64 protein-coding genes and 1 tRNA gene (1 of these 65 only partly in view) are annotated in these 57,087 nt (G+C 32.0%); 37 read left to right on the top strand and 28 right to left on the bottom strand.

What is annotated here, in order from left to right; translation table 11 throughout:
- The 3 genes in view from B0A68_RS07095 to purE are tightly spaced (at most 21 nt apart) and all read left to right on the top strand, a layout consistent with a single transcriptional unit that may run on beyond the window.
- Positions 1–603, top strand: the 3' portion of a protein-coding gene (locus tag B0A68_RS07095; RefSeq protein WP_035682561.1) for a 5-(carboxyamino)imidazole ribonucleotide synthase. 552 nt of this gene lie to the left of the window's left edge; only the last 603 of its 1,155 coding nucleotides appear in the window; its start codon lies beyond the left edge, outside the window; it ends in the stop codon at positions 601–603.
- Positions 604–624: 21 nt separating this feature from the next.
- Positions 625–1,044: a hypothetical protein gene (locus B0A68_RS07090; protein WP_035682563.1), complete on the top strand. Its 420-nt coding sequence runs from the start codon at positions 625–627 to the stop codon at positions 1,042–1,044.
- Positions 1,045–1,061: 17 nt separating this feature from the next.
- A complete protein-coding gene (purE, locus tag B0A68_RS07085) occupies positions 1,062–1,547 on the top strand; it encodes a 5-(carboxyamino)imidazole ribonucleotide mutase (protein ID WP_035682566.1) in 486 nt (161 codons plus the stop codon).
- A gap of 185 nt (positions 1,548–1,732) precedes the next feature.
- Here the strand turns inward: purE and B0A68_RS07080 are convergent, their stop codons facing one another.
- Positions 1,733–2,401, bottom strand: a complete 669-nt coding sequence (locus tag B0A68_RS07080) for a hypothetical protein (protein ID WP_035682569.1) — start codon at positions 2,399–2,401, stop codon at positions 1,733–1,735.
- Positions 2,402–2,621: 220 nt separating this feature from the next.
- On the opposite strand from B0A68_RS07080, the gene B0A68_RS07075 reads away from it, so the two are divergent.
- Both B0A68_RS07075 and B0A68_RS07070 read left to right on the top strand, forming a co-directional pair.
- On the top strand, positions 2,622–4,649 hold the full coding sequence (locus B0A68_RS07075) for a M3 family metallopeptidase (RefSeq protein ID WP_035687901.1): 2,028 nt from the start codon (positions 2,622–2,624) through the stop codon (positions 4,647–4,649).
- Positions 4,650–4,798: 149 nt separating this feature from the next.
- The gene (locus tag B0A68_RS07070; RefSeq protein WP_035682571.1) at positions 4,799–5,458 is read left to right on the top strand and encodes a SanA/YdcF family protein; all 660 of its coding nucleotides are present in this window, start codon (positions 4,799–4,801) and stop codon (positions 5,456–5,458) included.
- A 31-nt stretch (positions 5,459–5,489) separates the two neighbouring features.
- On the opposite strand, the gene B0A68_RS07065 is transcribed toward B0A68_RS07070, so the two are convergent.
- The 7 genes from B0A68_RS07065 to B0A68_RS07035 form a co-directional block, all read right to left on the bottom strand.
- Entirely contained in the window at positions 5,490–5,840 is a 351-nt protein-coding gene (locus B0A68_RS07065; protein WP_035682573.1) for a type II toxin-antitoxin system HicB family antitoxin, read from the bottom strand.
- A gap of 1 nt (position 5,841) precedes the next feature.
- Complete coding sequence (locus B0A68_RS07060) at positions 5,842–6,084, bottom strand: type II toxin-antitoxin system HicA family toxin (protein WP_035682577.1); 243 nt, start codon at positions 6,082–6,084, stop codon at positions 5,842–5,844.
- A gap of 227 nt (positions 6,085–6,311) precedes the next feature.
- Entirely contained in the window at positions 6,312–7,574 is a 1,263-nt protein-coding gene (locus B0A68_RS07055) for a cation:proton antiporter (protein ID WP_035682578.1), read from the bottom strand.
- Between the two features lie 169 nt (positions 7,575–7,743).
- Positions 7,744–8,772: a hypothetical protein gene (locus tag B0A68_RS07050; protein ID WP_035682580.1), complete on the bottom strand. Its 1,029-nt coding sequence runs from the start codon at positions 8,770–8,772 to the stop codon at positions 7,744–7,746.
- A gap of 21 nt (positions 8,773–8,793) precedes the next feature.
- Entirely contained in the window at positions 8,794–9,459 is a 666-nt protein-coding gene (locus B0A68_RS07045) for a hypothetical protein (protein WP_035682582.1), read from the bottom strand.
- A 56-nt stretch (positions 9,460–9,515) separates the two neighbouring features.
- Positions 9,516–10,274 (bottom strand): hypothetical protein, encoded by a 759-nt coding sequence (locus tag B0A68_RS07040; protein WP_051892477.1) that lies wholly within the window; start codon positions 10,272–10,274, stop codon positions 9,516–9,518.
- 323 nt (positions 10,275–10,597) lie between these two features.
- Positions 10,598–11,083 (bottom strand): putative adhesin, encoded by a 486-nt coding sequence (locus B0A68_RS07035; RefSeq protein ID WP_035682584.1) that lies wholly within the window; start codon positions 11,081–11,083, stop codon positions 10,598–10,600.
- Positions 11,084–11,343: 260 nt separating this feature from the next.
- On the opposite strand from B0A68_RS07035, the gene B0A68_RS07030 reads away from it, so the two are divergent.
- The 11 genes from B0A68_RS07030 to B0A68_RS06975 all read left to right on the top strand — a co-directional run bounded on the left by B0A68_RS07030 (position 11,344) and on the right by B0A68_RS06975 (position 18,106).
- Positions 11,344–11,847 carry a GbsR/MarR family transcriptional regulator gene (locus B0A68_RS07030; protein WP_035682587.1) on the top strand — a complete coding sequence of 168 codons (504 nt, stop codon included), beginning with the start codon at positions 11,344–11,346 and terminating at the stop codon, positions 11,845–11,847.
- Between the two features lie 69 nt (positions 11,848–11,916).
- Entirely contained in the window at positions 11,917–12,255 is a 339-nt protein-coding gene (locus B0A68_RS07025; RefSeq protein WP_035682589.1) for a hypothetical protein, read from the top strand.
- A 2-nt stretch (positions 12,256–12,257) separates the two neighbouring features.
- Positions 12,258–12,620 carry a hypothetical protein gene (locus B0A68_RS07020; RefSeq protein WP_035682591.1) on the top strand — a complete coding sequence of 121 codons (363 nt, stop codon included), beginning with the start codon at positions 12,258–12,260 and terminating at the stop codon, positions 12,618–12,620.
- A 318-nt stretch (positions 12,621–12,938) separates the two neighbouring features.
- Positions 12,939–13,664: a YqjF family protein gene (locus B0A68_RS07010; protein ID WP_035682596.1), complete on the top strand. Its 726-nt coding sequence runs from the start codon at positions 12,939–12,941 to the stop codon at positions 13,662–13,664.
- Positions 13,648–14,001, top strand: a complete 354-nt coding sequence (locus B0A68_RS07005; RefSeq protein WP_316930973.1) for a hypothetical protein — start codon at positions 13,648–13,650, stop codon at positions 13,999–14,001. Before B0A68_RS07010 ends, B0A68_RS07005 begins: the two co-directional genes overlap by 17 nt.
- An 18-nt stretch (positions 14,002–14,019) precedes the next feature.
- Positions 14,020–14,406, top strand: a complete 387-nt coding sequence (locus B0A68_RS07000) for a hypothetical protein (RefSeq protein WP_035682599.1) — start codon at positions 14,020–14,022, stop codon at positions 14,404–14,406.
- An 11-nt stretch (positions 14,407–14,417) separates the two neighbouring features.
- On the top strand, positions 14,418–15,236 hold the full coding sequence (locus B0A68_RS06995) for a thiol-disulfide oxidoreductase DCC family protein (RefSeq protein ID WP_035682601.1): 819 nt from the start codon (positions 14,418–14,420) through the stop codon (positions 15,234–15,236).
- A gap of 97 nt (positions 15,237–15,333) precedes the next feature.
- Positions 15,334–16,239, top strand: a complete 906-nt coding sequence (locus B0A68_RS06990) for a TIGR01777 family oxidoreductase (protein WP_035682603.1) — start codon at positions 15,334–15,336, stop codon at positions 16,237–16,239.
- A gap of 2 nt (positions 16,240–16,241) precedes the next feature.
- A complete protein-coding gene (locus B0A68_RS06985; protein WP_035682606.1) occupies positions 16,242–16,634 on the top strand; it encodes a hypothetical protein in 393 nt (130 codons plus the stop codon).
- A gap of 66 nt (positions 16,635–16,700) precedes the next feature.
- On the top strand, positions 16,701–17,654 hold the full coding sequence (locus B0A68_RS06980) for an APC family permease (protein ID WP_035682609.1): 954 nt from the start codon (positions 16,701–16,703) through the stop codon (positions 17,652–17,654).
- Positions 17,651–18,106, top strand: coding sequence for an SRPBCC family protein (locus B0A68_RS06975; protein WP_035682611.1), 456 nt, complete (start codon positions 17,651–17,653; stop codon positions 18,104–18,106). The genes B0A68_RS06980 and B0A68_RS06975 overlap by 4 nt, the downstream gene beginning before the upstream one ends.
- A gap of 511 nt (positions 18,107–18,617) precedes the next feature.
- Here the strand turns inward: B0A68_RS06975 and B0A68_RS06970 are convergent.
- On the bottom strand, positions 18,618–19,424 hold the full coding sequence (locus B0A68_RS06970; RefSeq protein ID WP_035682614.1) for a UbiA prenyltransferase family protein: 807 nt from the start codon (positions 19,422–19,424) through the stop codon (positions 18,618–18,620).
- 222 nt (positions 19,425–19,646) lie between these two features.
- Between B0A68_RS06970 and gcvP the strand changes: the two genes are divergently transcribed.
- From gcvP to B0A68_RS06940, 6 genes are all read left to right on the top strand, one after another.
- Complete coding sequence (gene gcvP / locus B0A68_RS06965; RefSeq protein WP_035682616.1) at positions 19,647–22,496, top strand: aminomethyl-transferring glycine dehydrogenase; 2,850 nt, start codon at positions 19,647–19,649, stop codon at positions 22,494–22,496.
- Between the two features lie 524 nt (positions 22,497–23,020).
- The gene (locus tag B0A68_RS06960) at positions 23,021–24,079 is read left to right on the top strand and encodes a 3-oxoacyl-ACP synthase III family protein (protein WP_035682618.1); all 1,059 of its coding nucleotides are present in this window, start codon (positions 23,021–23,023) and stop codon (positions 24,077–24,079) included.
- A gap of 256 nt (positions 24,080–24,335) precedes the next feature.
- Positions 24,336–24,863 (top strand): methyltransferase, encoded by a 528-nt coding sequence (locus tag B0A68_RS06955; RefSeq protein ID WP_035682621.1) that lies wholly within the window; start codon positions 24,336–24,338, stop codon positions 24,861–24,863.
- 91 nt (positions 24,864–24,954) lie between these two features.
- On the top strand, positions 24,955–25,803 hold the full coding sequence (locus B0A68_RS06950; RefSeq protein ID WP_035682623.1) for a glycosyltransferase: 849 nt from the start codon (positions 24,955–24,957) through the stop codon (positions 25,801–25,803).
- Between the two features lie 78 nt (positions 25,804–25,881).
- Positions 25,882–26,631 (top strand): MlaE family ABC transporter permease, encoded by a 750-nt coding sequence (locus tag B0A68_RS06945; RefSeq protein ID WP_035682625.1) that lies wholly within the window; start codon positions 25,882–25,884, stop codon positions 26,629–26,631.
- Positions 26,628–27,389 (top strand): ABC transporter ATP-binding protein, encoded by a 762-nt coding sequence (locus B0A68_RS06940; protein WP_035682627.1) that lies wholly within the window; start codon positions 26,628–26,630, stop codon positions 27,387–27,389. The genes B0A68_RS06945 and B0A68_RS06940 overlap by 4 nt, the downstream gene beginning before the upstream one ends.
- Before the next feature lie 71 nt (positions 27,390–27,460).
- On the opposite strand, the gene B0A68_RS06935 is transcribed toward B0A68_RS06940, so the two are convergent.
- Both B0A68_RS06935 and B0A68_RS06930 read right to left on the bottom strand, forming a co-directional pair.
- A complete protein-coding gene (locus B0A68_RS06935) occupies positions 27,461–28,066 on the bottom strand; it encodes a hypothetical protein (RefSeq protein WP_035682630.1) in 606 nt (201 codons plus the stop codon).
- A 163-nt stretch (positions 28,067–28,229) separates the two neighbouring features.
- Entirely contained in the window at positions 28,230–28,826 is a 597-nt protein-coding gene (locus B0A68_RS06930) for a SprT-like domain-containing protein (RefSeq protein ID WP_035682632.1), read from the bottom strand.
- Between the two features lie 55 nt (positions 28,827–28,881).
- Here B0A68_RS06930 and B0A68_RS06925 point away from each other — a divergent pair, with 55 nt between their 5' ends.
- Positions 28,882–29,550: a class I SAM-dependent methyltransferase gene (locus tag B0A68_RS06925; protein ID WP_035682635.1), complete on the top strand. Its 669-nt coding sequence runs from the start codon at positions 28,882–28,884 to the stop codon at positions 29,548–29,550.
- Positions 29,547–30,251 carry a VanW family protein gene (locus B0A68_RS06920; protein ID WP_035682637.1) on the top strand — a complete coding sequence of 235 codons (705 nt, stop codon included), beginning with the start codon at positions 29,547–29,549 and terminating at the stop codon, positions 30,249–30,251. The genes B0A68_RS06925 and B0A68_RS06920 overlap by 4 nt, the downstream gene beginning before the upstream one ends.
- Here B0A68_RS06920 and B0A68_RS06915 read toward each other — a convergent pair whose 3' ends face one another.
- From B0A68_RS06915 to B0A68_RS06905, 3 genes are all read right to left on the bottom strand, one after another.
- Positions 30,252–30,929, bottom strand: a complete 678-nt coding sequence (locus B0A68_RS06915) for an SDR family NAD(P)-dependent oxidoreductase (protein WP_035682639.1) — start codon at positions 30,927–30,929, stop codon at positions 30,252–30,254.
- 35 nt (positions 30,930–30,964) lie between these two features.
- Entirely contained in the window at positions 30,965–31,942 is a 978-nt protein-coding gene (locus B0A68_RS06910) for a M20/M25/M40 family metallo-hydrolase (RefSeq protein WP_035682642.1), read from the bottom strand.
- 125 nt (positions 31,943–32,067) lie between these two features.
- A complete protein-coding gene (locus B0A68_RS06905; protein WP_035682644.1) occupies positions 32,068–33,210 on the bottom strand; it encodes an acyl-CoA dehydrogenase in 1,143 nt (380 codons plus the stop codon).
- A 482-nt stretch (positions 33,211–33,692) separates the two neighbouring features.
- Here B0A68_RS06905 and B0A68_RS06900 point away from each other — a divergent pair, with 482 nt between their 5' ends.
- The 3 genes from B0A68_RS06900 (at position 33,693) to B0A68_RS06890 (ending at position 36,891) form a co-directional block, all read left to right on the top strand.
- A complete protein-coding gene (locus B0A68_RS06900) occupies positions 33,693–34,268 on the top strand; it encodes a chalcone isomerase family protein (RefSeq protein WP_035682646.1) in 576 nt (191 codons plus the stop codon).
- 142 nt (positions 34,269–34,410) lie between these two features.
- The gene (locus B0A68_RS06895) at positions 34,411–35,637 is read left to right on the top strand and encodes a Glu/Leu/Phe/Val dehydrogenase dimerization domain-containing protein (protein WP_035682649.1); all 1,227 of its coding nucleotides are present in this window, start codon (positions 34,411–34,413) and stop codon (positions 35,635–35,637) included.
- 351 nt (positions 35,638–35,988) lie between these two features.
- Complete coding sequence (locus B0A68_RS06890; RefSeq protein WP_035682651.1) at positions 35,989–36,891, top strand: energy transducer TonB; 903 nt, start codon at positions 35,989–35,991, stop codon at positions 36,889–36,891.
- A gap of 368 nt (positions 36,892–37,259) precedes the next feature.
- On the opposite strand, the gene B0A68_RS06885 is transcribed toward B0A68_RS06890, so the two are convergent.
- Together B0A68_RS06885 and B0A68_RS06880 are read right to left on the bottom strand one after the other, a co-directional pair.
- Positions 37,260–37,655: an ExbD/TolR family protein gene (locus tag B0A68_RS06885; protein WP_035682654.1), complete on the bottom strand. Its 396-nt coding sequence runs from the start codon at positions 37,653–37,655 to the stop codon at positions 37,260–37,262.
- 3 nt (positions 37,656–37,658) lie between these two features.
- Complete coding sequence (locus B0A68_RS06880; protein WP_035682656.1) at positions 37,659–38,354, bottom strand: MotA/TolQ/ExbB proton channel family protein; 696 nt, start codon at positions 38,352–38,354, stop codon at positions 37,659–37,661.
- Between the two features lie 132 nt (positions 38,355–38,486).
- Here B0A68_RS06880 and B0A68_RS06875 point away from each other — a divergent pair, with 132 nt between their 5' ends.
- Both B0A68_RS06875 and B0A68_RS06870 read left to right on the top strand, forming a co-directional pair.
- Positions 38,487–39,713 (top strand): bifunctional folylpolyglutamate synthase/dihydrofolate synthase, encoded by a 1,227-nt coding sequence (locus B0A68_RS06875; RefSeq protein ID WP_035682658.1) that lies wholly within the window; start codon positions 38,487–38,489, stop codon positions 39,711–39,713.
- A gap of 178 nt (positions 39,714–39,891) precedes the next feature.
- A tRNA-Val gene (locus B0A68_RS06870) sits at positions 39,892–39,966 on the top strand.
- A 357-nt stretch (positions 39,967–40,323) separates the two neighbouring features.
- Here B0A68_RS06870 and B0A68_RS06865 read toward each other — a convergent pair.
- From B0A68_RS06865 to B0A68_RS06845, 5 genes are all read right to left on the bottom strand, one after another.
- Complete coding sequence (locus B0A68_RS06865) at positions 40,324–40,926, bottom strand: NAD(P)H-dependent oxidoreductase (RefSeq protein WP_035682661.1); 603 nt, start codon at positions 40,924–40,926, stop codon at positions 40,324–40,326.
- 28 nt (positions 40,927–40,954) lie between these two features.
- The gene (locus B0A68_RS06860) at positions 40,955–42,085 is read right to left on the bottom strand and encodes an aldo/keto reductase (RefSeq protein ID WP_240475234.1); all 1,131 of its coding nucleotides are present in this window, start codon (positions 42,083–42,085) and stop codon (positions 40,955–40,957) included.
- 104 nt (positions 42,086–42,189) lie between these two features.
- Complete coding sequence (locus tag B0A68_RS06855; RefSeq protein ID WP_035682663.1) at positions 42,190–43,071, bottom strand: helix-turn-helix domain-containing protein; 882 nt, start codon at positions 43,069–43,071, stop codon at positions 42,190–42,192.
- 109 nt (positions 43,072–43,180) lie between these two features.
- Positions 43,181–44,110, bottom strand: coding sequence for a DUF2268 domain-containing putative Zn-dependent protease (locus tag B0A68_RS06850; protein ID WP_035682665.1), 930 nt, complete (start codon positions 44,108–44,110; stop codon positions 43,181–43,183).
- Positions 44,111–44,190: 80 nt separating this feature from the next.
- Positions 44,191–45,852, bottom strand: coding sequence for a HEAT repeat domain-containing protein (locus B0A68_RS06845; protein WP_035682668.1), 1,662 nt, complete (start codon positions 45,850–45,852; stop codon positions 44,191–44,193).
- Between the two features lie 237 nt (positions 45,853–46,089).
- Between B0A68_RS06845 and B0A68_RS06840 the strand changes: the two genes are divergently transcribed.
- Positions 46,090–46,917: a hypothetical protein gene (locus B0A68_RS06840; RefSeq protein WP_035682670.1), complete on the top strand. Its 828-nt coding sequence runs from the start codon at positions 46,090–46,092 to the stop codon at positions 46,915–46,917.
- Positions 46,918–47,033: 116 nt separating this feature from the next.
- Here the strand turns inward: B0A68_RS06840 and B0A68_RS06835 are convergent, their stop codons facing one another.
- From B0A68_RS06835 to B0A68_RS06815, 5 genes are all read right to left on the bottom strand, one after another.
- Complete coding sequence (locus tag B0A68_RS06835; RefSeq protein WP_035682674.1) at positions 47,034–47,600, bottom strand: adenylate kinase family protein; 567 nt, start codon at positions 47,598–47,600, stop codon at positions 47,034–47,036.
- Between the two features lie 221 nt (positions 47,601–47,821).
- Positions 47,822–48,955 (bottom strand): nuclear transport factor 2 family protein, encoded by a 1,134-nt coding sequence (locus B0A68_RS06830; protein ID WP_089069708.1) that lies wholly within the window; start codon positions 48,953–48,955, stop codon positions 47,822–47,824.
- 45 nt (positions 48,956–49,000) lie between these two features.
- Positions 49,001–49,465 (bottom strand): nuclear transport factor 2 family protein, encoded by a 465-nt coding sequence (locus B0A68_RS06825; RefSeq protein ID WP_089069707.1) that lies wholly within the window; start codon positions 49,463–49,465, stop codon positions 49,001–49,003.
- Positions 49,466–49,550: 85 nt separating this feature from the next.
- Entirely contained in the window at positions 49,551–50,615 is a 1,065-nt protein-coding gene (locus tag B0A68_RS06820) for a helix-turn-helix domain-containing protein (RefSeq protein ID WP_089069706.1), read from the bottom strand.
- A gap of 178 nt (positions 50,616–50,793) precedes the next feature.
- Positions 50,794–51,129, bottom strand: a complete 336-nt coding sequence (locus B0A68_RS06815; RefSeq protein ID WP_123947486.1) for a hypothetical protein — start codon at positions 51,127–51,129, stop codon at positions 50,794–50,796.
- Between the two features lie 118 nt (positions 51,130–51,247).
- On the opposite strand from B0A68_RS06815, the gene B0A68_RS06810 reads away from it, so the two are divergent.
- The 4 genes from B0A68_RS06810 (at position 51,248) to B0A68_RS06795 (ending at position 54,052) form a co-directional block, all read left to right on the top strand.
- On the top strand, positions 51,248–51,775 hold the full coding sequence (locus tag B0A68_RS06810; RefSeq protein WP_089069704.1) for a hypothetical protein: 528 nt from the start codon (positions 51,248–51,250) through the stop codon (positions 51,773–51,775).
- Between the two features lie 125 nt (positions 51,776–51,900).
- Entirely contained in the window at positions 51,901–52,344 is a 444-nt protein-coding gene (locus B0A68_RS06805; protein ID WP_089069703.1) for a hypothetical protein, read from the top strand.
- A gap of 25 nt (positions 52,345–52,369) precedes the next feature.
- Positions 52,370–53,299, top strand: coding sequence for a hypothetical protein (locus B0A68_RS06800; protein WP_089069702.1), 930 nt, complete (start codon positions 52,370–52,372; stop codon positions 53,297–53,299).
- A 21-nt stretch (positions 53,300–53,320) separates the two neighbouring features.
- Positions 53,321–54,052: a YARHG domain-containing protein gene (locus tag B0A68_RS06795; protein ID WP_089069701.1), complete on the top strand. Its 732-nt coding sequence runs from the start codon at positions 53,321–53,323 to the stop codon at positions 54,050–54,052.
- Positions 54,053–54,115: 63 nt separating this feature from the next.
- Here B0A68_RS06795 and B0A68_RS06790 read toward each other — a convergent pair whose 3' ends face one another.
- A complete protein-coding gene (locus tag B0A68_RS06790; protein ID WP_089069700.1) occupies positions 54,116–54,529 on the bottom strand; it encodes a hypothetical protein in 414 nt (137 codons plus the stop codon).
- 6 nt (positions 54,530–54,535) lie between these two features.
- A complete protein-coding gene (locus B0A68_RS06785; protein WP_089069699.1) occupies positions 54,536–54,733 on the bottom strand; it encodes a hypothetical protein in 198 nt (65 codons plus the stop codon).
- A 299-nt stretch (positions 54,734–55,032) separates the two neighbouring features.
- Here B0A68_RS06785 and B0A68_RS06780 point away from each other — a divergent pair, with 299 nt between their 5' ends.
- From B0A68_RS06780 to B0A68_RS06770, 3 genes are read left to right on the top strand one after another with little or no spacing between them, the layout of a single operon-like run.
- Positions 55,033–55,545 carry a hypothetical protein gene (locus B0A68_RS06780; RefSeq protein ID WP_123947485.1) on the top strand — a complete coding sequence of 171 codons (513 nt, stop codon included), beginning with the start codon at positions 55,033–55,035 and terminating at the stop codon, positions 55,543–55,545.
- Between the two features lie 55 nt (positions 55,546–55,600).
- On the top strand, positions 55,601–56,002 hold the full coding sequence (locus B0A68_RS06775) for a DUF1801 domain-containing protein (RefSeq protein WP_089069697.1): 402 nt from the start codon (positions 55,601–55,603) through the stop codon (positions 56,000–56,002).
- 57 nt (positions 56,003–56,059) lie between these two features.
- Positions 56,060–56,635: a Zn-dependent protease gene (locus tag B0A68_RS06770; protein ID WP_089069696.1), complete on the top strand. Its 576-nt coding sequence runs from the start codon at positions 56,060–56,062 to the stop codon at positions 56,633–56,635.
- The last annotated feature ends 452 nt before the right edge of the window (positions 56,636–57,087 follow it).

Here is a 57,087-nt window from a genome sequence, read left to right as displayed (position 1 = left end):
TTCAAAAATGAATTAGCTGTTATTGTGGTAAGAAATCCATCAGGAGAAATAAAAACATATCCGGTTGTTGAAATGGAATTCCATCCAGAAGCCAATCAGGTGGAATATGTAATCTGCCCAGCAAGAATTGACGAAAAAGTAGCCGAAAAAGCCAGAGCCATTGCTTTGAATGTTTCGGAGAAATTCAATCACGTAGGACTTTTGGCCGTTGAAATGTTCCAAACCAATGAGGATGAAATTTTGGTTAATGAAGTTGCACCGCGTCCACACAATTCTGGTCATTATTCTATTGAAGCAAGCTATACTTCACAATTCGAAAATCATTTACGCGCGATTCTGGATCTTCCGTTAGGAAATACCGACAGCAAAGTTGCCGGAATTATGGTCAATTTAGTAGGCGCCGAAGGTTATTCCGGAGATGTAGTTTATGAAAATATCGAAACTATTTTAGGCTGGGATGGTGTAACACCTCATATTTATGGTAAAAAGCAAACACGTCCTTTTAGAAAAATGGGCCACGTTACGATTGTTAATGAAGATATGCAAGAAGCAAGACGAATTGCAGAGGAAGTTAAGAATACTATTAAGGTGATTTCTCAGTAATATTTTCTAACTAGTAAATTTATGACGGTATTAGCGAGGATTGGACAAAAGCAAACAATATTTATATTTATGAGTATACTGATGATTTCACTATATTCAACATATATTTATCAGTCTGTTCAACCAGAAATTGAAATAAAAAAATTAATATCAGGAATCGTCCGTTTTTTTTTAACGATAGGTCTTCTTTATCTGATTTACATTGGTAAAAATTGGGCGAGAATATTAATAATTATTCTATTTACAATTGCTAACATAATTGCCTTAATAAGTTTATTTACAATTGAAGCACCTGTAATAAATAAGACTCCAATTATTGTTATGATCTTTATTTACACAATTTCAACTCATCATTTTACATTATCAAAGAGCTTTAAAGCTTTTTTTGAATATCAAAAAACAAAAACACAAATTAAACCATCAGTTTGCAAACCTGAATAAAATAAACAAAAAAACTAATGAGCAAAGTAGCGATTATAATGGGAAGCATCTCAGACATGCCAGTTATGCAGGATGCCATCGACATATTAAAACAATTTAATATTGAAGTTGAAGTAGATATCGTTTCGGCACACAGAACGCCGGAAAAATTATTCGATTTTAGTAAAAATGCACATACTCGCGGTATCTCCGTAATTATCGCCGGAGCGGGCGGTGCAGCACATTTACCTGGAATGGTGGCTTCAATGTCGCCGCTTCCTGTAATTGGAGTTCCGGTAAAATCAAGCAATTCTATTGATGGCTGGGATTCGGTTTTATCGATTTTGCAAATGCCGGGCGGCGTTCCTGTTGCAACGGTTGCTCTAAATGGCGCAAAAAATGCTGGAATTTTGGCAGCACAAATTATTGGAAGCCATGATAAAAAAGTGCTTGAAACTATTATCTCTTATAAAGAAGAATTAAAAGCTGCAGTAAATAAAGCTGCTGAAGGTTTAAATAAATAATATTATTTCACAGAGGAACACAGAGAAATCTGCAGAGATTCACTAAGATATTTAATTTATTATTGAAGAAAAACTTTGTAAATCTCTGTGACTTTCTTAGCGAGTCTTTGTGAAACAAAAAATACAACAGAAAGGCTTCACATTACACGAAGCCTTTGTTGTCTAGAATATTATCTGTTTAGAAATTACACCTCATCTTCAATTTCTTCCAAAACAGATTCAAATTCAGATTCTGTAATATCCTCTTTATTTATCCAATTCTCCGACGTAACTAAATTGTAATTAACATTATCCTCAGTTGTCAATTCCCAAACAATACCTTCTGCTTCTGGAAAGGGAATATTTTGAGAAATTTGATTTTCAAATAATCTTTTAATAAGATTTCTGTCAGACAATCCGTTATTCAATAATTTCAAAACATTTTCAGCTGTTAACTTTTGTGCTTCACCTTCGGTTGGCTGCAATGAAAAATGGACGATTGATGCTTTTGCATTTGGAAATTTTCCATTGTAAGCTTTAAAAAGCAATTGATTGACATGAAACAAAGTACCTTGCAGGTGTATTTCAGGATATTCCTCGCAAACTTTGTCAATTAACATATCATTCGATATCTGTCCAATCTGTCCGTCGCTTAAATGATCTCTTAGTTTATATTCTAAAACAATCTGAGCGGCTTCATTGGGTTCATAATCTGAAATAGCCATTTCTAATAATTCTGGCAAACTGCTTTTCTCTGCAGTCGCACCATCGGGATAATTAAATTTTCCCAGTAACTGAATAAAATCTTCATAAGACCAATATCCTTCAACCTCATTCACCGTATCGATATTCTTTATTACAACTTGATAATTCATCTTTTTATTTTTACAATTATGATTAGATTTTATAATTCTAACCGTATTTTTTCAATTTACGCTTTTAAAACTGCCCGCATGAATAAATAACATATCTATAACACAATTTAAGAGGATTTTATGCCTATAATCGATTTTGTTTAGACGATTAGATTTTTATAAATTGCTATCTTTGGATTTCAGAAAAATTACTTCAATTAATAAAAAATATTATATCATAATGAGTGTTTTACTTTCAAAATTTACTACCAAACATAATACAGCACCTTTTTCTCAAATTAAAATCGAAGATTATTTTCCCGCTTTTCAGGAAGGAATTGTTTTGGCCAGAGCCGAAATTGATGCCATCGTAAACAATCCAGAGGCACCCACTTTTGAAAATACAATTGTTGCTATGGATTTTTCGGGCGATATTTTAGATCGTCTTTCTAGTGTTTTCTTCAATTTGAATTCGGCAGAAACCAATGACGAAATGCAGAAAATTGCACAGGAAGTTTCTCCTTTACTTTCAGAATTCGGAAACGATATTACTTTAAACGCTGCTTTATTTGCAAAAGTAAAAGCGGTTTACGATCAGAAAGAAAGTCTGAACCTCAACCCGGAACAAACAACTTTATTAGATAAAAAATATAAGAGCTTTTCTAGAAACGGAGCCAATTTACCAGAAGAAAAGAAGAATAAACTGCGTGAAATCGACAAAGAATTATCTAAATTAAAGCTGCAATTTGAAGAGAATATTTTGGCAGAAACAAATGCTTTTGAATTGCATTTGACTGATCACAACCATTTAGCCGGTTTACCAGAAGGAACAATCGAAGCTGCCAGATTATTAGCAAAAAATCAAGAAAAAGAAGGCTGGATTTTTACTTTAGACCATCCAAGTTATGTTCCGTTTTTGACTTATGCGGATAATCGCGAACTGCGTAAAAAAATGGCGATTGCTTTTGGAGCTAGATCATTTCAGAATAACGAATTTGACAATCAGGAAAATGTGCTGAAAATTGCCAAACTGCGTTTTGAAAGAGCAAATCTTTTAGGCTACAAAACACACGCACATTTTGTTTTGGAAGAAAGAATGTCTGAAAGTCCCGAAAAAGTTTTTTCTTTCCTGAACGATTTACTGTCAAAAGCAAAACCTGCTGCTCAAAAAGAATTTGCAGAATTATCCGCTTTCGCGAAAGAATTGGACGGAATCGAACAATTAGAAAAGTGGGACGGAGCTTATTATTCCGAAAAGTTAAAAAAACAGCTTTTTAATTTAGATGATGAAAAACTTAAACCTTATTTTCAATTAGAAAAAGTATTGGACGGCGCGTTTACAGTGGCCCAAAAATTATACGGATTAACTTTTACGGAAGTTTTTGACATTGATAAATACCACGAAGAAGTTACAACGTATGAAGTAACCGATTCTGAGAATAATTTAGTTTCGATTTTCTATGCGGATTTCTTCCCAAGAAAAGGAAAAAGAAATGGCGCATGGATGACTTCTTTTAAATCACAATATGTAAAAGACGGCATAAACGAAAGACCACATGTTTCGAATGTATGTAATTTTACAAAACCAACAGAAACAAAACCGTCTTTATTGACTTTTAATGAAGTAACCACTTTATTTCACGAATTTGGACACGGTTTACACGGAATGCTGGCCGATACGGTTTATCCAAGTTTATCCGGAACTTCTGTTTATTGGGATTTTGTAGAATTACCAAGTCAGATTATGGAGAATTGGTGTTACGAGCCCGAAGCTTTGGCTTTGTTCGCCAATCATTATGAAACCGGAGAAATTATTCCGATCGAATATGTGCAGAAAATTAAAGAAAGTGCTAGCTTTCAAGAAGGTTTAGCAACATTACGCCAATTGAGTTTCGGATTATTAGACATGGCTTGGCACGGACAAGATCCTACAAGTATTACCGATTTAAAAGCTTTTGAAACAGAACAATTTGCCAACACGCAATTGTATCCTGATGTAAAAGAAAACGCGATGAGTACGGCCTTTTCTCATATTTTTCAAGGCGGTTATTCGTCTGGATATTACAGTTATAAATGGGCTGAGGTTCTGGACGCTGATGCTTTTGAATATTTTCAGGAAAAAGGGATTTTCAATCATGAAGTAGCGACAAAATTTAAAGATAATGTACTTTCAAAAGGAGGAACAGAACATCCGATGATTTTATACAAACGTTTTAGAGGTCAGGAACCAAAACCGGAAGCTTTGCTGAAGAGAGCAGGATTATTATAGATTTTCTTAGATTATTAGACTTCTTAGATCGTAGATTTTAAGATCTCAAAAAAACCGAAGTATTGCGCTTCGGTTTTTTAATTTATTTGACAAATTATAATTTTACTTTATCTTCACATTTTTAAATCTAAATCTTACAAAATAAAACAGTGAAAAAATATTTCAAAATCTTCCTTTACCTTGCAATTACTGGATTAATTGCCATTGTATCTGTAAATTATTATGTAAAATCTTCAACCAAGACCCGTATTTATTATTCGGTTAAAAAATTTCCTAAGAATGATGTGGGAATTATTTTTGGCGCGGGAATCAACGGAAATCAACCAAGCAAATATCTCAAAGACAGATTGGATGCAGGGATTTTATTATATAAAATGAAGCGCATCAATAAAATTTTACTTTCGGGCGATAACGGCCGTGATGAATATGATGAATTGACGGTAATGAAAAACTACTGTTATGAACATGGTGTTGATACCACAAAAATATTTATTGATTACGCCGGATTTGATACCTATTCTACAATGTATCGCGCAAAACATATTTTTAAGATTAAGAGAGCGACCTTAATTTCACAAAAATATCATTTAAACCGAGCCATTTATATTGGAAATAAATTGGGTATAAAATCTGTTGGGTTTTCTGCAAACAAAGGAGAATATCTGGGATATAATTATGTTTGTTTTAGAGAATATGGTTCTATTTTCAAATCCTTTTTTGACGTTTTGAGAAATCGTGAACCTAAGTTTTTAGGCGGAGAAATTAATATTAACGGAGAATCTAATTATTCTAAAGAAGACAAACGATAAATTAAAACCAGAAACATTGCTGTTTCTGGTTTTAATTTAAAATTTCTTCATGTTTGACAACATAAGACAACGCTTCCTTTACAATTTCATTTAAGTTTAATCCTTTCCTAGAGGCTAAAAGAGCTATTTTTTGATGTAAATCCTGAGGCACTCTCACATTAAAAGATCCTTTATAAATTTTATCTGGTACTCTATTCAATAATTTGCATGTCTCTAAATAATCATCAACAGCTTCCTTAAAGGATTCTTCTAATTCTGTAACTGAAGAACCTTCAAAGGTTACTAAATCATTTATACCTTGAATTTTTCCAAAGAATATTTTATCATCTGCAGAAAATTCCAATGTACCAATATATCCGTTATATTCTAAATAGTTTTTCATCTTACAATTCCAAATGTTCAATAATAATATCAAGCTGATATCCTTTCAAAACTTTTTGTGGATGTGGTTCGTGTAAACTTATAATCTCTTTATTTTTATTTACAAATTTTCTTCTCGAACCGCCTGTCTTTCCTTGTGAAATCTGTTTATAGCCAAAGTAGTTTAAAACTTTCAGCATTTCATCCCAAGAAAAATCTTTTGGTTTTGACTTTAGCTTTTCAATAAGTTTATCAATCTTACTCATACAAATTTATCATTAAATATTCAATATGTAACTATAATTTAGTTACATATTGAATTATAATGTATATATAAGAAAAATCATTCAAAAAAAATATTAATGGAGAATCTAATTATTCTAAAGAAGATAAACGATAAAGAAAACCTGCAAGAATATCTTGCAGGTTTTTTATTAAAAAGTTTAAAATAAAATCTTTACTCTTTTTTCTTAATTCTATTCTCTATTCTCTTTTACTCTTTCTCCAAAACTCTTTTAGCCAATTTCCCAACGGTTAATCCCTGAACTACAATTGAAAACAAAACGACAATATAAGTAACTTCAAGCAGCAGGTTTTTATATTCTCCTTCAGGCATAGAAAGCACCAGCGCAATAGAAACTCCTCCTCGGATTCCGCCCCAAACTAAAACCATCAGAGACCCTTTGTTATAAGCAGATTTTATTCCAAAAAACTTAAAGATATCGAAGAATTTCCACGGTAAAACTATTGAAAAAATTCTGGCAAACAATACTATAAAAATAGCTATAAAACCTGTAAACAGTTGTTTGTTCAAATCTGGAAGCAATAATAATTCGAAGCCAATAAACAAGAACAAGACAGCATTTAGAATCTCGTCTATTAGTTCCCAAAACTTCCCTAAATAATCTTTTGTTATTTCGCTCATCGCTACTTTTTTACCATAATTCCCAATAATTAATCCGGCAACAACCATCGCGAGCGGACTAGAAACGTGTAAACTTTGAGCAATCAAAAATCCTCCCATTACAATAGAAAGTGTAATTAGAACAGAAACTTTGTAATCGTCAATTTTCTTCATAACGTTTGATGCTGAAAACCCTAAAACAGCTCCTAACAAAAGTCCGCCAATTCCTTCTTTTGCAAACAGCCAGGCAATCGAGCCAAAACTCATATCAAACGCTGGATCTGTTGCCATTTTTAAAACAACGGCAAACATTACTACCGCTACTCCATCATTAAATAATGATTCGCCAACAATTTTGGTTTCTATTCTTTTCGGAACTTTAGCTTGTTTTAAAACTCCCAAAACTACAATTGGATCTGTTGGAGAAATTAAGGTTCCAAAAACCAAGCAAAATAGATACGGAATATTAATTCTGAAAAGGGGTGCAATATAAAAAAGCAGAACAGAAATAATTAAGGCTGATAATACTACACTAACTGTAGAATAAATCATAATCGAAACTTTCTGCTCTTTAAGATCCGACATATTTACGTGCAGGGCGCCGGCAAACAGAAGAAAATTCAACATTGCTCCCATCAGGATTTCGTTGAAATCAAATTCTTTGATCAAATCAAAAAAATGTTTTGTGGTAGCTGGAAAATAAGAATCTCCTAAAAGCCGAATTCCTACTGAAACCAGCATGGCAATAATCATAATTCCGATAGTTCCCGGAAGTTTCAAAAATCTTAAATTTAAATAGGCGAAGAAAGATGCCAATACTATTAGTATTGAAAAGGTGTAGTATAATTCCATAAATGTGATTTTTACAAAAATATCTTTCCACTACGTAATATGAAATTTCAGCTCTTGAATTAACAAAATTTTATAATTCTGAAAAACATAAAAAATCCGAAGTTATTACTTCGGATTTTCTGTTTCTTTATTTTATGTAAGGCTTTTAACGATTGATTATTATTAAATTTTAAGCCCATTTCATGGTATATAATTCTGAAATATTTTTACTTCTTGTTTCAGTTCCGCCATTTTTTACAGTATTAGAGGTAACCATTTTATTTACACTGAGTAATGGTGCCGAAGGGCCTGCCGGAATTTGCCCGCTAAGATCAAATTGCAGTTCATGATCATGTTCTTTAAATTGATCAAGTTCTACCGTTCCAACATTATCACCAGAAATTTGACCTTGCCCAAGAGCCGTTCTTTTATTCGCATCTGTGTCTATATTTGCTTTATTATCCCAGGCACGGCTAAAATAACCTCTCATATCGGGAAGTAATGAATAACCTTTAGCTCCTTTACCAAATTTACCATTCAAAAAAGAGTTTAACCTAGTATAAGAAACGGACAGTTCTACGCTGGCGTCACATAATGATAACTCCGTAGCTGGTGGAACATTCGTAGACATATATTGCTTTCTTTCTCCGATATTACCTTCAACTATACAGGGTAAGTTTTCTAAAGCCACGCTGCCTAAATTTGCAAATACCTTTTTTATATATAATACAGCATTAATTGAATTTGATTGAATGCTAATCACTAATGTACTTGCATTAGGAGAAACATCAAGAAATATATTTATTTCTTTTTCTTCTTTAGATTTAAAAAAAACAGAATCACTGCTTGTATTCATTCCATCATAAATTGAGAAGATAATTTGACAATCTACAGTTCCAACATTTGCTATAAGAGCGCAGGCACTAACTTTTTTACCACAAATCAAATCTGTCCATCTCGGAAATTCATTTATATTTTGCTTAAAAGTCATTACATCATTTCCGTTACTCTTTATAATCATGCAGGAATTTGATTGTGGGTCAAAACCAATTTTAGCATTAACTCCTATGTCCTCATAAACCCAGCCGTCAGGATGTTTGTAGTCAATATTATTAGCATCGGGAATTTGGTTACTGTAATTTAGAAAATTATAATTATACACTAAATTTCTTTGCTGCATTGCATACAAAATATCCTCATTATTATTTTTTGAATCCATTTTTTTAGTTTTAAATAAAGATTATTTTCTAAAAGCATTAATTGTAATATCAAACACTACAGTAGTTGTTTCCTGCAAATCAATTTCTAAATAATCACCTACAGTTAAGCGCGGCTTTGTATTTTTACTAATTTTTTTCATACCTCCGATTACAACAGGAGTTAGTATATCGTTTGGAATTATCATATTAGAAAAAATACCTTTAGCAACAAAAATCCGAATAACACTAGTTGAATCAAAGTAAGTAATCTGATTTTGGGGAACTGATCCTATAAAAATTGGAGAAGGATCTTCAATGTTCGCAACATTTATTTTTTGTGCTATACCAGATGTTAAATTCTGGTTATTTGGAGATTTGTTTGAAATTCCGCAAACATCATTAGAATATGCTTGACTCCCATACGTAAAACTTACTCCATCGAACCTATAAATATCCCCATAATTTACTGCTGCTTGTTCATTCAATTTAATAATATCAAAAGAAACAATATCCTGAGATGTTCCATATAAATAATAGTCATTAAAAAATTCAACTTGATTAGAGTCTCCAAACGGAAAAAAAGAGATGCAGACAATCGAAAATTCAGATTCTTCATCAGATGGAAAAACGAGAATAATATTCTCGTCATTATCTTGAAGAAACTGTCTTCCTTTAGTATCTATTTTAATATTTAATTTAATACTCATTTTTAGTTTATAGAAAAACCGCTTTGATATTAATCTATCAAAGCGGTTTTTATTGTTTAGTTTAATAATTGGGCTAAAGAAGCTCCAGAAGAAATTTGTGTTACTGGTAAACCACCAGGAGCACTTGTAATACCATACGTACTTGGTATCATTTCTAATTCATAGTCAATACTTGAAGCATTAAACATAAATGTACAACCAGGAGAAGTAGCATTACCTACAACAGATCCTGATACAAGATTTGTCTGAGCAGCAAACAATACAACTTTTTCATTTGGCTCCATACTTACTGTACCTTGTGGAGTACTGGTAAATGCACAGAATGGAGCATAAGATCCATACACTTTAGCGGCCAAACCTACAGTTACATTAGTTGTTCCTGCAGGACGATTATTAAATATGGAAATTGTTCCTGGCTTTGCATCTCCTATTACAGTAAAAGTACCATTTGGATTAAATTGAACGGCAGATCCTAAAGGCAGTTCTATAGACAAAATTTCCATTTTAATAGTAGTATTAGCCCCAATTACTGCTTTATTAAACACATATACTTTATAAAGCGGCTCATAGTCAATTTCCATATTCCCAAAGATTTCTATATAGGGTACAGCAAACCAAGTAGGCAATCCCGAAGAAATTTGATTTGGTCCGGAAGCTCCTTTATATCCAAATAATTGATAATTGTTTTTTTGTAAATAGGTTAAAATATCTTTTTGACCTGCACTAGTAAAGTCAAAATTCATAGTAAAAATCGTTGCAGAAGCATCAGTTAAAGAAGTTCTTACAAGTTCTTGTGTTAAGGTTTTAGTAGACATAATTTGATGTTTTTGATTTGTTTGTCCTTACTCGTAAGGTTTTTCAGGTTACACCTCGCATTATTTTATGAACACGAACATTCTTTGATTTTAATAAAAATGAAAAGCATTTCTATTTTACTTTGATTTGTCTATTGTAAATTCTAAAATCAATCAAAATGTATTTATGGTTTTTGTTTAAGATAAAGATCTCATCTACATTGTTGATTTGAATTACACTCTAAACTGCTCTAGGTTTTATCATGTTCTAAATCTGCAGTATCAGCTCATGATTTTTGGTTCTATTTGTACAAATAATAATATTAGAAAGTTGACATACTGATCTATGTCAAACTTGCCCAATATCCACTTACCTGATTAGCACATGCCGACCAGTATAATTTTAATTTTTCACCAGGTCCTAAGATTTTTAAAGCATCTTTGATTTTTGCATTAGATGTAATTAATTCAGATAATAGAGTATCATTGTCAACAGTGACAACATTTTTTTTATCTCCAATAGTTTTTTTCCCCCATTCAGAAAGACTATCCAAATTATATAATGTAAAATTTGGAGCAAGTTCACCACCTTTATATACTGCCACGGCAGGTTCAATATTACCAGTAGTACTTTTATCATGATGCAGTACGAGGTTTTTAATTTCCTCTTGATGAATCAACGCTGCAGCCACATCAGTCGTTAAGGAATATCCAACCGGTGGCAAAAGATAAAGATCAATATTATCAGGAAGTTTTGTATTTGTCGCTCCGCCAGGATAGCTTCCGTGGCCAAGAAGAACGATGTCTTTGTTTGTAACTTTTACACTCATGACTTATTTTTTTAAATTGTTAAATATTTTTTTTCAATTGTACAATTGTGAAAAGTAAATTCAGCGGGGCTTCTTTTAATTTTCTTCATCGAAATTACAACTGTCAATCAAACACATACAATTAAATGTTACAAAACAAAGATTCATTGGTATAAGAAAAGAAAAACAAGACACTAAATAATTTCTCACAAAAAGAATTCTTTTCAAATAAACTTTCAATTATTTTTGAAAGTTTAAAAACTTTTATATACATTTGCTACATGGAATTCAAAGAAGCAAAAAATAAGTTCGTACAAACCTGGGGAGCATTAGGATCTCAATGGGGAATTAATAAAACAATGGCACAAATCCATGCTTTATTGATGGTCTCAAACGAAGCAGTTTCTATGGAAGATATTATGGATGAGCTGCAAATTTCTCGCGGAAACGCAAGCATGAATTTAAGAGCTCTAATGGATTGGGGAATTGTCTATAAAGAATATAAAGCAGGAGAAAGAAAAGAATTTTTTACTGCCGAAAAAGATCTAGACGAACTGGCCGTAAAAATTTCGAGAGAAAGAAGCAAAAGAGAAATCAAACCTGCACTCAAAATTTTAAAAGAAGTCTCGTCGATTGCGGTTAAAGATTCAGCAGAAGAAAAACACTTTGTTGAACAGACCTCTAAATTGTATGATTTTGTTTTGAAAGCTGATAACATGTTAGACAAAATAACAGAATTTAATGAGAACTGGCTTGGAAAGCTGGTTTTAAAAATCATGAAATAAACACCAAAACTAAAAAAATTTAACAAAAACTTTCATTTTTTTCTGAAAGTTTAAAATAATCAATAACCTATGAAAACCAAATATCTTAAATATATTAACACATTTGCCATCGCAATTCCTTTGATAATTGCCATGACGTATCCATTTTTTAAAGAAGCGGCTTTATTATCTGCTCTCTTGTCAATTGCAGTTACCGGGTTTATTCAATTAAGTTTAGCAGTAATAATGATTTTAAATAATTCGCAGGACATGAGTCTTTATCTCTACTTCGCAGGTGTTGCTTTATTCTTTATCCTTTGGTTACGCAATCACATTGTCGGTTATGATAATTTTTTAACGTTTACATTAGTCCCTGCTCCTTTTCTGCTTTCATTTTATCTTTCTTTTTTAATTTATATAAAACGCTAATCATGAAAATTATAAAAAACATCAACACATTTGCCATTGCCCTTCCATTTGCAATTGCTATAATTTATCCAATTTTTGAAGGCGCTTTAGTATTTGCAGCTTTGTCTACTATGGCAACTGGATTTATTCAATTTTCATTAGGAGTTAAAATGCTCGTAGACAATCCGAAAAATAAGGATTTACAAATCTATATGTCAGGAGTTGTAATATTCTTTGGCCTTTGGTATGTTAATAATCTTATTGATTACAAAGACTTTTTAACTTATATATTATTCCCAGTCCCATTAATACTGGCTATTTATCTTTCTTTAATAATCTACAAAAAAGAGCAACCCGAAAAATATGATAACGCTAAAACGAATTAACATTTATGCTTTTACAATCTGTTTTTTACTCTATTTAACTTGTTATTTCAGATTTGCGGGGCAGGCAATTTTAACAGTCACACAGTTAATTTCAGCAATAATATTAAGCACAACGATCTTTTCTAAACCAAAAAACAGTCTAATTAAAAAAGAACTGAAAAACTATTGTTTAATTACGATTACGAATATGATCATTTTGTTTTGGTTCTTTAGTTTCATCATGTGGAATGACTTTTTACAAGTTCTTTTTGTAACCATAATTCCGAATCTAACTGCAGTTTATTTCTTTAGAATATTAATTAAATACGAAAAAACACAATGAGTTTCTTAAACGCACAATGGAAAAACTTAGCATTAATAAACTATGAGATTAATCCTCAGGTTTTAGAAAAATATCTTCCTGTGGGAACAGAGCTGGATATCTGGAAAGGTAAATGTTATGTAAGTTTAGTTGGTTTCCTATTTAAAGAAACCAAAGTTCTCGGAATTAAAATTCCTTTTCATGTAGATTTTGAAGAGATCAATCTTAGATTTTACGTAAAACGTTTTGAAAACGGCGAATGGAAACGCGGTGTAGTTTTTATCAAAGAAATTGTACCCAAAAAAGCCATCACTTTTATAGCAAACAGTTTGTACAACGAACATTATGAAACTCGCAAAATGCGTCATGCAAATACTGAAACTGAAAATACTAAAATCTTTAATTATCAGTGGAAGGTAAACGGAAAATGGAATACAATTAGACTGGAAACTCAAAAGGAATTCAAAGAAATAGAAATAGATTCTGAAGCCGAATTTATCACAGAACATTATTTTGGTTATACAAAATATAATGAAAATACCACTTTTGAGTATGAAGTAAAACATCCAAGATGGCAGCAAGCAGCAGTAAAAGACTTCATGCTTAAAGTAGATTTTGGACAAAATTACGGAAATGACTTTGCTGTTTTGCAAAATGCAGTACCAGTATCTGTTCTCTTCGCCAAAGGATCTAAAATAAAAGTAGAAAATAAAAAAACGCTGCGTCATGAATATCAACTTTAACATTGTTGGATATTTTATTTACCTCGCTATTACGACTTTTATCATCGTTAAAGTTGGGAGAATCTGCTACAAAAACGGTAATATTTATGTCGCAGAACTAATTCCGAATCATAAAGATATCTGCCAAAAAACAAATCAGGTTTTATTAATGGCTTATTACCTTTTAAATATTGGTTATTGCGCCATGACAATAATTTCCTGGCAAAAGATTCAATCGTCAACACAGCTTATTGAAGTTATCGGGATCAAAAGTGCTGTTATCATTTTTATTATTTCGGCACTGCATTATCTAAACATTTTTATACTTACCAAATACATTCAAAAACTAATCAATTAACATCAAAATTTAAATATTATGGAAACTACAAAAATCTTAATCGGTTACAGTATTTATTTACCAGTTGCATTATTCCTGACTTATTATGTTTCTAAAACCCTTTTTAAAAACGGAAAAATATTTATGCTCGACATTTTTAAAGGTCGAGAAGATATTGCGCAGGCAACCAACAAACTTTTTGAAACTGGTTTTTATCTTTTAAATATCGGATTTGCACTTATGATCTTAGAAATGCAGTTGTTCCGCGACAGTTATCAGGAATTAGTAGAAAATCTAAGTTATAAAATTGGAGGTTTTTCTATTTATCTTGGAGTGATGTTATTCTTCAATTTGTATTTCTTTTTTAGAGGAAAGAGAAAAGCAAAAGAAGCACAGCAGGAAGAACGAATGGTTTTTAAAGCTTAATACTCAAAATCATGAAAACGCTCGCAAACCAAACCTTACTTTATGATGAAGATTGTCCGCTTTGCAGTTTGTATACAAATGGTTTTGTAAAAAGCGGTATGCTGGATGAAAACGGACGAAAATCATATTGTCAATTATCTGCCGAAGAAGAAGATTTTGTAGATCTAAAACGTGCTGCAAATGAAATTGCTCTAATTGATACCGCCGCTAAAACGGTTACTTACGGAATTGACAGTTTAATTAAAGTGATTGGATTTTCATTTCCATGGATTGAAAAAATTGCTGCGGTTAAACCCGTTCATTTGATTTTGAAAAAACTATATTCTTTTGTTTCATACAATCGTAAAGTGATCATTCCTGCAAATACAAAAGAGGGAAATAAACTTCAGTGCATTCCAGATTTCAATTACAAATACAGATTTCTTTTTATTGGATTTGCACTGACGATTACAACTTTTGTATTATTCGGATATTCTAATTTGATTCCGAATTTACCAAAATCAAGTATTTTGAGAGAAGCCGTTTTAGCATTCGGACAAATCGTTTTTCAAAGTTTATTTCTTTTGAAGTTTGACAAAAAAACAATTGTGAATTACGCCGGAAATTTAATGACGGTTTCTTTGATGGGATCTTTGATTTTATTACCGATTTTAATATTGAATCAATTTGTAAACATTCCTGAAACATTGATTTTAGGCTGGTTTGGAGGTACCGTTTTCATTATGTTCGCCGAGCACTTTAGAAGAATTAAAATTCTGAAACTTCCATTTTACTTATCTTACACCTGGATTCTTTATCGAATTCTTGCTTTACTTTTAATTTTAAATTAAAGTTTACCGCGAATTTCATAAATTAAAATTCAGCAAAAGCATTTCTAAAAAAAATAGTAGAAATTCGTGCAACTATTGGCAAAAAAAACTATACACAATGAAAAAACTCATAATCGCAGCCGGAACTGGTTTTTTAGGACAAGTTTTAGTCGATCACTTCAAAAATAAATTTGACGAAATTGTAATTCTGACCAGAGGAACATCAAAAACTGCTGACGGAATTAAATATGTAAACTGGAATGCCAGAACTTTTTCCGGCTGGGAAAATGAATTAGAAAATGCGACCGTGTTAATTAACCTTGCAGGAAAATCTGTGGACTGCCGTTATACCGAAAAGAATAAAAAAGAAATCTTATTATCTCGAATTGAAAGTACGAAGATTTTAAACAAAGCTGTTTTAAACTGTCAAAATCCGCCGAAACACTGGCTGAATTCTTCGACTTCAACAATCTATCGTTTTTCTTTAGACAAACAAATGGATGAAATTGACGGCGAAATTGGAAATGATTTTTCTATAAATGTCGCGTTATCTTGGGAAAAAGCATTCTTTAAAACCGAAACTCCCAATACTTTAAGAACAGCTTTGCGAACTTCTATTGTTTTAGGAAAAAATGGCGGTGCTTTTATTCCGTTAAAAACTTTGGCAAAAGTTGGTTTTGGAGGAAAACAAGGAAAAGGAAATCAATTCATCAGCTGGATTCACCAAGAAGATTTTGCCAATGCGATCGATTTTATTATTCAGAAAGAAATTTCTGGAATCATAAATATTGTTTCTCCAAAGCCAATTCGAAATGCAGATTTTACTCAAAAACTTAGAAAAGCAGTTGGTTTCCCTTTCGGAATTCCGCTGAACAAATTTTTTCTTGAAATTGGCTCTTTCGTTATTAGAACCGAAACCGAATTGGTTTTGAAAAGCAGAAATGTGATTCCGAAAAGGCTTTTGCAAAATGGTTTTCAATTTAAGTTTGGAAATATTGATGATGCCTTAAAAAATCTATTATAATTATGAAATGGAATTTTATATTAGGCCATTGGATTTTAACATTATTATCAGGACCGGCAATTTTTATTATAAAAAGCACTATTTACGATTCTAGTGACCATAATATTTTTGAATTTATAGAGTGGTATCCTCTTATGATAATTTTAGGTCTTATGTTTTCAATTCCTACTTACGTGCTTATTTGCTTAATCTTTGTTCTTACAGAAGACCAAAACATAAATATTATTTACGCAAAAATGTTTTTTATTCTTTTTGTTCTGATTGGTATCTGGACAACAACTTTTATCATTAGTGGAGGTCTTTCGTTTGATATTGCCGTATCCTATTCAATTGGAGCGGTCATCGCAGGAGTATTTTTTAAGTCTAATTATAGAAGAAGTCAAGAAGAACTTTAATATCCTTTCATACTGAAGAAACCGACTAAATATTTTTTAAAAAATTAACTAAACAAAACTAAACCAATGAAATATTTAAAAATAATTATAATCCCAATTTTATTTGCCTTGCTGCTCCGAGTTATATTTGGTGCTTCTATTTTTGATAATTTTTTATCTGTAATGACCTGGACTTTTTTCTTGCTGGTTCCTGTTGCGATAGGCGCTTTAACAATTTACTTTTCAAATTTAGAAAAAGTTAAATCTGTTCTTTACAGAATATTTGCTCCTTGGGTTCCTATAATTCTGGTAATTGGTTTGACTATTTTAATTGGTTTAGAAGGCTGGGCTTGCTGGATCATGATTTTGCCTCTGTTTATTATTTTTGGTTCTATCGGAGGATTGATTGCCGGTTATTTCAAACTTAAAAAATCACAAAAAAATGAAAGACTTAATCTTTCTGTACTTGTTTTACTTCCTTTTATAATTGGTCCAATTGAAAACAGTATACCATTAAATCCAGAAGTTTTTGAAACTTATACCTCGATTATTATCAATAGTAATGACAAAAAAATATGGGATAATGTAACTTCTGTTAAAGAAATAAAAGCCAAAGAAGATTCCTCTACTTTAACAAAATGGCTGGGTTTTCCGAAACCAATAAAAGCTGAATTGGACAAACAAGAAGTTGGAGGTTACCGAAAAGCTATTTTTGAAAAAGGACTTATTTTTAATGAAACCGTAACAGAATACAAAGATTTAAAGTTAATGCGATTTAAAATAAAAGCAAATACTTATGAAATTCCTTCGACTACGTTAGACGAACACATTTTGATTGGCGGTGAATATTTTGACATGCTGGATGGCACCTACGAATTAGAAAAAATAAATAATCACCAGTACAAATTAATTCTTTACAGTAATTTTTCTATGAAAACCACTTTCAATTCATACGCGGGAATTTGGGGGAAGTGGATTATGAAAGACATTCAGAACAATATTTTAAAAGTGATTAAAGAAAGAAGTGAAAACGAAATATGACAACAATAAACCTCACAACAAAAATAAAAGCATCAAAACAAATCGTTTTTGATGCTTCAAGAAATATAAGTGTTCACATGCAATCTGCAAGTAAAACAAATGAAAAAGCTATTGCGGGCGTTACATCTGGATTAATCAATTTAAATGAAACGGTAACTTGGCGCGGTAAACATTTTGGTTTTTATCTCACGCACAAAAGCCGAATCCCTGTAATGAATTTCTACGATTATTTTGTAGATGAAATGGAAGAAGGAAAATTCAAAAGTTTCAGACATGAACATTTTTTTGAAGAAGAAAATGGTATTACAACCATGAAAGATACATTGCAATATGAAACTCCGTTTGGAATTTTCGGAGAACTTTTTGACATTTTATTTTTGGAAAAGCATTTAACTAATTTTCTTTTGGAAAGAAATAAGGTTTTGAAAGAAGTTTCAGAACAGTCGATTTGAACGAAGCTATTAAAGACAAAGAAAGCAAAGAGAAAATTGACAAGAAAAGAAAAAACTAAATGAAGCTAAGGCTGAATTGAATAAAGCTTTGGCTGAGCAGAAAACGAAATAAATCTTTTCTCTCGCAGATTTTGCAGATTCCGCAGATTTTTGAATTCTGAATTTGAGAAATTAATGTGAACAGCTTGCAGCTAAAGCTGCAAGCTGTTCAAAAACAATTAGATAAAAAATTATTTTCAAACTCCGCATTTCTAACATAGCCCGCGGTTTCAACCGCGGGAAACGAGGTGAAAAAAAACGTCACAATGGTTGAAACCATTGGCTATTTTCGTAATGTATTATGTTATCCCAATATAATTGAAAATGAATTTTATCGTTTTACGGTTTGCGTGAGGGATAGCATCGGAAAGCCCACAGCCTGACGAAGGAAGTGCGAGGACTTGAAAAGAATAGCCCGACCCGGAGGGACACGCCCAAAATACTATTTATATAGAAATTTTGATATTGAAATCTAAAGAAAAGCAATCATCAGCCACCAAAAAATCGGAACACTTTCGACCCAGAAAGAAGTGTAATATTTAGAACGATTTGTGTTGGCAAAATAAATAAATAACATGAGCATGACTACCATTACAAGATTTATAATGAGGTCATGAAGTGTGAATGTTATTATACCTACAATCCAGAAAGGAACCAGAAGTGAAAATCCTAAAATCTTAGTACGCTTTACGCCTATTGTCTGCGGAACCGTTTTTAAATGCGGATCATCATTGGCTAAATCTAAAATCTCGAAAACCAAAATCAGTACAAAAACCAAAACAAACCGCTGAATGCATTTTATAAAAAAATTACCTGTAAACGGAATTTCAGCATTTATGTAAGGTAAGACCAAAGTTGCTCCGACCCAGCAAAGCGCTACAATATAAATTTTTACGCCCGCCCAATTTCGCGCATTTTTACGATTCGGAAAAAAAGGAAGTGTATACAATGCCGTTACAGCAAAAATTCCAACTGAAACAATTTGGGTAATTCTTTTTAAATGAAAAAAATAATATCCCACTAAAAGTATCGAAATGAAACTTAAAACTGCAATAACTTTGAGCTGACTTCCAACCGGTTTTTTGTTGACGCGAACCAATGCATCATATTTTACAAAATTATATCCTACTATTGTTCCAAAAAAAACAAACAATGCCATTGGTTCATCATATTGAATGTCAAAGAAATGAAACGTAATCTGAACTAAAGCATAACACGATAAAGCCACGTGGATACTGCTGTTTAAATAAAAATCTAATAGCTGTTTGAGAAGTTTCATAGTTCAAATCTAATCAATTGGTAACAAATCAACTCTTTGGTTATAAATTTGATAAAAATTGAAGTTAAAAATACCCATTAAATTATTAATAATACTTAATTTTGCGCCACAAAAAAACAACACATTTACTATAAAATGTAATAAACCTTGTGTACGCCCGTGTAAAGCCGAAAACGACACTTTGTAAATTACATCGATTTCTAAAAAAATAGATAGCTACAAATGAAAACAGACGCTTTTGCTTTAAGACACATTGGCCCAAGAGAAACAGATCTTCAACACATGTTACAAACCATTGGAGTTGAATCGATTGAACAACTTGTTTACGAAACCCTTCCGGACGACATTCGTTTAAAAGCACCTTTGAATTTAGATCCTGCAATGACAGAATACGAATTTGCAAATCACATTCAGGAATTAGGAAAGAAAAATAAAGTATTCAAATCATACATTGGTTTGGGATATCACCCAACTATAGTTCCTGCACCAATTCAGAGAAATATTTTCGAAAACCCAGGATGGTATACTGCTTATACGCCTTATCAGGCCGAAATTGCTCAAGGTCGTCTTGAAGCCATTTTAAATTTCCAGACTACTGTTATTGAGTTATCAGGAATGGAAATTGCAAACGCTTCTTTATTAGACGAAGGAACTGCTGCTGCCGAGGCTATGGCGTTATTATTTGACGTTCGTACACGCGATCAAAAGAAAAACAATACAAACAAATTCTTCGTTTCTGAAGAAATTTTACCACAAACTTTATCTGTACTTCAAACACGTTCAACTCCAATCGGAATTGAATTAGTTGTTGGAAACCACGAAAACTTTGATTTTTCAAATGAATTCTTCGGAGCGATTCTACAATACCCAGGAAAATACGGTCAGGTAAACGATTACAGTGCTTTTGTTGCTAAAGCAAAAGAAAATGAAATTAAAGTTGCCTTTGCTGCTGATATTTTATCACTAGCTGCTTTAACTTCTCCGGGAGAAATGGGAGCTGCAGTGGTTGTTGGAACTTCACAACGTTTTGGTGTACCAATGGGTTATGGTGGTCCTCACGCTGCTTTTTTTGCAACTAAAGACGAATACAAACGCTCTATGCCGGGTCGTATTATCGGAGTTTCGATTGATGTAAATGGAAATCGCGCTTTACGTATGGCTTTAGGAACTCGTGAGCAGCACATTAAACGTGAAAAAGCAACTTCAAATATTTGTACGGCTCAGGTTTTACTAGCGGTTATGGCCGGAATGTATGCGGTTTACCACGGACCAGAAGGATTACAATATATTGCAAACAAAGTTCACGCATCGGCGGTTACTACTGCTGAAGCTTTAAATAAACTAGGCGTTTTTCAAACTAATACAGCTTTCTTTGATACTATTTTAGTAAAAGCTGATGCACAAAAAATAAAAGCTGTAGCAGAGAAAAACGAAGTAAACTTCTTTTATGTTGATGCCGATACGATTTCGATTTCATTAAACGAAACGACTTCAATTAATGACATCAACCAAATTATTGCCATTTTTGCTGAGGCTTTAGGAAAAGAAACTTTTACTGTTTCTGAATTAACTGCTGCAAGTCAGTTACCGGCTTCATTAGAAAGAACTTCTGCTTTCTTGACGCATGATGTATTCAACAATCATCATTCAGAAAGTCAGATCATGCGTTACATCAAAAAATTAGAGCGTAAAGATTTATCATTGAATCATTCGATGATTTCTTTAGGTTCTTGTACGATGAAATTAAACGCAGCTTCTGAAATGTTGCCTCTTTCAATGCCAAACTGGAACAGCATTCACCCGTTTGCACCAGTAGAGCAAGCTGAGGGTTATATTACAATGCTTAAAAAACTTGAGCAGCAATTGAATGTAATTACTGGATTTGCTGGAACAACATTACAGCCAAACTCTGGAGCTCAGGGAGAATATGCAGGTTTAATGGCGATCCGTGCTTACCATTTATCAAGAAACGAAGGTCACCGTAATGTATGTTTAATTCCATCATCTGCTCACGGAACAAACCCTGCTTCTGCAGCGATGGCCGGAATGAAAATTATCGTTACTAAAACGACGCCAGAAGGAAATATTGACGTAGAAGATTTAAGAGAAAAAGCGATTGAGCACAAAGATGATTTATCTTGTTTAATGGTAACATATCCTTCGACTCACGGAGTTTTTGAATCTTCAATTATTGAAATCACAAAATTAATCCACGATAATGGCGGATTAGTATATATGGACGGTGCAAACATGAACGCGCAAGTTGGATTAACAAATCCTGCTACAATTGGCGCTGACGTTTGTCACTTAAACTTACACAAAACATTCGCTATTCCTCACGGTGGCGGTGGACCTGGAGTTGGACCAATTTGTGTAAACGAAAAACTAGTTCCCTTTTTACCAACAAACCCAATCTTAAAAGTAGGCGGCGAACAAGCAATTACGGCTATTTCATCTGCACCTTACGGATCAGCTTTGGTATGTTTAATTTCTTATGGTTACATCACCATGATGGGTGCCGAAGGATTAAAAAGTGCTACAGAGCACGCAATCTTGAACGCTAACTATATGAAAGCACGTTTCGAAGGTCACTATCCAATTCTTTACACTGGAGAATGCGGAAGAGCGGCTCACGAAATGATTTTAGATTGTCGTTCATTCAAAGAAAACGGAATCGAAGTTGGTGATATCGCAAAACGTTTGATGGATTACGGTTTCCACGCTCCTACGGTTTCTTTCCCGGTAGCCGGAACTTTAATGATCGAACCAACTGAATCTGAAGATTTAGCAGAATTAGATCGTTTTTGCGATGCTCTTATTTCAATCAGAAAAGAAATTGAAGTTGCAACAGCCGATGATAAAAACAATGTATTAAAAAATGCACCTCATACATTGGCAATGTTAACTACCGATAACTGGGTTTTCCCTTATACTAGAGAAAAAGCCGCTTACCCATTAGACTACATTGCAGAAAATAAATTCTGGCCATCAGTTCGTCGTGTAGATGACGCTTACGGTGACAGAAACTTAATCTGCAGCTGTGCTCCTATTGAAGCTTACATGGAAAACTAAAAATCAGTTTTCTAAAATTATATCCAAACCCGACAGGTCTTTAAACTTGTCGGGTTTATTTTTGCTTCAAGTTTCAGGTTTCAGGTTCAGCATAACGTGAAACCTGAAACCTGAAACAAAAAAAACATGTAATAATAATAATAATAATCTGGGCGTGCCACCATCCCGATAAAAGGGCTAATTCACTTTGCACTTATTCGCCCTTTTATCGGGATGCTGTCGGGCTATCCGCACTGCTTCGGCAGTTAGCTCCTATCCCTCACGCGAATAAAGTAATTTCACGTTTCAGGTTTCAAGTCCCTCCAAAAACCTGAAACCTGAAATTTGAAACAAAAAAACTTTTCATAACTTTCATTTCAATCGTTTGAAATCTCGGAAAAATTAAAAAATCATTAAAAAATAAACAATATATCTTTCAAATAATTATTATTTCACAATTATATGCATGCATAGTATTTTTTATGATAGTTATCATGATTTTATTTATACTTTAGCAATAAATTTATCGGATAATCGAAAGAAAAATGAAAATTAAAATAATAGGCATAGGAAGTTATATTCCTAAAAAGGAAGTGAGCAATACTGATTTTGGCGATCATGTTTTTTTGAATGAAGACGGAACACCTTTTGCTTACCCGAATGAAGTTGTAATAAAAAAATTTAAAGGCATTACAGGAATTGAAAACCGTCGTTACGCCGAAGACCAATATAATGCATCTGATCTGGCTTTTTTTGCTGCCGAAAAAGCAATAGAAAATGCTAATGTGGATAAAGAATCTTTAGACTATATAATTTTTGCGCATAATTTTGGGGACGTAAAATCGGGAACTCATCAGACTGATATTTTGCCGAGTCTGGCGACACGTGTTAAAAACAAATTAGATATTAAAAATCCGAAATGCGTTGCTTACGATATTCTTTTTGGATGTCCAGGCTGGATTGAAGGTGTTTTGCAGGCTAATGCATTTATCAAATCGGGAATGGCAAAAAGAGTTTTGGTTATTGGAGCAGAAACACTTTCGAGAGTTGTTGATGATCACGACCGCGATTCTATGATTTATTCTGATGGTGCCGGAGCTTCTGTTTTAGAACTTTCCAGCGATGAATCGGGATTGTTATCTTATGAAAGTGCCACTTTTGCAAATGATGAAGCTAACTTTTTATATTTCGGAAAATCTTATAATCCTGATTTAGATCCAGACATTAAATACATTAAAATGTATGGCCGTAAAATTTACGAATTTGCATTGAGTCAGGTTCCGTTAGCAATGAAAAGCTGTTTAGATAAAAGCGGTATTTCTATTGACCAAGTAAAAAAAATACTGATTCACCAAGCTAATGAAAAAATGGACGAAGCAATTATCGAACGTTTTTACAAATTGTATGACAAAACTGCACCAAAAGATATTATGCCAATGAGCATTCATGATTTAGGAAACAGCAGTGTGGCAACCGTACCTACCCTTTTTGATCTTTTGATTCAGGGAAAAATTGAAAATCACGAAATCAACAAAGATGATGTTGTTATTTTTGCTTCAGTTGGAGCAGGAATGAATGTTAATGCTTTTGTTTATCGCTACTAAGCATAGCTAAATAAATTAAGTATTTTTTAGGTCAAGTTTAATCTCGCAAAGACGCGAAGNNGACTTCGCGTCTTTGCGAGAGATTCATTCAGTCAAACTTTTATGCTAAACTTAATTAATTAAAGTCTGCACTTAAACGTGTGGACTTTTTGTTTTCATTCAAATTAAAAAACACAAAAAAGCAGATAACTTTGTATATTTGCGACCTAAATAATTAAAATCAAGAACGAGAGATTGTTTCGTTCCTCGCAAGACTATGTACGAAAAAACGTTTCCGAATAAAAGATTCAAACTTACTTTAGAGTTTTTACAAAAGCACGTTAACACATCAGAAACTATCTTTGATTTTGGTGTGCCAAATCCTTTCTCTAAAATAATGACTGAAAATGGATATACTGTAAAAAACACAACTGGCGAAGATCTAGACACCGATCAAACGGCGCTGCAAACAGAAGATTATACTGTTTTTACTGCATTTGAAATTTTCGAACATTTATTAAATCCATATACAATTCTTGAAAACGTAAAATGTGATAAATTGCTAATTTCAATTCCATTACGTTTATGGTTTTCATCTGCATATCGATCTAAAACAGATATGTGGGACAGACATTATCACGAATTTGAAGACTGGCAGTTAGACTGGCTTTTAGAAAAAACGGGATGGAAAATAATCGATCGCCAAAAATTCACACATCCGGTAAAAAAGTTTGGTTTCAGACCATTGTTAAGATATTTCACTCCGAGATATTATATTGTTGCGGCAGAGAAAATCAAGATTTAAGATTGCAGATCAACGATTTTTGATTTAGATGACTTTTCAATAATCTAAAATCTAAATCTAATCCCGAGGCTTCGGGACTAAAATTTTTCAAATGAAATATTACATCGTCATTCCCGCGCACAACGAACAAGATTTAATTGGTCTTACCCTGCAATCACTTATTGCGCAAACTGTTTTACCTGCAAAAGTGGTTGTTGTCAATGACAATTCGACTGATAAAACAGAAGAAATTGTGCTGGAATTTGCAAAGGAACACCCATACATTTCAGTTGTTAATAAAACTTCAGATGCGATTCATATGCCTGGAAGTAAAGTAATTCAGGCTTTTCAAAAAGGTTTTGAAACTTTAGATTCTGATTACGATATCATTGTGAAGATTGATGGCGACTTAATTTTCCCACCTAATTATTTTGAAACGATAATCAAACATTTCGAATCTGATTCAAGAGTTGGAATGGCTGGAGGATTTTGCTACATCGAAAAAAATGGTGAATGGGTTTTAGAAAACTTAACCGACAAAGATCATATTCGAGGTGCGCTCAAGGCTTACAGAAAAGAAACTTTTCTGCAAATTGGCGGATTAAAACCTGCAATGGGCTGGGATACCGTTGATGAATTGCTTTGTAAATATTACGATTGGAAAATTGTTACAGATTTATCGCTGCATGTAAAGCACCTTAAACCAACTGGTGCAAATTACAACAAAACAGCACGCTACAAACAAGGAGAAGCGTTTTATACTCTGGGTTACGGTTTCTGGATTACAGCAATTGCATCTGCAAAACTGGCCATGATGAAGAAAAAACCTTTTCTCTTTCTAGATTATATTAAAGGATTTTGGAAAGCTAAAAAAGCCAGAAATCCTTTATTAGTTACTACTGAACAAGCTAAATTTATTAGAAATTACCGCTTACAAAAAATGAAACAAAAACTTTTTTAATCTTAAAAAAAACTAAAAAAGTTTAAACTAACCTGTAAACTGTAAACTAATCGTTATTTTAGCCAATATTTAAAAACTATGATGCTCATTCGTTATTTATCTCAAATCGGAAGATATTTTTTAATGCTGAAGGAAATTTTCAATAAACAGACCAAATGGTCTGTAATGAGAAATCTTATCTTTAAAGAAATCGACGATTTAATTATAGACTCTCTCGGAATTGTTTGTTTTATCTCTTTCTTCGTTGGAGGGGTTGTTGCCATTCAAACGGCTTTAAACTTAACAAATCCATTAATCCCTAAATATTTAATTGGTTTTGCTACGCGCCAGTCTGTAATTTTAGAGTTTGCTCCTACTTTTATTTCGGTAATTATGGCTGGAAAAATGGGATCTTTCATCACTTCAAGTATTGGAACCATGCGTGTTACAGAACAGATAGATGCATTAGAAGTTATGGGTGTAAACTCATTAAACTATTTAGTTTTTCCTAAAATTATTGCTTTGCTATTGTATCCGTTTGTGATTGGAATCAGTATGTTTTTAGGAATTTTTGGAGGATGGCTTGCAGGAGTTTACGGCGGGTTTACAACAAGTGTTGAATTCATCAATGGAGCTCAAATGGAATTCATCCCTTTTCATATTGTATATGCTTTCATCAAAACTTTAATATTTGCAATGTTACTAGCCACGATACCATCATTTCATGGTTATTATATGAAAGGCGGCGCATTAGAAGTTGGTAAAGCCAGTACAGTATCTTTTGTATGGACATCAGTATGTATCATTCTTTTTAATTATATACTAACCCAATTGTTATTAGGATCATGATAGAAGTAAAAAATGTAGTAAAATCATTTGGCGACAGTAAAGTTTTAAAAGGTATTTCGACCGTTTTTGAAGCTGGAAAGACCAATCTGATTATTGGACAAAGTGGCTCTGGAAAAACAGTTTTATTAAAAACACTGCTGGGAATTCATGCGCCTGATTCGGGATCAATTGAGTTCGACGGACGTGTTTATGCAGATTTAGATCCAGATGAAAAAAGAGAATTAAGAACCGAAATAGGAATGGTTTTTCAGGGAAGCGCTTTATTTGATTCGATGACAGTTGCTGAAAATGTTGCTTTCCCTTTAAAAATGTTTACCAATGATAATAGAGCAAAAATCAAAGAACGTGTTGATTTTGTTTTAGAAAGAGTAAATCTAGTAGATGCACACGGTAAACTTCCTTCTGAAATATCTGGAGGAATGCAGAAACGTGTTGCCATTGCGCGTGCTATTGTAAACAATCCAAAGTATTTGTTTTGTGATGAACCAAACTCTGGTCTGGACCCGAATACCTCAACATTGATTGATAATTTAATTCAAGAAATTACCAAAGAGTACAATATTACAACCGTAATCAACACGCACGATATGAACTCGGTAATGGAAATTGGAGAGAACATTGTTTTCTTAAAGAAAGGACTTAAAGCATGGCAGGGAACTAAAGAAGAAATTTTTAGAACCGATAATGAAGCTATCGTAAAGTTTGTATACTCTTCTAATTTATTTAAAAAAGTTAGAGAAGCTTATCTGAAAGGATAGTTTCTTTTAAATATCAATATAAAAATCCTAAATTCCAGTTTTGATAATGTTGGAATTTGGGATTTTCATTTTTAATAATGTTTGCATAATCCAAAACCTACTGATACGCCAACACCTACAAAAGTATATTTTCCAATATCTCCAAAAAGTTTGAATCCAACACTCGGAATTAACACATTATATATCAAATTAGATCTTTTTTTTGAGTAAAATCTTTTATAATTAGCTTCAAAAGGAAACCCATAAAAACCTATAGTTGAGACTGTACGAATTCCATCAAGATCTCGGCTTTCTAACTCCAAATTATTTCGGCTAATTCCTGCTGAAATACTATATGAATGATGTTCTTTTACCCAACGCCTCCCGTACATTAAGGCAAGCTCAACATTATCTTCTGACTTGTAAACCGATGGAGCAATAATAACTGGACCATCATTTTTCCTTCTATAGCCAGCTGAATTTATATATCTAAAAGTAAACAGGCTTTCTGCTAATTGATAATTGAGTCCAACACCGCCAGAAACACCAAAATTCTTCACTACTGATGGTCCGCCGAAACCTTCAATATATATAATCGGATTCGTTTTTTCTTCTTTTTCCAAATTAGAAGTATCTTGTCCTAGAACAAAATTTGAGAAAACCAACACAAAAAATAAGCTGAGTAATATTCTTTCCATAAAAAAAATAATTTTTTCAAAGATATACAATTCTACAAACGTAGAACAAATTATGTTTTAAATTAATATTAAATTTCTTATGAGAAATCCCAACAAAAAATTCCAAATCTTAATCTTACATAAAATTGGAATTTGGAATTTTTATTTTGAATTTTTTAAAACTTTAATCTATTAGCTCAACTTCAGCATTTGGGTTAAAAAGGTAGGTTTTTCCAGAGCTTATTTCAATACACTCAAAACGTTTTGTTCTTACCGCTATTTTTTTAAATATTTTTCCGTTTTTAATTTTAAAAACACTTCCGTAGGGAATTTCAAAAACATAATTTTTATCATCTTTAGCATCATATTGTTTTAATGCTAATGATAAAGTAGTATCAGTGTCACTGCTTGCCGAAGGGTTTTTAAAATGCCTCGCCAGCAAAGGCAAAATCTGGCCGGGAAATATTTCTGGTCTAATGAACGGAACCATCAAACGCTGAAAAGTATATTTCCATTCATTTCCATGAGGTTTTATATTTCGTCCAAATTTTTCGAATGCCACTAAATGAGAAATTTCATGAATCAGTGTAATTAAAAACCGATATTTGTTCAGACTTGCATTTACCGTGATTTCATGCTTTCCACTTGGGCCTCGTCTGTAATCACCGTGTCGCGTCTGGCGCTCATTCACGATTTTAAGATGAACCTGATTGGCAACAATCAATTCAAAAACGGGCTTTACAGCATGTTCCGGTATATATTTTGCTAAAGTTTCACTCATTAAAACAAAAATAGTATTTTTATTTTTATTCTGCCAAAATGCAGCTCTCTTAACTATGCAAAATCAAATCACTGATTATTACCAGCAATTAGCTGTAAACTACGATAACGACCGTTTCAACAATAGTTACGGTGCGTTTATTGACCAACAGGAACGTTTATTTTTAAAATCTGTAAATCTTGATACTTCAAAAACATTGGACATTGGATGCGGAACAGGACGCTTTTTAAATTTTGCAGATTACGGCATCGACATCAGCTCTAATATGATTTTGCAGTCAAAGCAGAAATATCCTGAAAAAAATATCCAATTAGGATCGTTGTCGGAGATTCCTTTTGACGAAAATTATTTTAAAAATGCATTTTGTTTTCATGTTATTATGCATTTAAATAAAATTGAAACTGTTTCTTTTTTGGATGAAGCGCATCGAATTCTTGAAAAAAATGGGCTTTTAATCTTTGATTTTCCTTCTGCAAAAAGAAGAAAAATTACGAGTCATAAATCAGAAAATTGGCATGGAGCCAATGGATTTACTTCAGATGAAATTTTCAAATTGACCAAAGACAAATGGAAGCTTAAAAAACAAGTCGGCATTCTTTTTCTTCCCATTCATCGTTTTCCTAAAAAGTTAAGAAAGCTTTTTATTAGAATTGACAACATACTTTGCCGTTCTTTCTTAAAGCATTATGCCTCTTACATCATCTTAGTTCTAGAAAAAAAATGATTTTAAAACATATCATTCCAAGCAAAATAAAATTACACCTTAAACTTTATCTTCGCTATTTTAATGGTTTAAAGTATGATTTTGCATGTACAAAAGAAGAAAATAAAAACTTTAGTTTTACTATTTCGACCTTGCAGGAAATAAAAAAGGGAAAGTTTTTTGAAAACAAAACACACAATATTATTACGGGTGCACAAAAAATAGAAAACATCACGATATACCCAAATCAAGTATTTTCTTTTTGGAGAATAATAGGAAATCCGAATTCCAAAATTTTTAAGGTCGGCAGAAATATTATTAACGGCAAAGTTTCAGAAGAAAAAGCCGGCGGAATCTGTCAGCTTTCCAGTATCTTGTATGTTACTGGAATAAAAGCTAATCTCAAAATAATAGAAAGACACAATCATTCTGTAGATATTTATACAGAGGAAGAACGATTTACACCGCTTGGCGCCGATGCCACTGTTGTTTACGGAAGTAAAGATTTAATGTTTCAAAATAATTTTGACTTTCCTATAAGATTCAATTTTGTTTTTAACTCCAATTATATTACTTGTAATTTAGAAAGTTTAAATCCGATTAAAGAAACAGAATTAGAATTCAGGCGAGATTATTTAGAAGGTAAAATCCTTGTAGACACATTGGTTAACAAAGAAATAAAATATCAATCTTCTTATAAGTTAATCTCGCCAGAACATTAATTATGGATTAGTTGAAGAAACTTCTAAAACTTTTCCGTTAAAATATTTATTCCCGTTAAGGGTAAAATCATAAATATAATCTGCCATACCCTCCGCAGAAATTGGAGCCTGATAACCAGGAAAAGCTTCTTCCAGCATTTCTGTTTGAACAGAACCTAAAGCAAGAACATTAAAAGAAATTCCGTTTTCTTTATACTCTTCAGCCAATAATTCTGTCAGCGTTATTACAGCACCTTTACTTGAACTATAAGCTGCCAAACCTGCAAATTTTAAGCTGCCTCGAACACCGCCAATAGAACTGATCGTTACAACATGACTGCCTTTTTGAAGATACGGCAGACAAATTCTGGTAAGATTTGCTACAGCAAAAACATTGACTTTATAAATATTTTCAAAATCTGTCTGAGTGGTTTCTGCAAAAGGTTTGAGCAATAAAGTTCCTGCATTATGAACTAAAGCATCAACTGTTTTCCAGGTGGAGGAAAGAAAATCCTGAACTTTATATAATTCTGATTCGTTGGATAAATCGACCGATAAGCAAGTTACGTTTTCATGTTCTAAAAGTGCCTGCGGTATTTTTCTTGATAATGCCAATACTTTATTACCTGAATTAGCAAACTGCAAAGCCAGTTCGTAACCAATTCCTCGGCTTGTTCCTGTTATAATAATATTTTTCATGAAACAAAAATAAGCAAAACCCTCAAAACGAATCGTTAATTATTCATGGTAATTTCTTGTGTTTTTGAATTTGCCATTTCAGTTACCGCCGGTAGAAACTCCTGAATAAAAGAAGTCATGTGTGCAATATCCATTACTTTAAACTCATCTGAAACATGATGATAAAAGTCAAAATTTTCAAAATCAAAAGTACTTACCGACTGACATGGTTTTTTGAAAACATCATAAAAAGAATAGTTATCAGATCTGTAAAACAATTTATATTCGGCTTCTTTTGGTAAAAACCCAATTGTTTTTTTTCCGGTGTACTGGTTTATTTTATCTGCCATATTCGATTTATCAAACCCTGTAATGTAAGCCAGATAATCCCTTTTCATGGGCACGCCAATCATTTCAATATTCAGCTGGGCATATAAATTAAAATTTTGGTTTTTAAGTTTCTGCACTAAACTTTTAGATCCTAACAGTCCTTTTTCTTCTCCGGCAAAAAACACAAAAAGAATACTTCTTTTATTTGATTTTGTTTCGCTGAAATATTTTGCCATTTCTGCAACTGCCGTTACTCCAGAAGCATCATCGTTTGCACCGTTATTTACAACATCTGCCTGCTTTGTTTTTTCTAATCCGATATGATCATAATGAGCACTCAAAACTATAAACTCTTTTTTAAGCTCGGGATCGCTGCCTTCCAGAACACCTACAATATTATACGCTGGTGTTTTAAAATTGGTCAGTGTATCTCGATACGTTTTAAAATAGGGTTTTACATTGTTTTTCTTCAAAAAGTCTTCCAGAAAAACGGCTGCTTTTTCGATTCCCTTTGTCCCGGTTTCACGTCCTTCCAATTCATCAGAAGAAAGATATTTTAAAAAATCCGAGACATGAGATTCCTTCACTTTATAGCTAATCTCTAACGGTTTTGCAGTAGATTGTGCCGCTTTTTCATTTACAGCAGAAGTACTGGATTTACAGGCAAAAAAAACAAACGGAAGTAAAAAGTAAAGTGTTTTCATAAAAATCTGGTTGGTTAAAATAGTTCAACTTAAGTTATGGTTCTGAAAATTAACAAAAATAATCAACAAAAAACCCCTTTCATCCTAAAAAGACTGAAAGGGGTTTGTATTTATGGAGTTAAAATTTATCCTGCAATAACTGATCTGGAAATCACAATTTTCTGAATTTCAGAAGTTCCTTCGTAGATCTGTGTAATTTTAGCATCACGCATAAATCGCTCAACGTGATATTCTTTTACATAACCGTTTCCGCCATGAATCTGAACTGCCTCAACAGCCGTATCCATTGCAACTTGCGAAGCAAATAATTTTGCCATCGCACCAGAGACATCATAATTTTTATGCTGGTCTTTATCCCAAGCTGCTTTCATACACAAGTGGCGTGCAGCTTCTATATTTACAGCCATATCTGCCAGTTTAAAAGCGATTGCCTGATGATTGCAGATTTCTGTTCCAAAAGCTTTGCGCTCTTTAGAATATTTTAATGCTAATTCGTAAGCTCCAGAAGCAATACCCAAAGCTTGAGAAGCAATACCAATACGTCCTCCCGCTAGAGTTTTCATTGCAAATTTAAATCCGAAACCATCTTCTCCGATTCTATTTTCTTTGGGAACTATGACATCACTAAACATTAATGAATGTGTATCTGAACCGCGGATTCCCATTTTCTGTTCTTTTGGACCCACAGAAAAACCAGGCATATCTTTGGTCATAATCAGAGCATTGATTCCTTTATGCTTTAATTCTGGATGTGTTTGTGCAATTACCAAATAAACAGAAGCCGTATTTCCGTTTGTAATCCAGTTTTTTGTTCCGTTTACCACATAATGATCGCCCATATCTACGGCAGTCGTTTTTTGTGAAGTTGCATCACTGCCCGCTTCTGGCTCACTTAGGCAAAAAGCGCCATGGATTTCTCCTGAAGCTAAACCTGGCAGATATTTTTGTTTTTGCTCTTCTGTACCATATTCTTGTAATCCCCAGCAAACTAATGAATTATTTACAGACATTACTACAGAAGCAGAAGCATCGATTTTAGAAATTTCTTCCATAGCGATTACATAAGAAATAGCATCAAGACCACTTCCTCCATATTTTGGGTCAACCATCATTCCCATGAATCCCAGCTGTCCCATCTTTTTTACTTGCTCTGTTGGAAAAGTTTGATTTTCGTCACGTTCAATAACACCAGGCAGCAATTCGTTTTGAGCAAAATCTCTTGCAGCTTGTTGAATCATTAAATGTTCTTCGGTAAGATTGAAATCCATAGTCTTAAGTTTTATTGTTTTTCTAAACCAATTTTTAATTCAAATTAGTTTTGCGGTTTATTATTTTTGTTTTTTGAATTACCTGATTTTTAAAAAACAGGCTTTCAAAGATAATTTTTAAAAGCGAAAATAACAATGCATGCATATAAAATTAATAGATCGACAACAATAACGATAACGTTTTCGTAATAATATCAGATTTGAGAGTTTCTGGAAATAATCCTGCAAGGATTTATTTAAAATTTAAGAAGAAAAATTTCGTTTTAAAAGTTATAATTACAAAAAAACTCACAATTATTAAACTCAAAAGATTAAACAAATCTTAAAACACGTAAATCTACGTAAAACAAGTCTTATTAATTTGATTATTAAAACAATACATTTGAATAAATATCAATTCTAAGAAAAAAAAGTTACTTGTAAATCAATTAATATTAATAAATTAACATTAATTTTGCCCAAAAATTATAATATTGATAAACATGAAAAAGATATTACTCCTGTTATTATTTCTTTTGAATATACAATTTTCGACAGTTTCTGCGCAAGCTACACTAGAAGTAAATGGTGTAACTGTTCCTAGAAAAATTGATTTTCAAGATAAAGTCCTTCAGCTAAATGGTGCCGGCGGAAGATCAAAAATGTGGTTAGAAGTTTATGTTCAGGCTTTGTATTTATCACAACTAAGTCAGGACCCTCAATTTATTATTGACAGCGATACCGAAATGGCTATTCGTATAGAAATTACCTCTTCTATGGTTTCTTCAAGCAAATTAACAAAAGCGATGAATGCCGGTTTTGAAAAATCTGCTGGAAGTAATTTTGAAGAATTGCGACCGAGAATTGAAGAGTTTAAAACCTTATTAAGCGACGCTATCAAAGAAAAGGATGTATTTGTTCTGGGCTACAATCCTTTGGACCAATCTATTTATGTCATTAAAAATGAAGTGGTAAAAGGGAAAATTTCTGGATTTGATTTCAAAAAAGCATTATTCGGAATCTGGCTTTCTAACAAACCTGTTGACGAAACTTTAAAGAAAAATTTACTAGGAATGTAATTTTTAAATTTACAGTATATACTAAAGCCGAAAACCTTTGTTTTCGGCTTTCTTTTTTTTCATAAAATAAAATTGCTTCAAAATACATTATTCGCATTATTCTATTTTATACATTTACGCAAACTAAACATATCCTAACAAAATGAAAGATTTATTACAGCAATTTGAAAATAAAGCACCTGAAATTGTTTTTAACTGGAAAGATTCTGAAACAGAAGCCGAAGGATGGACGGTGATCAATTCGCTTCGCGGAGGAGCAGCCGGCGGCGGAACGAGAATGAGAAAGGGATTAGATATGAATGAAGTTTTATCACTTGCTAAAACAATGGAAGTTAAATTTTCTGTTTCCGGACCAGCTATCGGCGGTGCAAAATCAGGAATTAATTTTGACCCTAATGATCCTCGCAAAAAGGGAGTTTTACAGCGATGGTACAAAGCCGTTTCTCCTTTATTAAAAAGTTACTACGGAACTGGCGGCGATTTGAATGTTGATGAGATTCACGAAGTAATTCCGATGACGGAAGAATGTGGTGTGTGGCATCCTCAGGAAGGTGTTTTTAACGGACATTTTAAACCAACCGAAGCTGACAAAATTAATAGAATTGGGCAATTACGTCAGGGAGTTATAAAAGTAATCGAAAACCCGACGTTTTCTCCAGATGTAACCCGCAAATATACAGTTGCCGACATGATTACCGGTTTTGGCGTTGCTGAAGCTGCACGTCACTTTTACGCCACTTACGGCGGTGATATAAAAGGCAAAAAAGCCATTGTTCAGGGTTTTGGAAATGTAGGTTCAGCAGCAGCTTTCTATTTGGCAGAAATGGGTGCAAAGGTTATCGGAATTATTGACCGCGACGGCGGACTCATTAAAGAAGAAGGTTTTTCTTTTGAAGAAATTAAAACTTTATTTTTAAATAAAGACGGAAATAAATTAGTGGCCGAAAACATGATTCCGTTTGAAGAAATAAACACAAAAATATGGACTATAGGTGCTGAGATTTTTACGCCATGTGCTGCTTCGAGACTGGTAACTCAAAACCAAATTGACAGCTTAATCGCAAACGGATTAGAAGTAATCTCTTGCGGCGCTAATGTTCCTTTTGCAGATAAAGAAATTTTCTTTGGTTCTATTATGGAAGAAGTGGACAGTAAAGTAAGTCTGATTCCGGATTTTATTTCAAACTGCGGAATGGCAAGAGTTTTTGCTTATTTTATGGAGAAAAAAGTTCAAATGACCGATGAAGCTATTTTTAACGACACCTCAGAAACTATCAAAAAAGCGATTGTTAAAGCACACGCTTTGAGTTCCTCAAAAACAAATATCAGCGCAACTGCTTTTGAAATTGCATTGAAACAATTAGTATAATTCTAATTATACTTTATTATAAGACGAGCCAAATTATCATTTGGCTCGTTTTTTTTTATCGCTACATTTAAACTGGACTAAAGTCCAGCTCTACAATACAATTTGTTCCTTCGGAACTGCTATGAAGTTTAGCTTATCTTAAAGTTCAAAATTAAAAATTTGTAACCTACGACTTGCGACTTTTCAATATTAAAAAAATAGATTGTGTGCTTTGCGTAAATCTTTGCGAACTTTACGGTTAAACCCTTTCCTACTTCAACGCTTAAATTGTTTAGCTCTCTTTGTTTCTAAACAATTTTTAGTACTTTTAAACGTTTTTATTTTAATACAATTACAAAATTCAGAATCAAAATGAGCGCAGCCATTTCGTCAGATAAAAAGAAATCATTATTAATCTCTACTGCTATATATGCCGTAATTCTAGTATTGCTGTTTTTTATACGTTTCTGGCCTCCTTATAATCCAGAGAATAATTCGGCACTTGCGAGTGGCGGCGGCGGCGGCGGTGTAACGGTAAATTTTGGTGATAGTGACTTGGGTTCTGGAGCAAATTATAAAAGTGAAGTTTTAGACGTAAAAAATAATGCAAAGCAGACTCCTGCAAAAGCAACTCCCGATGAAGCAATTCTTTCTCAGGAAAACACAACTGACGAAGACGAAAGTGTTATTGTTCCTGTAAAAGAAAAACCAAAAAAAAATACTCCTGTTGAAAAACCTGTAACAAAACCTGTTCCTGAGAAACCAAAAGTTTCGAATTCAACAAATGATGCTTTATCAAGCATATTAAAAGGATCTAACAAAGGCGGCGACGGTGATGATAAAGTTGCAGGAAATAAAGGAAAAGCTAATGGTAGTTTAGGTTCTAACGGTTATTATGGAACTGGCGGCTCTGGCGGAGGAACCGGAGGCGGTAACGGTACTGGAAATGGAATTGGTACCGGAAGCGGTTACGGAGCAGGAAGTGGAGGCGGTTCGGGAGGCGGTTCTGGTTATTCTCTCGGAAACAGAAAGGCATTATCTAAACCTGCACCAAAATATAACTGTAATGAAGAAGGAAAAGTTGTAGTTGAAGTTACAGTTGACCAAAACGGAAAAACAATAAGTGCTACTGCTGGAATTAAGGGAACAACCAATACTGCCAGCTGTTTATTGGAACAAGCAAAAATTGCAGCTTTGAATACAAAATGGTCTCCAGACGACAACGCAGTTGCTAAACAAGTTGGAAAAATTATTTATAATTTTAGCTTGAATTAAAATAAGGATTTTACAAATTAACATAAATAAAAAAAGGCTTTCTGATGAATTTCAGAAAGCCTTTTTTAGAATTATTTTGTTTAGTTTGTCATTTCGACGAATGATAAATCTTCGCCAGTAATTCCGTAAAGAGAATCCAATCTTTGTCGAGTTCCTCGTGGAGGTTTCTCTTTCGTCGAAATGACATACTTTATGGCTGCTTTTCTTTTCTTCTTTACTCTTTCTTCTTTACTCTCTTTTTCCGCGTGAGGGATAGGAGCTGGCTACCGAAGTAGCGCGGATAGCCCGACCGTAATAAAAAAATGGGCTTATCAACGTTATGCTGATTAGCCCATTTTATTTATTGTGGTCACGCCCTGCTTATTTTCTTACTTAGGACTGGTAGCAATTACAAACTTCAAATTGTTCTTTACTCCTATCTGCAGCACATCGACTAAATCCTGAACTTGTAAATTAAACGGAATACGAACTACAACGGTCTGCTCTTTGTCTGCTCCAATTTTTGCCATTAAAGAAGTTTCCAGGTTTTCAAAATCAACTGGTTCTTTGTCGATATAGAATTTTTTATCTTCGGTAACAGACAAACTTATAAGTTGTTTGTTTGTTTTTTCATTTGCCTTGGCTTTTGGCAAAGTCATCTTAATAACATTAGGGTTTGCGAGCGTTGAAATAATAAGAAAAAACAACAACAGGAAAAACATAATATCACTTAAAGACGAAGTTGCTACTTCGGCATGAAATCTTCTTTTTCTCTTAATAGACATAGTTTATGCTCTTTGAATTATATTGACAAATTCTAATATTTGCTTCTGAATTTTTAAAGCAAAATCATCAATTTTTCCGTTCAGTAAATGGTACGCACTATAAGCAATAATACCTACAATAAGTCCAGAACCAGAACTGATCATTTTTTCGTATAAACCTCCAGAAATGTTTCCGATACTGATGTTTTCTGTAACCGAAATACTGTAGAAAATCTTGATAACTCCCGAAATAGTTCCGATAAATCCTAGTGTTGGTGCAATACCGGCAATAAGTCCTAAATGGCCTAAACGTCTTTCCATTTCACCAATTTCAATATCTGCTGCACGATCCATATTAGATTCGATTTCAGCAATTGGCCTTCCGATTACTAAAACTCCTTCTTTTAAAATATTTCCGGCAGCGGTATTACTTCTTTCTACAATTGTTCTTGCTAATTCAATATTTCCAGAGTTCAATTTATCTCCCACATCCTGCATCAATCTGCTGTCAATTTTAGATGCTTTGCTTATGTACAAATAGCGCTCAATAATTACATAAAACGTATAAAATAATAAGATTGCGATTGGAATCAGGAAGAAACCTCCTTTTAAAATAAATCCTAAAACAGAAATCTCTGTATTGGGTGCGATTTTTTCGATAACCACATTAGAAGCGGCGTTTGCAATGGTATCCGTTTGTGCCTGAATAAAATTAAACATATATTAATTCTTGTTTTTAATAATTAATTCTAAAAAATATTTGAAATTTGCAATAAAGATAATTTTCGCTGTAATATTAAACTACAAAAATCGAATTTTATTTCAATCAACAACCTTTTTTATCCAAAATAAATGAACTATCAAGAGACGACAAACTGGATGTTTAATCAGCTTCCGATGTACCAGCTTCAGGGTGCTTCTGCTTACAAAGAAGATTTAACCAACATTAAACTGCTGGCGGCGCATCTTGGTAATCCGGAAGACCAATTAAAATGCATTCATGTTGCGGGAACAAATGGAAAAGGCTCTACTTCTCATATGCTGGCGTCGGTGCTTCAGCAATCAGGATATAAAGTCGGATTGTACACTTCGCCGCATTTAAAGGATTTTAGAGAACGAATTAAAATTAACGGCAAAGAAATTTCTGAAGAGTTTGTTATGGAATTTATAGCCAAACATAAATCTTTCTTTGAAGCGAATGACATGAGTTTCTTCGAAATGTCGGTTGGATTGGCTTTTGATTATTTTGCAAGCGAAAAGGTTGATATTGCTATTATTGAAGTTGGTCTTGGCGGAAGATTGGATGCTACAAATATTATTACTCCGCTAGTTTCAGTAATTACGAATATTGGTTTAGATCATACTCAATTTTTAGGAAATACAGTGGAAGCAATTGCGGGAGAAAAAGCTGGAATTATTAAACCCAAAATTCCTGTTGTAATTGGCGAATATACAGATGAAACAAAACCGGTTTTTTTGGCTAAGGCCGAAGAAAATAAAGCGCCGATTTATTTTGCTTCTGATTTGATTGATCAGATTTATTTATCGGACTTGATTGGAGATTATCAGTTTCACAATAAAAAAACGGTGCAGCAGACGATTTCAATTTTAAACAATGAAACTGACTTTAAAGTTTCGACTGAACAATTAAAAGAAGGATTATTGCACGTTGTGAAAAATACGGGTTTGCAAGGCAGATGGCAGCAATTGGGTGAAAACCCAAAAATAATTTGTGACACTGCACACAACAAACACGGATTATCGGTTGTGATGAATCAGCTGAAAAACGAAAAATACGAGAAACTGCATATTGTTTTGGGTGTTGTAAATGATAAAGATTTGGATTCTATTCTGCCTTTGTTTCCAGAAGACGCTCAATATTATTTCTGCAATCCAGATTCTTCACGAGCTTTGCCAGCAGAAACTTTACAATTTGAAGCAAAAAAACATGATTTAATTGGAGAAAAATACAATTCTGTTACCACAGCTTTCGCGGAAGCGAAGAAAAATGCTTCGGAAAATGATTTTATTTACGTTGGCGGAAGCACTTTTGTTGTTGCCGAACTGCCTTTGAACTAAAATATACTTTTGATATAGAAAAAACTTCAAAAAAATCATTTTAATAACAAATTCATAAACAGCAAGATATAATCTATTTTAAAAAAAGTTTTATTTTTTATTAGATTTTCTTTGCAGAACTCAAAAACTAGCGTATATTTGCACTCGCAATCACAAACGATAGCAACCTAGTAAAATAGGGCGATTAGCTCAGCTGGTTCAGAGCACCTCGTTTACACCGAGGGGGTCGGGGGTTCGAACCCCTCATCGCCCACAAACTTCCAAAAACTCCAAAGTCATTTGATTTTGGAGTTTTTTTTATTTTACAAAATCATAGAATTCATTGTTTACATTTTATTTGATCATGATCAAAAGTTGGGGATTATGCAAAAAGAGGATCAAAACAAAAAAGTGTGGAGTTATATTAATTTTAACCGCAAAGTACACTAAGGTTTGATTTTACTTTACGCATCGAAAACACAAAGTTCGCAAAGCTAGATCAACAGAAGCTTTGCGAACTTTATGTTTTTTTAAACCACTCCTATAAAAATTTCAGCGCACTTTGCGGTTAAACTTATTCTTAATTTTATAGTTCAACAGATTTCATTGGTTCGAATCCTCAAGATTAATTTTATCTTTGTCCACCCATAATTTCTTCTAAACGTTTAGGGTAATTTTCTAAATCTTTAGCAATATCCCCATCTTTAAAAATATCAAAACAGTTATACTCTTTTAAAATTTCCGCGCCACAAAAACGATAATTGCTTGTAATATTCAAAAATAAATCTTCTGTTCCTTTTCCTTGCATTAAAGACTGCAGAGGATTGCCAAAACTTTCGGCTGGTGCATTAAAAGTAGCACAAATCATAAACTTTTTGCCTTGCATTTTTCCGCCTGTCCCGTATTGTTTTGTCAAATCTTCTCTTGTTCTTCCGTCGCCTGAAAGAAATTTTTGACTCTGTAATCCGCTGTTAAAAACTTCATCTACATATTTTTTATAAATCCAGGGCGCACCAAACCAATTGACAGGTGTTTGCAGAATGATAATATCAGCTTGGAGATGTTTTTCTACTTCTTCATCTGCATCGTAGCCATTTTCTATTTGAGTTTCTAATACTTCTAATCCTTTTGTTGTAAAAAAATCTTTAGCTTTTTGAATAAAAGAATTGTTCAATGTTCCTTCTGACCAGCCTTGATAAGTTAAATGTGTATTGATTAATAATACTTTTTTCATCTTTACTATAATTTCTAAAGTTTTGTAATTAAATCGTGTAGTCAATTGAACTCATATGTGCTTCTCCCATACGGTCGCCGTAGACAGGGAATTTTGTAAAACAGATTTCTATACTTTGAATATCTTCTTTTGTTAAATTAATTTTTGATGCTCCAAGGTTTTCCAATATATGTTCTTCAGTGCGAGTGCCGGGAATTGGAACGATATTGGGGCTTTTAGCAAGCAACCATGCCAGGGCAATTTGAGCTGGTGTTGCATTCTTTTTTTTAGCATAATCCTTTAGCCACTCTATCATTGGCATGTTTAATGGTAAAAATTCTTTTGAAAAACGAGGAAAACCTGCGCGGAAATCTGATGCTTTGTCGAATTTTGTAGTTGTGTCGTATTTACCAGTCAAAAAACCAGCACCGACAGGAGACCAAGGCACGAATCCGATTCCTAAGTCTTCACAGGTTTTAAGCACTCCATTTAGCTCAACATTACGCGTCCACAATGAATATTCTGACTGTACAGCAGTTACTGTTTGAACAGCATGTGCGCGTTGAATTGTTTTTGCACTTGCTTCAGAAAGCCCAAAATGCAAAACTTTGCCTTGTTGGATAAGCTCTTTAATTGTACCTGCAACTTCCTCGATTGGCACGTTCGGATCAACTCGATGTTGATAATATAAATCAATATGATCGGTTCGGAGACGTGTAAGCGATTCTTCAACAACTTTTTTGATTCGTTCTGGTCTGCTGTCCAGTCCAACAGTACCATCGATCGCGAAACCAAATTTTGTCGCAATCTTAACTTCATTACGAAAAGGCTGAAGCGCTTCGCCAACCAGTTTTTCATCTGTATAAGGACCATAAACTTCTGCTGTGTCAAAAAAACGTACTCCATTTTCAAATGCGGTGCGTATCGTTTTAATAGATTGTTGATGATTTGCAGGTGGGTTGTAGTTACCAACCATATTCATGCATCCAAGACCGATTTCTGAAACTTCCAGAGTCCCTAATTTTCTTGTTTTCATGTTGTTTGTTTTATTCTCGTTAATTTGTTTTGAATATGATGAAGTATTCGTTGCTGACAATAAATTTGGTAAAATCATTAAGCCTGCGCCAGCAAGTGCCGTTTGCTGAATAAATTTTCTTCTTGAATTTTCTTCGCCTTTCATCTTTTAATTTTTTATGATACAAATTTAGATTTCACATAAAGAATCAAAGGAAACGGATCACTAATAAAAAGGAAACAAATTACGGATAACAAAAAACGCCCTCTTTATGATGACGTTTTGGTATTGATCTGGACAAGTTTCAATCTGTATTCTTTCGGAGTGAGATTGACTTGCTTTTTGAAGAATTTTGAAAAATAATTGGGATATTCAAAGCCTAATTCATAAGCTACTTCTGCAGTTTTCATTTTAGGATTCTGTTCTAAAAGTTCTTTCGCTTTGCTGATAACAAATTCATGAATAGTTTCAAGTGGAGATTTTTGAGTAAAATGTTTTACAATATCACCCAAATAATTAGCGGTCAGCCCTAACTTATCTGCAAAATATTGAACATTTGGAATTTGAGAAACAGGTTGATTGTAATAATCAATTAAACTTTGTTGAAAATCGGATATGATATGATTGTATTGTTTAGGATCTGTAGAAAATTGTCTTTTGTAAAATGCTTCCACTAATGAAACCAAAACATTTACATAAGAAAGTATAACGGCAAAATGTTTTTTATCGCTTTCATAATATTTTATCATTAATTTAAAAACTGCACTAATTTCTTCTATTTCCTCTTCTGTCAAATACAATGCTTCGTGTTGTCCATAGTCTAAATAAGTTTTAAATAAAAAACGGTTTTCCTCAATTATTTTTTTGGAAAGCTGTAAGTACATTCCAGTGTAGGTTGGTTCAACGTCCCAGCCTGTTGTCAACACTAATTCTGGACTATTAAAAAATACAGCATTAATTGGTTTGTCTGTAGGTGCGATTTTACTCTTAAAATTTATTTTGATCGAAATTCTGTAAAAATCAACCATTACAGCTTCTGATTTCAAAAGCATGTTTGGCGGATCGTAATATCCCACGTCAATGTCATTATCCAATGGTTTGTTCAAGCCAATGTAATCATTGTACGATTTGAAGTCTGTAAAAAGTTTCATTTGTAGTTTGTTTTTTGTGAAGAAAACTTCAGATCAATTTCTTGCAGTCATTAAATTATAATGATAAAACAAAATATTATATCTGTGTACCAGAAATTAAGAGTTTCTTTTATTTAAAGAATTCGTCATACTTTTCTTTTTTTGATTTTTGATACTTTTCAATATATACATCCAAAAAGCCGCTTTGCTTTAAAAATTGCATTGGGTCATTTATATTTAGTATTCCTTCAATTGCTTTTTGTTTGTCTTTCTGTTTATTAAAATAAGATTCTATTATTTTATAGCCCATCCAATATCCTAAATCATTTGGTCTGTCATCTTTTTTAGAGGTTTCATATAACCAATCTTTATGATCAGCATTTTTTAATCTCGCTGTAAATTCCTGGCATAGTTTATCGAGGTTTTGTTCTCCGTATTTATATGAAAAACTATTTATTGATTCTCCTGAAGTAAGTTCACCGATAAAATCTGCGCCGCCTTCAAGCAAACACCATTTCAAAAGTACATCTTTACCTTTTATATTTTGTTGATAGTGAATAAGTTCATGAGCGATTAAACCCGAAACTCCATCCAGATTTTTGAGCATTTCAGTTCCAATAATAATTCCTTCAGGAGAAGAAGTTCCTCCAGAATTAAATCTTCCATAAACAAAATAAATTGGAGGGAATTTTGCATTTGGATACCAATATTTTAATGCGCTGTAAATTGCTCTTACTCTTTTTTCCTTAGAAGAAATACCGTCTAAAACATTTCTCGAAAGTTCATAATCTGCTTTTCTTTTCTTCACAACAGCAAAAAGAGAGTCTGCATTAATTATTCTGTTTTCAGTAAATCCTTTAACGCCCGGAGAGCCTTTCTGCATATATTCAAGAAAAGGATTTTGTTTTGATTTCTCCATTTTATCAAATGCTTCCCAAAAATTTTTTGAATCTTTTGTTTCAAAAACTGCATTCAAAGGATTGTCTGAGAAATTACTTTGTCCAAAAATAAAATTAGAAAAAACAATAAACAGTGTAGTAAAAACTAGGCTTGACTTCATGTACGATATTATTTAACGCTTTTTTTAATACCTTAAAACAGGCTTTTAATTAAATGGAATTAAGAAAACTTATATGTTATTTAATTCCACTTTTTTAATAATTCATTTGCAAGTTCTTTTACAACTTCTTCATCACTATTCAGAAATGTTTTGATTTCCTTTTTTGCTTTTTCTCCCTTAACCATTGCCAATGCTTCCAGATATATTCTTGAATTTAAGTCACTTTCTTTTCTCGTTTCTTCACAAACTTTAATCAACAAATCGACTGAATTCTCATCTTTTAATCTTCCCAATCCTAATGCAGCATGATATCTCATTGAAAAATCTGACTTCTCATTTTTTAGAATTTTTCTAAAAAGTTCTTTATGGTTTTCTAATGGATAATTTGACAAATATTCTATTGAGCTCCTTTCCCAATCCAGATTTTTACTGCTGTTTTTATATATTTTTTCAAATGTGATTTGCTGATTGTTTATATTATTTTCAACAAGCAAATCTACTAAAGCAGTTGTTCTATATTCTTCATCATTTATTAAGCCCGGCAAAAGATCAATTACTTTTTGATTTTTATTTCCCTTTAGTGCAACGGTGCTCCAATATCTTATAGAAGAGTTTTTGTGTTTTAAGAAGTCAATTAAAATATTCGTGCTTTCAATATCATTTCTACTTTGCAACGCTCTTAATAATTCTTCGATTACCTTTTCGTTTTTGCATTCTTTTAAAGTATTTTGAATATTCGGTAATAATTCGTCTGAATAAATCAATTTATTATTTGGAACTGAAAAATAATAATCATCTGAAATTTTATTTGTTTTTAGTAATTCTAACCAAAACTTTAAATTCTCAAGTTTGTTCGATTCAAAAAAACAATCTAATAAATCATCTGAAATGCTGTCTTTTTTAGCTGTTAATGATTTTAAATACTCAACATCACTGTTTGTTGGACTTTCGGCTAAAGCTTGTAAAGCAATTTTTCTTGTTTTATCATTGTCTAAAAATGGTTTAAACGTTTCTAGTAAATTCCCGATTTGAAGTTCTTTTACAGTATAAATTGCATATCCTTTTATGTTTATATCCCAATTTTTAACCGCGTCTAAAACAATTTTCTCTGTCTCAGGATTTTTTCCAGTTTGTGATAAGGTCTGAACTGCTAAAATTTTGGCTTTTAAATTTTCACTATTGTATCTTTTGTATGCTGTTTCTTGTAAACTTTTTTTGTCTAGTTTAAAAAATAAAGGCAGCATATGCGCATCACCAAAATTTTCGTTTTCTACTAAAAAATCAAATAGTTCAGTAGTATGTTTCGTTTTTAAATTCAATAATGACATTCCGCACCAAACTAAATTCCCTTTTTCTTTCTCTGATTTTAATCTTTCAAGTAACTGTTCTTCTTTTGATAAATCATTGGAAGTACCAATTATTAAATATGAAAATAAACGTTGAAATGAATTTTCTGAATTCAATAGTTTATCAATGTTATCGATATATAAATTGTCATTTTTGAAATCATTTAAAGGAAAGTTTCTTAAAGTTTCTCCCTTTAAATTTGATGTTAATTGAGTAATACCGCTTTGCGGGGTTAAAAGTTGCGGGTATTTTAAAAATAAATTATTTAACTTTTCTTCATCAAATGTTTTATCTAGAGACAATTTAAAATCAACTTTAAAATTTGTTAGATCCTGAGAGTGAACTTTTGCAAAAAAAATCAAAAGAATAATTGTAATAATGAGTTTTATTTTCATTTTTTTGTGAAATGGGTTTATATAAATTAACTTTATTTAAAACTAAGATAACTAATATCTTTATTGTACAATCGTATAACTTTAACTTAATAATCTATTCGAAATCTTTATGTCTTGCTGACCTCAATACGAGCAAAAAGACTTTTAAGAATTTAACGTAAATATTTTATTCCTTTTTTTTTTAATTCTCGATATTTGCTTTTAAGGCTTGATATAATCAATAAGCTTGTTTTTACTATGATTCCACTTAAAAAAGACTTCGAAAGCATAAAATATTGTCATTTAACAATACAAAAGAAATTTGTTGAATTTTTATTGACAGAAATGACAAATCCAGATTATGATTCACTGGATAATGAAGTGATTTCAAAGAAATTAAATTTTATAAACGAACTAATCCCTCTTTACTTCGAAATCATTAACCAAAAATTCAAATCAATAGAAAAGATTGAGTCTTTGTTTTACCAATACTACAATACAACGTCTGTATTTAAAACCATAATTGAATCTACATTCGTAAATACATTTAGCAAATTTTCTAAAATAGCAATTTCGTGGGATTATGAACTGGATATAGAACCAATAGAAAGATATATAAGAATTGTAGATAAAATACCTTTTACATTTCCTTCAAATAATGATTCATTAAAAAGAGAAAGATATTCAAACACCTCTGATAATATATTTAATGGATTATCCCAAGAATACAATTCACTGATTTTAGAAAGAGATAATCCGAACATTCTTTCTGTTGGAATTTCTAATAGTTATGCCAATATTAATCTGCCAAAAGTCTACGATATAATTTTTGATACAAGAGACTTGTCAAAGTTTATTGAACAAAAAACCATTGTAAAGTGTGCTTATAATTATAGAGTTCTTTTTCATATGGATTTATGGAGAGGACATCATTCTCATTGTTTAATTGAGGTTATTGGAGACATTCCTGAAATATTTGATGAATTACCTCAAAATGGCACCAAAGAACATAAAGGAATTGGACTTTGTACAAAATATGATTGGGAATTTATAAAAGAAAGAAATCAATCTTTATTATTTTTTTAATCCTGCAAAAATAGCTCGTAAACAACTTGATAAGAATCACAAAAAAACTCCATTATTTCTAATGGAGTTTTTTTGTGATTAATCCGATCGGAAGAATCAATTTTCAAAATCTGGAATTAAATCAGACTTGCTTTTATTCTTTCCGTAATTTCATCAATGGTTCCGAGGCCATCAAAAGTCAACACTTTGATTTTCGATTTCATATATTCAATGGCGGGTCTGGTCGATTCTTCAAAAACATCTATTCGTTTTATATGAATTTGAGGATCCTTGTCGTCTTTTCTGTTAGAAGTTTCAGCTCTTTTTTTAGCTCTAATCAATAATTCAGATTTTGGAACTTCAATATTTAAAACTTTTCCAATTTCCATGTTTTTTGATTTAACCAACGTAATTAAATCTTCTACTTGAGGTTTTGTTCTCGGATATCCGTCTAAAATTATTCCGGCTTTAGATTTGTTATCGTCCAGTACTTTACTAAAAAGGTCTTTCATTATAGAATCTGGAACCAAGTCTCCCTTTTCTTCATATTCAGACATTATTTTTCCTATTTCGGTTCCGTTTTGTTTTTCTTCTCTGCATTTATCTCCAGTAGAGATATGTTCAAAACCCAGAAGTTCCTTTAATACATCACATTGCGTTCCTTTTCCTGAGTAAGGCGGTCCGGTTATTATTAGTATTTCCATTTATGTAAATTATTTTTATACTTGTTTTTTTCAGATCGTTTAATTCAGGCGAATATAAGAAATATATGCAGTACAATTAATTGATATTTCCTTTAAATCCTTCAAAAAAAAGTTTGCAAACAGGTTTTTAAACAACCCAAAAACTCCATTATTTCTAATGGAGTTTTTTTATGCTTTGTCTGTAATTTTAAGCTCGAGAATAAATCACACTAAAATGCTGTTTATTTCTTTTCCTGTTTTGGCAGCTCTATCCAACTGTAACTTTTATGCACTATTTTCCAGTTGCCTTCGTATTTAAGCAGTAAAAAATAATCTGTAAAGCGACGCCAATTTGGTATTAGGATTTCAGCTTTTGCAATTGCCGCATCTTTTTCAATATCTATTGAAATAATATTTCCTATTCGATTCGTTTTTTCTCCAGCTTTTATATCAGAAATATATTTTTCTCCAGAACGTGTCCACAAGGTATCTTTTGCAACAGTGTATAAATTAAATTTTGGATGAAAAGCTTTTCTCAATCTTTTTGGTTCGCCATTGGCAGTGCCTTCAATATAATCAAGCAATACCGCTCTAATTTGCTCTAAATCATTTTTTGCAGCTGCATTGGGTTTAAAGTTATTATCTAAAATCTTTATTATTTCTTCTGCCACTTTAGGAGCAGAACTCGGGTCTTGTCCCGTCACAAATCTCCCATCGACAATATAAAAAGCATCTCCACCATTTTTAGAATACACAAAATTGCCTTGATTATTTTTAATTGCTTTGTCTATTGCAAACGGAAACGTTTTGTAATATGCTGCATTTCGATTTTCAAATTCATCAGGATAACCCGTAATTTTTCTTCCGGTATACAGAGATTTTCCTTTTTCGTCTTTTAAATACGTAATTCCGGCAGTTCCATGACAAATCGCTGCAACAACTCCATTTCTGTTATAAATACTTCTTGCAATTTTTTGAATAGCCTGATCTTCTGCTACGCCATACATTGCGGCACCACCGCCAGTGTAAAAAATTACCGAATAGTTGTCAGAAATAATTTCATCGGGTTTCCTGGTATGCTCCAACTTATCCATAAACCAGCCATCGTATAAATACTTTTTTTGCAGACTGTCAGATGCATTAATGTAACCAATAGGAATTGCACCGCCTTTCGGACTAACAAAATCAACACTATAACCGGCTTTTATAAAGGCATTATAAGGAACAATAATTTCTTCAAAATGATTGGCGGCGGTAATTTTGGTGTTTCCGTAAAAATCCTGATTTGAAGTTACAAATAAGATTTTATTTTGAGCATAAATATCTGAAGGATACAAACCAATAAGAATAAGAAATAAGACTATTATTTTATTCATTTATTTAAAATTATGAGGGTTATAATTAAAAGAAAAAGAATTGTTTTATTCCTTTGGTTTAGCTGTTACTGCTTCGACTGTTTTATGAGGTGTTCTGGCTGAGATTTTGTCTACAATAAACCAGCCTTGATTGGTTTTCATGAGATGAAAATAATCTACAAATAAAAGTCTTGAAGTGCTGATTTCGACCTTTGCCATCGCTGCGCCGTTTGTTACATCAATAAATACAATGCGCCCAGACCAATTATTAGATCTGGTATACGGAGCTTTATAACCAGAAAGATATTTTGCTTTAGTGACAATGTTAAGTTTGTTTTCCTCCAAATATTTCAGCTGCCAAGAGTTATGAAACGACGAACCCACCTTAACAGAATCGCCTGTCGCCTGCCCGTCTATGTATAAGTTTAAGGTTTTTTCAATCAGATGCCAATCATTTTCCGCATCGGTTTGTTGGGCATTTACATTTAAGAAGAAAAAATTAAGGGTAATAAATAAAAACACTTTTCTCATTTTTTAAAATTTTAAATTATTAATAATGAGTGTAAATGTCCAGAATCAGAATATTGGAAAGGTTTTAATTTATAAAATAGAACTCTTAATTTATATTGTCAAACTCGCTTTTGAGTATCTTTTTTGAATATGATTTTTGATATTCTGCTGGAGTTGAGCCGGTTATTTTTTTAAAAGCAGTAAAAAAACTAGATTTTGAATTAAAACCACTATCGTAACCTAAACTTTCTAATGTAAAGTTTTTTTCGGTTTCTAATAACCTTTTTGCTTTTTCTATTCGATACTCTTTAATGAGATTTGAGAAAGATTTACCCAAAATTTCATTTACATACTGAGATAATAAGTGCTTTGTTACTTTTAGTTCTTTAGCCGCTTCTTCAAGACTAAAATCTGGATTAAGATAAAGTTCTTTTTGAATAATTATGGATAGCTTTTGGCCGATTAAATCCTGCATGCCTAAATCTATTTCTTTGTTTTTGTATTTTTCCTTTTCCTGGTAAAAATTATTCTCGTTGCTATTTCTAAAAATTAAAAGCAAAACAATTAAATACAAAATAAATGTAAACGATAAAGCTCCAACAATATAAGACGTATAGGCTGCGGTAGTGTAAGCTGCCCATATAAATGCAACTCCCAGAAAAATGCTAAGAAACCAAACCTCTAATTTTTTTAAATTTTCTTTGGCTTTGAGTTTTTGAATAATCGGCTGTATGTATCTAAAAGACAATATTATATAAACAAACCATTGAAAATATATTACCCTTACAATCCAGCAGCTCCAAATTGACTTATGCTCAACGTAAGGATAAAAAAAGCCTAAAACTGTTATTGCTGCCAAATAAGGCAATACATGTTTTATCCAATTTCGGGGCTTACTGTCAGTATATGATTTTAAATATAAAAAAAGAAACGGACCGATGAGAACACACGCAGAAAGTCCGATTTGTATAAAAATATTGGATAAGTTAGGATTAAAATAGAAAAAAACGGACTTAATAATTCTAATACTTAATACGAGCAGTAATAGGGACAAAAAATAGTTAGCAAAAATTTTCTTTTTAGCATTTACGGCAAAATATAGTGAAAGTATAAAACCATTAAAAGCCCCTAAAGCGCTAAGAAAGAAAAGCAGCTGGTTTGATTCTATCATTATTAGTTTAATTAATAGTTGTTGAAATATTAATTCTCAGTATTTAAAAAGACGTTACTTTTTAGTGACTTAGCAGAATCAGTTTATTTTTCTCCGAGCGAATATAAGAAATATTTTTTCTACAATTTTTTTACCTTTTTCCTAAATAAATTGTTATTATTTCTCAATGTAATCAAGTCTAAATGTCTTTAATATAATTTATAATAACTCCAAGTATTAATAAAACTATTATTGTTGTAAAAACCAGAATTACTTCTCTTCTAATTGGTTCCCAAATCAATTTACCATTTATTTTATTGTATATTGAAATAATAATTAATGCCGCAACAGATAAATATAATGTCAATACTGCTGTTATAACCGAAATGTAATTAATTGCAAAGGAAGAAATAACATCTGTTGCCAATGTCATACAGCAGCAAATCAATAACAAAGAAATTGAAATGTATTGTAAAATTCTTACGATGAATTTTATCGTCTTAAAATCTTTTGGATACTTAATAATATCTTTCATAATAAGCTTTTTATTGTCTAATATAAGTAACATTTTCGTTAGAAACTTTTGAAATTGAAATAAAGTAACAACACCAATAAGCAAAAAAGACTATTTTTAATTTTTAAAATGAGTCATCTTGAAAAACATTACAGAAGAAACACTACAAGAAACCTTAAAAGAAGCTGCCTCTGCTTTAATAGCAATGGCAGGAAATTCCTGCTGGAATAACATTTCTCAAAATACCACCTATATAATTTCTGAAATCGTTAGTGACGGACAGAATTTTTTTGACAAGAGAATTACAAGAAAAAAAGCAACCGAAAGAAAAACACCAAAATCACTAGAAGAAATAGTAATTGAATTAAGGACTTTATATAAAGATTTTTATGATCTTAATTTTTACATCTATAAAAGCTCAAAGGATAATACAATTATTGAAATCCAATATTATTCGAAGTTATCACTAAATCCCGATTTTTACGAAACAGTTAAAGATAATGAGCCTTTATTACATTATAAAATCGGAATTCCACCCTATGCAAGAGATAAGAAGAAATACGATGTCAACTGGGAATTGGGCGGCATTCGGTACAATTGGAATACATTTTTGTATCGGCTCAAATTTAAATATAAGTTCAGAAAGAGGTTAAAAAAATATAGCTAAACGCTTTGGAAAAATTCTACCCACAAATTAATTCATATATTCGTTATAAGAAAACTCTTTAAAAGCATTGATTCTTATCAGACTCCAAAACCCGGAGTATTAATTAAACAAGCATAAAATCTTTTATGAAAAACATTATTTTATTTCTTTTCTTACTATTTACCAGTGCAAATTTATTTGCTCAGGATTTTGACAAACTAAAACTTAAAGAAGAACAGATCCCTAAAGATTATTCTCTGACCGAAAAATCTAAATGTATCTCAATACAGGCGTGCACATTTTACAAAAACCCTGATATGTATGCTGCTTTTATTGGAAAAGTAAAACATAAAGAAATTCAAAATTTTGAAAATAAAAAAGATGCCGGAAGCATCATGTATTTTGAATTTGAAAATGATTTTCAAATGCAGGGTTTCCTCGAAGGATTGCTTTGGGGCGGAAAAAAATCTAGTCCGGAACATCCGGAAGAATTTTTCGTGTCAAAGAATATATTAATTATATGGAGTTTATCTCAAAAGAGTCCGCTCAAAGAAATATCTAAAACCAAAATTGAATTAGAATTAAAGTAATATTTGCAATTTTAGATTGACTAATATGCCAGAAATAAAAGAGCACATCAAAACACAATCAGAATTGATAGTAAAAATGTTTAAAGAAGATGGATTTAATGTTGATGAAACAATAAGCAGCATTATTGAAATAGATCGTTTCTTGGATGAAAACACAGAAAATGGCGAGCCTAAAAAAGATGGGCGATTGCATGGTGTAGATTTTAAAACTATTCTTTTTTCGATTGGCTCGTATCTTGGCGAAATAATAATAAAAAATGTAAATGGCGCTCAATGGATAACCAATGATCAAGAACTGCAAGATGGAGATTTGTTATTAAAATTACCAAATGGAATAGAAATCAAACCTGTCCAAAAAGTTATAAAACGATTTCAAAACGGAAAAAGCGAAGCAGTCTATCCTTATGTTTATAACCTTGTAAAAGATTTTATAAATGAGCCTTTTAAAATAAACGCCACACTTCCTAAGTACCGCAAAGTAAACTTTGAAAAGATTAATATCAGAAAAATAGATTCTAAAAATTATAAATTAAACGAAGATTACATCTTTTCTTATGATTTTTTCGGCCACCATACCGACAATATATCTAGCGCAGGAATATACATTAATCTAATTTTTGAGTGTAAAGTTGATATAAGCTTTCGCAAAAAAAATCTAGAAACAGTATCAAGACAATTTGAATGTGAAGTACCCACTGAAATTAAAAGTAAGCTTTCAGAAATATTAAATCTTGATTACATCACGTTAAAACATTATTATTCGCATATTTTCCTTGAAGGTTTTAGTACAAAGGATTATGTTATCAATCACAATGGTGTTTCTCACAATGCCAGTATAGGAACTTTGCTAAAAAAACTGGAAGCTGAAAATGACTCTGAAAAATTATTTTTTGATTTGACTGAACTTATAAAAAAATGGCAGGAAGAAATTTATCACGAGTTATCAAATCAATAGAAACGCATTATCATAAAACAAATGAAAAGAATTCTAATACTATTTTTATTTTTTAATCTCATTAAAGGTAATGCACAAATATTAAAAGACTGCTCTACATGTGCTGTAAAAATCATTAAAACAGAAGAAATTAAAGATTTAAGCATAGATGAAATAAGATTATTATCTAATGAAATTTTTGCCAGAAATGGCTATGAATTTGAGAACTCTAGATTTCAAAATTATTTTCAAAGTCTTCCTTGGTACAAATCAAAAGGCAATAATAAAAATATTGTTTTGAAAGATATAGAAAATCAAAACATAAAAGTACTGCAAGAACAAACAAAGCTGTTAAAAGCCGAGCAAAATGAAATTATAAAGCAGCTTAAAGAATTTAAAAATTTAGTTTTAGCCAATAAAATTGACGATCTTAAGCTAAAATTTGGTTTCATTTACGAAGAACAATACGGAAGTGAAAATGCTGTTTTATTAAAAAAAATATTTAGCAAAATTGATCTTGCAGATATTAATTATTATAAAAGTAAAGGTCTAAACAGCGTAACGACAGATAATGGTTTTGTAAAAATTCTTTATGAAATAACTATAGAAAAGAAAGAAATCAACATTTATTACAATTATATGAGTCATTCTAAAATAATTAAAGACTTTGATCAATACACTGATTATCATTCTGAAGAAGAATATATGTATAACTGGCAATTTCAGTTTAAGGGCAACAAACTTAAATTTATAAGATTGGCTATTGCGGGATAATAAAAGCCCCATAAGATGGAGCTTTTATTTATAATATCCGGAAAGAAAATCAGATTTACAGTTTTAATCCATTTTTTTCCATCTCAAATTTTCCAAAAATAAGTTCGCAATTACAGCAATACAAATACAGAAAATAAATATAATCAAATGTGTCTGCCCTAATCGTCGCTGATCAACCACATAAATTATACTCATTGATATAACCAATGAATATAGAAATGATACAATCTTAAATTGTTTATTTCTGAGTATCAAGAATAAGGCATTAGAACCAAATATAACTGCCACAGCCAGCAAAGCTCTATTGTGGCCAAATACTCCTGATAGTAAAATAGTGTAGCTTACTATATAAATAAAAATAAAAAAAAGTATTTCAATAAAAACTCTCGAAAAAACACTTTTTTCGTTGTCTTCAGGCTGAATCTCCTCCTTTTTCTTTTCTGGATCAATTTCTAAAATCTCATCTAAGTTTTTCATTTTAAACTATTTTTGATTTTTATAAAGTACAGCAAAGAATAATACTAAACACAGACTTCCAAATATACCACTTGCGTAATTTAAATAATTAAAAAGTGTAATTCCCATTGGAATTTTTGTCATTTGGTAAAAACCCCAAACGCCTAAAAGCGTTTGTAGTGAAAATGCTATAATAGCTAGTAAAGTGGTATTTTTTAAATTCATTTAATTTTGTTTTGGTTAATATTAATTTGTTTTCCGTGCTAATATAGAATTAATTATATCATGGTAATCATAAAGTAAAAAAAACTATTTTAGTTGTATACAATTACAAAGTTGAACTCAAAATTAATAATTCCAAAAGCATTCATTTTTACGTTTTAATTCCATTATATTAACTTCCAAATAAGCAACCATTTAAAATGTATCGTTTAATACTATTTATACTTCTAATCTCACTAACTGCCAAAAGCCAGAAAAAAGTAAACGGCCTGGAAAAATTAGTTGATCAAACGCGCACTATCATGAGCGAAAAACAGCTGAAAGATTATTTTATATTCACCAGAAGTAATTATTCAATTATTGACCAGGTAACTGTTTCCGATCAAGGGGAAGAAATAAAGCGAGAATCTCAGTCAGCTAATAATTTTCAAGCATACATTTTTTGGAAAGAAAATTCGAAATGTTTTATAAAGCTGGTAAATATGAATTTTGAATATCAGCCTGTTGAAATTAAGGATTGTGAATTCTTAAAATTGGATACTAAAACAATAAATAAAATTTGCAAAGAAAATGTATTACCGCTAATAGAAAGAGATCATGGCAGAGAAGTAATGGTGGACATACCAAATCATTACGATATTAAGTTTTACTTTACTGAAGGAAGTTCGAAGGATTTTCCGGATTTCTATTTAGACGAATTAAGCAAGAAAAATGTGAATTACGCAAAAAATAGTAAACTGCAAATTTTTAAACTATATCAAGCTTGCAAAAAAATAATAGATGAGAATCAAAATAAAATTAACATAAAGCAATAAAAAAGCACTAAAGAAATAGGATCACCAGTATGAATAATGGCTAAATAAAATTATTATGGCAGATAAAAACACTCTATTAGTAACTGAACACATCAATAATATTGAAAATCCGAACAAAGATATTATTCAGAAATTAAGAGAAATTTTTCTGAGTTCAGATCAAGAAATTGCAGAACATATCAAATGGAATTCACCAAGTTTTTTCTACACAGGAAAAATGAAGGAATTTGATCCCAAAGAATACAAACGTGATCTGGCTGTAATTAATTTACATCGTGATAAAATACTAGTCGTTTTTCCAACTGGAAATAAAATTGATGCACAAATTGGCTTAAAAGGAAAAGATTATCCTGACGGAAGAAAGATTGTAGAAATTGAAAGCTCAGAAGACTTATATAAAAAAGAACAATTATTAATTGAAGGTATTAAAAATTGGATTTCGCAGATCGAAAAATAACCATTTGTTTTTAAGAAAGATATTAACTAATTACAAAAGCTGAAGTCAAATTATATCATGAAAAAATTATTTATTATCTGTTTTTTAATCTGTATGTCGTGCACAGAAGAAAAAAAACATTCAAAAGTTATTATTCTACAGCCCTTGGGAAGTTTCGAATCAAAATCTACAAATGAAGTATTAGAAAAAATAAAAAAAATAAATCCAAATGTTATCGTAAGAAAAGCAATAGATTTTCCTTTAAACTCATATTATAAACCAAATAATAGATTTCGTGCCGACAGCATAATAAAGTCTTTAAAAGCCCAAATCGGTGAAGATTCAGTTATTGTAGCACTATCAAATAAAGATATAAGTACAACAAAAGGTAAAATAAAGGATTGGGGCATAATGGGATTGGGTTATCATCCCGGAAGAGCTTGTATTATTTCTAATTTTAGATTGTCTAAAAAAAACAAAAAAGAACAGTTTTACAAAGTCGTCTTACATGAACTTGGTCATACCGAAGGTTTGCCGCATTGCAAAATAAAAACATGCTTAATGAGAGACGCTGAAGGGGGGAATCCAATTGATGATGAAATAGACTTTTGCAAAAACTGCCGTAGTTTTTTGAAATCTAAAAATTGGAAATAATATTTAATTCCCATCTTCTGGATAAAACATTTTAGTAAAAAGAACCTGAAATAAATAAGCAACAATTAAACAAACACCAAACATAATGACACCATCTGCAATACGCTTTTTCCTTGTCATTTTCTTCATCTAGTTCGTTTCTTTCCAGTCACTGTTTGCACTCTTTATTCTGCTGTATTCTCGTCATATCCTGCAACAATAAGTTTTATGATCTCATTTTCCAAGAGATAATTTATCTTTTAAATAATCGCCTCAACTATATCTGCCATTGCTGTTCAGAAAGCTTATTTTTTTTCCATTACTAACGATGATAAAATACCGGAATAATTCTTTTGACTAATATAAATTAGGTACACCTTTTAATTAGAAAATTTTTCTTAAGGTTGTAATAGATTTATTCTTTCTTAAAAGTCTTATAAAACAAAACACCCTGTTTCAGAAGAAACAGGGTG

This window comes from Flavobacterium reichenbachii (assembly GCF_002217435.1).
GTDB classification, from domain to species: Bacteria; Bacteroidota; Bacteroidia; order Flavobacteriales; family Flavobacteriaceae; genus Flavobacterium; species Flavobacterium reichenbachii.
Note: the sequence above shows the minus strand (reverse complement) of the source record. Positions and strands in the feature narration are given on the sequence as shown.

Bases quoted from the DNA above. Each gene is read 5' to 3' on its own strand.
- B0A68_RS07090 (WP_035682563.1), top strand. From the start codon at position 625: ATGACGGTATTAGCGAGGATTGGACAAAAGCAAACAATATTTATATTT.
- purE (WP_035682566.1), top strand. From the start codon at position 1,062: ATGAGCAAAGTAGCGATTATAATGGGAAGCATCTCAGACATGCCAGTT.
- B0A68_RS07080 (WP_035682569.1), bottom strand. From the start codon at position 2,401: ATGAATTATCAAGTTGTAATAAAGAATATCGATACGGTGAATGAGGTT.
- B0A68_RS07075 (WP_035687901.1), top strand. From the start codon at position 2,622: ATGAGTGTTTTACTTTCAAAATTTACTACCAAACATAATACAGCACCT.
- B0A68_RS07065 (WP_035682573.1), bottom strand. From the start codon at position 5,840: ATGAAAAACTATTTAGAATATAACGGATATATTGGTACATTGGAATTT.
- B0A68_RS07060 (WP_035682577.1), bottom strand. From the start codon at position 6,084: ATGAGTAAGATTGATAAACTTATTGAAAAGCTAAAGTCAAAACCAAAA.
- B0A68_RS07055 (WP_035682578.1), bottom strand. From the start codon at position 7,574: ATGGAATTATACTACACCTTTTCAATACTAATAGTATTGGCATCTTTC.
- B0A68_RS07050 (WP_035682580.1), bottom strand. From the start codon at position 8,772: ATGGATTCAAAAAATAATAATGAGGATATTTTGTATGCAATGCAGCAA.
- B0A68_RS07045 (WP_035682582.1), bottom strand. From the start codon at position 9,459: ATGAGTATTAAATTAAATATTAAAATAGATACTAAAGGAAGACAGTTT.
- B0A68_RS07040 (WP_051892477.1), bottom strand. From the start codon at position 10,274: ATGTCTACTAAAACCTTAACACAAGAACTTGTAAGAACTTCTTTAACT.
- B0A68_RS07035 (WP_035682584.1), bottom strand. From the start codon at position 11,083: ATGAGTGTAAAAGTTACAAACAAAGACATCGTTCTTCTTGGCCACGGA.
- B0A68_RS07030 (WP_035682587.1), top strand. From the start codon at position 11,344: ATGGAATTCAAAGAAGCAAAAAATAAGTTCGTACAAACCTGGGGAGCA.
- B0A68_RS07025 (WP_035682589.1), top strand. From the start codon at position 11,917: ATGAAAACCAAATATCTTAAATATATTAACACATTTGCCATCGCAATT.
- B0A68_RS07020 (WP_035682591.1), top strand. From the start codon at position 12,258: ATGAAAATTATAAAAAACATCAACACATTTGCCATTGCCCTTCCATTT.
- B0A68_RS07010 (WP_035682596.1), top strand. From the start codon at position 12,939: ATGAGTTTCTTAAACGCACAATGGAAAAACTTAGCATTAATAAACTAT.
- B0A68_RS07005 (WP_316930973.1), top strand. From the start codon at position 13,648: ATGAATATCAACTTTAACATTGTTGGATATTTTATTTACCTCGCTATT.
- B0A68_RS07000 (WP_035682599.1), top strand. From the start codon at position 14,020: ATGGAAACTACAAAAATCTTAATCGGTTACAGTATTTATTTACCAGTT.
- B0A68_RS06995 (WP_035682601.1), top strand. From the start codon at position 14,418: ATGAAAACGCTCGCAAACCAAACCTTACTTTATGATGAAGATTGTCCG.
- B0A68_RS06990 (WP_035682603.1), top strand. From the start codon at position 15,334: ATGAAAAAACTCATAATCGCAGCCGGAACTGGTTTTTTAGGACAAGTT.
- B0A68_RS06985 (WP_035682606.1), top strand. From the start codon at position 16,242: ATGAAATGGAATTTTATATTAGGCCATTGGATTTTAACATTATTATCA.
- B0A68_RS06980 (WP_035682609.1), top strand. From the start codon at position 16,701: ATGAAATATTTAAAAATAATTATAATCCCAATTTTATTTGCCTTGCTG.
- B0A68_RS06975 (WP_035682611.1), top strand. From the start codon at position 17,651: ATGACAACAATAAACCTCACAACAAAAATAAAAGCATCAAAACAAATC.
- B0A68_RS06970 (WP_035682614.1), bottom strand. From the start codon at position 19,424: ATGAAACTTCTCAAACAGCTATTAGATTTTTATTTAAACAGCAGTATC.
- gcvP (WP_035682616.1), top strand. From the start codon at position 19,647: ATGAAAACAGACGCTTTTGCTTTAAGACACATTGGCCCAAGAGAAACA.
- B0A68_RS06960 (WP_035682618.1), top strand. From the start codon at position 23,021: ATGAAAATTAAAATAATAGGCATAGGAAGTTATATTCCTAAAAAGGAA.
- B0A68_RS06955 (WP_035682621.1), top strand. From the start codon at position 24,336: ATGTACGAAAAAACGTTTCCGAATAAAAGATTCAAACTTACTTTAGAG.
- B0A68_RS06950 (WP_035682623.1), top strand. From the start codon at position 24,955: ATGAAATATTACATCGTCATTCCCGCGCACAACGAACAAGATTTAATT.
- B0A68_RS06945 (WP_035682625.1), top strand. From the start codon at position 25,882: ATGATGCTCATTCGTTATTTATCTCAAATCGGAAGATATTTTTTAATG.
- B0A68_RS06940 (WP_035682627.1), top strand. From the start codon at position 26,628: ATGATAGAAGTAAAAAATGTAGTAAAATCATTTGGCGACAGTAAAGTT.
- B0A68_RS06935 (WP_035682630.1), bottom strand. From the start codon at position 28,066: ATGGAAAGAATATTACTCAGCTTATTTTTTGTGTTGGTTTTCTCAAAT.
- B0A68_RS06930 (WP_035682632.1), bottom strand. From the start codon at position 28,826: ATGAGTGAAACTTTAGCAAAATATATACCGGAACATGCTGTAAAGCCC.
- B0A68_RS06925 (WP_035682635.1), top strand. From the start codon at position 28,882: ATGCAAAATCAAATCACTGATTATTACCAGCAATTAGCTGTAAACTAC.
- B0A68_RS06920 (WP_035682637.1), top strand. From the start codon at position 29,547: ATGATTTTAAAACATATCATTCCAAGCAAAATAAAATTACACCTTAAA.
- B0A68_RS06915 (WP_035682639.1), bottom strand. From the start codon at position 30,929: ATGAAAAATATTATTATAACAGGAACAAGCCGAGGAATTGGTTACGAA.
- B0A68_RS06910 (WP_035682642.1), bottom strand. From the start codon at position 31,942: ATGAAAACACTTTACTTTTTACTTCCGTTTGTTTTTTTTGCCTGTAAA.
- B0A68_RS06905 (WP_035682644.1), bottom strand. From the start codon at position 33,210: ATGGATTTCAATCTTACCGAAGAACATTTAATGATTCAACAAGCTGCA.
- B0A68_RS06900 (WP_035682646.1), top strand. From the start codon at position 33,693: ATGAAAAAGATATTACTCCTGTTATTATTTCTTTTGAATATACAATTT.
- B0A68_RS06895 (WP_035682649.1), top strand. From the start codon at position 34,411: ATGAAAGATTTATTACAGCAATTTGAAAATAAAGCACCTGAAATTGTT.
- B0A68_RS06890 (WP_035682651.1), top strand. From the start codon at position 35,989: ATGAGCGCAGCCATTTCGTCAGATAAAAAGAAATCATTATTAATCTCT.
- B0A68_RS06885 (WP_035682654.1), bottom strand. From the start codon at position 37,655: ATGTCTATTAAGAGAAAAAGAAGATTTCATGCCGAAGTAGCAACTTCG.
- B0A68_RS06880 (WP_035682656.1), bottom strand. From the start codon at position 38,354: ATGTTTAATTTTATTCAGGCACAAACGGATACCATTGCAAACGCCGCT.
- B0A68_RS06875 (WP_035682658.1), top strand. From the start codon at position 38,487: ATGAACTATCAAGAGACGACAAACTGGATGTTTAATCAGCTTCCGATG.
- B0A68_RS06865 (WP_035682661.1), bottom strand. From the start codon at position 40,926: ATGAAAAAAGTATTATTAATCAATACACATTTAACTTATCAAGGCTGG.
- B0A68_RS06860 (WP_240475234.1), bottom strand. From the start codon at position 42,085: ATGAAAGGCGAAGAAAATTCAAGAAGAAAATTTATTCAGCAAACGGCA.
- B0A68_RS06855 (WP_035682663.1), bottom strand. From the start codon at position 43,071: ATGAAACTTTTTACAGACTTCAAATCGTACAATGATTACATTGGCTTG.
- B0A68_RS06850 (WP_035682665.1), bottom strand. From the start codon at position 44,110: ATGAAGTCAAGCCTAGTTTTTACTACACTGTTTATTGTTTTTTCTAAT.
- B0A68_RS06845 (WP_035682668.1), bottom strand. From the start codon at position 45,852: ATGAAAATAAAACTCATTATTACAATTATTCTTTTGATTTTTTTTGCA.
- B0A68_RS06840 (WP_035682670.1), top strand. From the start codon at position 46,090: ATGATTCCACTTAAAAAAGACTTCGAAAGCATAAAATATTGTCATTTA.
- B0A68_RS06835 (WP_035682674.1), bottom strand. From the start codon at position 47,600: ATGGAAATACTAATAATAACCGGACCGCCTTACTCAGGAAAAGGAACG.
- B0A68_RS06830 (WP_089069708.1), bottom strand. From the start codon at position 48,955: ATGAATAAAATAATAGTCTTATTTCTTATTCTTATTGGTTTGTATCCT.
- B0A68_RS06825 (WP_089069707.1), bottom strand. From the start codon at position 49,465: ATGAGAAAAGTGTTTTTATTTATTACCCTTAATTTTTTCTTCTTAAAT.
- B0A68_RS06820 (WP_089069706.1), bottom strand. From the start codon at position 50,615: ATGATAGAATCAAACCAGCTGCTTTTCTTTCTTAGCGCTTTAGGGGCT.
- B0A68_RS06815 (WP_123947486.1), bottom strand. From the start codon at position 51,129: ATGAAAGATATTATTAAGTATCCAAAAGATTTTAAGACGATAAAATTC.
- B0A68_RS06805 (WP_089069703.1), top strand. From the start codon at position 51,901: ATGAAAAACATTATTTTATTTCTTTTCTTACTATTTACCAGTGCAAAT.
- B0A68_RS06800 (WP_089069702.1), top strand. From the start codon at position 52,370: ATGCCAGAAATAAAAGAGCACATCAAAACACAATCAGAATTGATAGTA.
- B0A68_RS06795 (WP_089069701.1), top strand. From the start codon at position 53,321: ATGAAAAGAATTCTAATACTATTTTTATTTTTTAATCTCATTAAAGGT.
- B0A68_RS06790 (WP_089069700.1), bottom strand. From the start codon at position 54,529: ATGAAAAACTTAGATGAGATTTTAGAAATTGATCCAGAAAAGAAAAAG.
- B0A68_RS06785 (WP_089069699.1), bottom strand. From the start codon at position 54,733: ATGAATTTAAAAAATACCACTTTACTAGCTATTATAGCATTTTCACTA.
- B0A68_RS06780 (WP_123947485.1), top strand. From the start codon at position 55,033: ATGAGCGAAAAACAGCTGAAAGATTATTTTATATTCACCAGAAGTAAT.
- B0A68_RS06775 (WP_089069697.1), top strand. From the start codon at position 55,601: ATGGCAGATAAAAACACTCTATTAGTAACTGAACACATCAATAATATT.
- B0A68_RS06770 (WP_089069696.1), top strand. From the start codon at position 56,060: ATGAAAAAATTATTTATTATCTGTTTTTTAATCTGTATGTCGTGCACA.